Consider the following 57671-nt stretch of genomic DNA (forward strand, 5'->3'; position numbering starts at 1 on the left):
TTTTTAATTAGTTTTTGATTCCATTTTTGATTTCATTAAAGGATATATTGCCATTCCGGCAATAAATCCAACTATACATGGTATTACCCAGCCAAATCCATGTGATGCAAAAGGCATACTATTTACAAATCCATCAATAATACCTATATTACAAGAAGTATTTAAAGCTTCACATACACTATATATCAATGTGAATATTACCGCTCCTTTGTAAGCACCATCGTTTGGTATGATTTTCGAAAACACACCAAGAATAACTATTACAACAAGTACAGGGAAAATAGCGGTATATATAGGATTTGCATACATTACAATTTTGTCAACACCAACTAATGCCATTAAACTACTTATAACGCATAAACAACCTGCTGTAATTTTATAATCGAATTTGTCCTTGCTCAATCTTACAAAAAAGTCCGCTCCGGCTGTCGCTTGTCCGACAGCAGTTGTAAAGCAAGCAAGTATTACAGCTGTCCCAAGTGCGTTCATAGCCAGCTGACCTCCGATTTTTCTATTTATTGCTACAAGAAGTTCAGCTCTTCCAATATCAGATGGGAAAATACCACTTCCGCATGCACCCATATAGAACAGACCACCGTAAACTATAAATAGCCCGATAAATGCCACTATAGACGCTATGATCATTACCTTTTTCTTATCATTTCCTAAATATCCCTTATTCTGAATATTAGCTAGGAATACGCTTGCCATAAGAAAACTTACTAAAACATCACCTGTCTGATATCCTTGTAAAAGGGAATTAGTAAACGGATTTTTAAGTTCTGTACTTACAGGTGCTCCTATAGGACGTACAATACCCGCTATAATCAATATTAACAAAATAGTAACTAAAATAGGAGTTATATTTTTCCCGATCTTGTCAAGTGCTTTACCTCTATCTTTTGCGATAAAAAATACTAAAGCAAAGTATATAAGTACAAAAGGAGCATATGGTAAAGAAGGGAAAATTCCTTGAATACCCATTTCAACAGCCGTCGCAGCTGTTCTTGGATTTCCTACAAAAAGAACTATAAACATTACTGCCAAAATACATAAGTTATAACAGTTTTTGCTAACGTGTTTTGTTATCTTTTCGGCTGAGCCATGTATTCCGATTACTATTATTGACGCTATAGGTATAAGTATACCCGACATAGTTAAACCTAGAATACCCGACATATAATTAGTTCCACTTTGAAGTCCTAATATCGGCGGGAAAATTAAGTTTCCCGCTCCAAAATATGTTGCAAAAAGCGCAAGCCCTATAAATAAACCGTCAATCATTTTATTACGTTTATCCATTTATGTCACCTCATTTTAGTAGTAAATAATTAAAGCTTATCAAGAGCAGCACTGAATTCTGCAATGATATCGTTTGCCTCTTCAAGACCTATTGAAAAACGAAGCTGACCCATTGAGATTCCAACTGATTCCATTTCTTCTTTAGAGTATGCTCTGTGTGATGTTTTTGCAGGGTAAGAAATTGTTGTGCTTACTCCAGCAAGACTTGGTATGAACTTGATACTGTCACAATTTGCTATGAAATCGCTTGCAGCTTTCTCTCCGCCAGCAAAATCTACACTAATCATACCACCACATCTTCCATCAATAAAAAGCTTCTGTCCAAGCTCATAATACGAAGATGATTTAAGACCTGGATAGTAAACGTTTTCCACCTTAGGATGATTTTCAAAGAATTCTGCTACTTTAACTGCATTAGCACTGTGCTTAGCAATACGCATTTCAAGAGTTCTAAGACTTCTTGCAAGTAACCATGCATCAAATGGACTCATTGTAGCTCCATAAAGTGTGCTGAAACGACGTAATTCATTAATATTTTCTCGGTTAGAAATAATAGCTCCACCAATAATATCACTGTGCCCTCCAAGGAATTTTGTAGCACTATATACAACAATATCTGCACCAAGAAAAAGTGGCTTAGCTAATGCTGCTGTCGCAAATGTATTGTCAACAATAAGCTTACAGTTATGCTTGTGAGCGATTTCACTTATATTTGGAATATCCATAACTTCCATAAGAGGATTTGAAATTGTTTCTGTATAAATAACATTTGTGTTTGGCTTAATATATTTCTCTATATCTTCTTTTAAGAAATCAACGAAAGTAACCTCTACACCAAATCTTGTTATCTCATTTTGAAGGTAATCATATACACCTCCATAAAGAACTGGTGAAGATATAATATGATCTCCTGTTTTAACATTACCTATTATTGCGTTAATAATTGCTGCCATTCCTGATGAGAATACAATAGCATCATCGCAACCTTCCGCTGCTGCTAAAATCTCACATACACCCTCTGTTGTAGGATTTGACATACGTGAATAAACATATCCCTCTGCTGTACCATCATAAACAGCATCAAGTGATGGTACATCATCAAATGAAAAAACTGAACTCATAAAGATCGGCGGAACTTTAGGTACAGATACACCACTTAAAGCCTTTTTTGTAAATTCCACTTCCCCTGCATGAATAACTTTTGTACTAAAGCTTTTTTCTGACATAGTTAATACCTCCATTAATAATATTAATTAAATATTCATTTACTTAAAAAATTGTCAAGATATTATCCGGATTTAATCTCTAATGAATAAAATACTGCCCAAATACATAATGTATTTTTTTGTTTCATAGTATTTTATTGACTATAATCATTTTATCCCATATAATAAACCTTGTAAAATATCGATAATTCATTATTTTTTATAACTAAAAGATATAAGTAGGAGTGACACAAATAAAAATTAGGAGTGACATAAATGAAAATTCAGCAATTAAAATATTTAGTCGAAATTTCAAAATATGGTACAATTAATATGGCAGCAAAGCACCTATTTATTTCGCAGCCCGCAATAAGTAAGGCAATAAAAGAGCTTGAAAACGAATTGGGTATTGAAATATTTTACAGGGATAATAAAAAAAGGCTGCAGTTTACTACCGATGGAGCGGAACTGCTATGGTATGCAAGAGATCTTGTCGGACAGGCTGAAAATATTGAAAATACATTTCACAATAAGAGTAAAAATGATTATGTCCAGCTCACTGTATCTTCACAGCATTACACCTTCGTTGTCAAAGTGTTTATTGATTTTATAGACAAACATTCAAAAAACCCTTTTAAGCTTCTTTTAAGAGAAAAGACAACAACTCAAATTATTGAAGATGTTTTTACACTACAAAGCAATCTCGGAATTATTGTAATCTCTGATTCTACTAAAAAATTCATGCAAAAATATTTAAAATCAAAAGGCTTAGAATTTAATCAATTGGCAACTGTTGGATATCATGCATTTATTCGTACAGGTCATCCTCTCGCAAATCAGGAAAGCGTTACAATCGAAGAATTATCAAACTTTCCATTTGTAAGTTATGAACAGGAAAGCTGCTCTCTTGATTTTGCGGAAGAAGCAATAGTGCTCAACTCCAAACAGTCTATTAATGTTCTCGACAGAGCAACTATGAATAATATTATTTGCAATACCAACAGCTACAATATCGGCACAGGAATCTTAATGAAGAAAATAATAGAAGATGATATAATAAGCATACCTATAAGTGACTTAACAGATAAAATAGATATAGGCTGGATAAGAAATAAACACTATCTTACAAAGGAGGCTAAAGAGTTTATTGAGTTATGTAAAAAATACATGTAACTATTTTTTACTCATATTCTATAATCTCTCTGTTACCCTTAAAGCCTGTATTTTTCTGTAGTAATTTCTTACAGGTGTAATTATATACTAAACTTTACATTTATTTATACCTCAAATACAAACATTTTCACAGTGTTCTTGATTAATTATAAAAAAAACAGAGAAAATCTATTAGATTTTCTCTGTTTTTTTAATAGATTTTATTGTTAATATATAATAATAACTGAATTATCATGTTTTTTCTATGATAATATAGAAAACACATTTAGTCTTCCATATAATATTTTTCAAATATATCTCACTCTCTTCAAGCGTTGGGAAAAGTTTTGGATAGCCATCAATCGCTAACACTATTAAGTCGTCTCTTTTAACTCTATATCCCTTCAGTGAGTTCATATTAATTTGTCTCCCATTTAATATTGGATATCCAAACTCATTGTCCGTGTTTTCAAAAATTAGTTGCATTTCTAAAAATGGCAATATAAATTCCCTTCCTCTATCATGCTTTCTTAGTTGTTTAAGATTTACTCCGCTTTTAATAAGACCTTTTATTGCCATTGCACGAATTTCTGAGCTCAAATAATGCCTTATTTAGATTAGATAATAGTTGCTTTGCATCAATGCAATTCTGACATTGGTTTGTGTTATCTAAGCAACAGACTAAAACTCATAATAAAAAAGCCACAAAAGATGAAATAGACCATAAAAGTTGCAATACATTAGAATAATTACAATTTATAGTAGATAATTATATGGATTATTACAATAATTATAGATGTCAATGGAATTTAAAAAAGCTGACTCCTAATCAGTATAGAAGTCAGCTTTTAATGGCGGCTTAACCAGTCGTTTTTTCTAGTGCCTTTGACAAAGGGTCCATTTTATACAACACAGGATGTTGCTGAAAATACCATTGTAATATGAATCGGAATATCTAGCCAAAGTACTGACATACCCATAGATATAACTAGAAAAGCAAGTATCAAAAGTGTTCCTCCAAAACTAGGTCTAAATTTATTCTACTCCATTTTTAGCCTCCTTTAATCTCTTACCATTAATTTTACTCATTGTGTATACTATCAAAAATAAAATTAATATTCCAAGGGGTATAAAAATATATGGTTTTAATCTAAAGATACCTATTAGTAAAAGCATTAAAAATACTACACTTGCTACAGTTAAGCCATATGGTATTTGAGTCCTAACATGATCTATATGGTCAGCCCCAGCAAATATTGATGCCATAACTGTAGTATCTGATATAGGCGAGCAGTGATCCCCAAATATTGCTCCTGATAGTACCATTCCTGGTACTACCATTGCGTACGAAGCATCTCCAGTTACCTGGTATACTAAGGGAATTGCAATCGGTGTTATTATAGCCATAGTTCCCCATGACGTTCCTGTTGCAAATGATACTATCATTCCAAGTACAAATATTGTTATTGGAAGTATCCATGCCGGAACTGAATTCCCAAGTGCTCCTACTAAGAAATCCGCAAGACCCATTTGTTTTGTAACCTCTCCTAATGACCAAGCCATTAAAAGTATAGCAGCTGTTAATACCATCAGTTTTAGACCATCCATAAATGTATCCATCGTTTCTTTGAAATTCATTATCTTATATCCTAGTGCTAAAACTACTCCACTCATTCCCATAGCAAATGATCCCCAAAGAAGAGCTGTTACAGCATCTGCATTTTCAAGAGTTCCCATAAAGCCTTCTCCTGCTCTACCTGTATATATAAATCCAAATACAGTTGTAACTATCATAGCTATAAATGGAATTATGAAAGTAGCAAGTTTTGGCTCTACATCCTTAGGTTCACCAAGCTCACTACTTATATCAAGCATAGGTTGAGCTTCATCACTACAGAATTTACCTGTTTTTATAGCTCTGTTTTCAGCTTTTAGCATTGGACCATAGTCAAGACCTGTTATTACTATCATACCTACAAATACTAGTGTGAATATCGCATACATATTATAAGGTATACTACTTATGTACGCTTTCATAGGGCTTGCAATAATACCCGCAGCAACAAGGCCTTGACTTATCATACCTATTTGAAACGCTATCCAATCCGAAATAAAAAGTGACGCTGATGGAGCTGCAGTTGAGTCTAGTATATAAGAGAATTTTTCTGAAGATATTCTTTGTTCCTTCGCTATATCTCTAAATACATTTCCATCTATCGCAGCTATTAGGCAGTCATTTACACTTATACACATTCCAAGTAACCAAGCACCTATTCCAACAGCTTTTCTACTTTTTATTTTATTTCTAGCCCAAATAGAAAGAGCTTTACTTCCACCCATTTTCCATATAAAAGAAATTCCTACTCCCATAAACATTGTAAACATTATTAGTTTTGCATTTCCAGAATCACATAGTTGATTTATTACCGTTTCTAATGAAAATGATGTAGCAGCAAATACATTTCCCTTATACATTATCACTCCTGATGCAAATATACCCGCAAATAGTGAAGGTATAACCATCTTCGTCTTAAAGCACATTACTATGGCTATTATTGCTGGTACCAATGCCCATAATCCATAATTTCCTTCCACAACTAACTCCCCCCAGTATTCTAATTTAATAAATCATATCTCAATTATTATTAGATTCTAGGGAGATCTTTTAAGTGCTCTAACTTTTAACTGGATAAACTATCTCTTCCTTATATCCTACTACTACCTTAACATATCCACTTAGTAATTTATCAACTTCTTCACTATATGTATCAACGTATAAGGGTTGAAATTTTAAATTTTGTAATTTATAAAGTGTAGATACCACTATTATGTTTTCTTTGCCTATTTCTTTTATCACATTTGCACTTATCTGTTGGTTTCCCCTTCCAAGTAGGTAACCTTGACCACCTGTAGGAGTGATTATTAGCTTACATCTACATCCTTTTTTTGCTTCTAATATGTCTTTTTCATTAGCATCTAGCTTTATAATTTCTTTATTTTTTACTATATCAACTCCAAGTAGTGTGCTATCTAAATTTAGATTATCCAGTACAGCTCTTGTTGTAGTCCCTGGTCCTATTATATAAAGTGTATCTTTTTCCATGTTGTCAATTATAAAAAGTCCTATAGCTTTTTGTGAGGCTTCTTCACTTAATGGGGTTGGTGCCTTTTTATTTTGCATTGATTTTTTATCATTTGGAACTTTCAAATATCCATAAAGTTTAGTATTTACTTTTCCAAGTCTATACTCATTTTCGTCAATATCTACTACTTCTTTTTCTATACTTGATTTTATTTCATCTTCTATATATCTAAGAGCTGTTTTTCCACCTGATTTGGGATTTATAGCATATACTGAAGAATGTATTTTTACACCTGCTGGAATTCCTAGAGTAACTAATTTACTTCCTACAGATTTGTAAATATCTCTAGCAGTACCATCTCCTCCAACAAATAATAATATTTTTATATCTTTATTTAGCATCTCCCTACATCCATATATAGTATCTATTTTACTAGTACTATTATTACAATTGTTTCCAACTACTTCTACTTCAAAACCAAGTTTTCTGGCTTCATTTTCTCCCATATCACCTTTGCATGTAATAATCTTGATTTTATCTTTTATTGGTAATAGTTCTTTTAATGCGATTATTGCCTTTTTGTGTGATTTAGGAACTGATCCTAAATTTATTGCCTTCGTTAAAACTTCTTCTCCATCTGTACCTTTTAGACCTACACTTCCACCCATTCCTGCTATAGGATTTACTATAAGACCAATCTCTATCAAAAAAATCTCCCCTCTTTTGTCTTTTATATTATAAATAGGCGCACCATGAAACGTTTAAATAAATCCACGATGTGCCTATTATAATTATTGAGTAAAGCTAATTTTATTTTTCTACTTTTTTCTTATATGCCCTCCAAGTTATAGCCCATTTATCACTATCATCTAATTCTGATTCATCTACTTTGTGAATACTACTTCTATAAGGTGCATTTATTGCCATATTTGCATCTTCATAAGCTTCATCTAATACGTGTGTTAATGTCGCTATATATTCATCTATATCCTCTTTAGATGGAGTTTCCGTTGGTTCTAGAGTAATTGGTTCTTCTATATAGTATGGGTGATGACTAGTCCAGTAATGCATACCAAAGTCCATCATTCTTCTTTGTATATCTCCAGTCGTAACTGTAGTATCATCTCTTAATTTTTCTAAGGTATATCTTACTTGCTCTATTCTTTGTTTTCCTTTTATATACGGAGCATCTACTGCCTTATGCTTCATAAGTTCATTGAATAAGTAGTTATTATTTAAAACAGCAATTTTCGCAACTTCGTATAATCCATCAGCACCTAAGCTTCTTATCCAAGCATATGCCTTTAGCACTATTTGTGGTACCCCACTAAATATCCTAACTCTTCCTATACTATTTTCTAAATCATAATTTAAATAGTACTCTTCTTTATCAGTATTGTAATCTACAAGGGGAGCAGGTAAGAATGATGCTAATTTATCAACTACACCTACTGCACCTGTTGCCGGTCCACCACACCCATGAGGAGCTGAGAATGTTTTATGTATATTGAAGAAACACATATCAAATCCAGCTTCCTTAGCTCTAGTAACTCCTAAAAGGCCATTTGCATTTGCTTGGTCATAACAGCAAAGTCCTCCTACATTATGAACTAAATCTGTAAATTCTTTTATTCTTGGATTAAATACTCCTGTATCTTCTGGGTTTGCTACTATAAATGCGGCTGTTCTTTCTGATATTGCAGTCTTAAATGCCTCAAAGCCTGGATATCCATTTTCATCTGGGAATATTTTTATTATTTTATATCCTTTTACTGCTGGAGCTGCTGCATCTGATGGATGTGAATATATTGTAGTTATTATTTCATCTCTTACATCTGAGTCACCATTTTTATCATGATACGCTCTTACTATTGAAGCCATAGTCATTATAGCCTGGCTTCCTCCACTTGGTTGAAATGAGAATCTATCCATACCAGAGATTTCTTTCATATACTCTTCTGTTTTGCTCATTATTTCTAGTATTCCTTGAACAGTACTTTCATCTTGAAGTGGATGAAGTTCTGTCACTTGAGGAAGTCTTGCTAATTTTTCATTTATTTTTGGACTATACTTGACAGTACAAGTACCTTGACCTATCTCTACGTTTAAATCAGCTCCTAGAGTTTGTTGTGAAAGTCTTAGATAATGTCTAAGAACCCTATGTTGAGCTACCTCAGGTAAATCTACACTTTTTCTTATAAAATTTTTAGGAAGTACACTTACACCATCACCTACAGCGCTTACTACTTCACAATCAGCGCTTGGTGGTATTACTCCTCTTTCTCCTCTTTGAGATAATTCAAATATAATTGGTTCATCCCATTTAGCTTGATGAAAATTTCTAACTTTATAATCTCTATTTATAGCCTTCACTATTATCATCCTTTCCTTTAAATTAGTTTAATATATTTTTTAATTCTTCAACTAAAGTATCAATCATTTCCTTTGTATGAATTTCTGTTACACAGTATAATCCACACTGACCTAACTCTTTGTAATCTTCACTTAAATCTTTTCCAGCAAAAATTCCTTTTTCTAGTAACTTACTATTTATATCTTTTACTGCTTTATTAGTAGAATTAAAATCTAATATAAACTCTTTAAAGAATGGAGAATTAAACTTTAGGCTAACTCCATCTATTTCGCTTAATTTTTTAGCTGCATACTGGCTATTTTGCATTATAGTTTGACCTACTTCATACATACCCTTAGGTCCCATAAGCGATAAGTAAACACCTGCTGTAATACCAAGTAGCGCAGATTGAGTTCCGACAAACTCCTTACCTTGTTCTCTTAAGTTTCCAAAAGATGTTCTGTCATATGCAACATCACCAAAGCCGTACTCACCTTCAACATCTGTTGGAGCTATTCCAAATAATCTTGATGGATATTCAAGTACATATTCTTCTTCATCTCTAGTAGATATGAACCCTGCTTGTCCTCCTCCAAAGTTCATATGATTTCCTAAAACTTGAACGTCTCCTACTACTATATCTGCACCATATTGACTTGGAGGTGCAATTACTCCTAGAGATATTGGGTCAACGCCTACAATACTTATAGATCCAGCTTCATGAGCTATGTCTGATATTTCTTGTCCTTGAGTTTCTATAAATCCAAGAGCTGATGGGTTTTCTATATAAACTGCACATACATTTTCATTCATTTTGTCTTTTAAATCATTTAAATCTAATAATCCTGTATTTTTATCGTAATCAACAAATATAAAGTTGATGTCTGGATCACAGTAGTTTTTCATTACTAAAAATCTTTCCATATGTATAGTTTTAGGGACTAGGGCTTCTTTTCTACCGTTTATTCTTGATGCCATTCTAACTGCTGTTGATGCAGCTTGTGAAAGGTCAAATGTAGGAACACTAACTACATCCATATCTACTAATTCTGCTACTAAACTTTCATATTCAAATAAGCTTTGAAATCTTCCAAAATCATTATATGGTTCTCCGCCATAAGCTGTTAAAAATTCTGCTCTAGTATTAACTTCATCACATACTGCTGGCACATAATGTTGATAGCAACCATAACCTAAAAAGTTTAAATTATCTTCACAAGTAATATTTCTTTTAAGTATTTTTTCAATATGAGATTTTAGAGCATATTCAGAATGAATAGCTTTAGGCAAATTCATCTCTCTATTTAATCTTATTGAATCTGGTACTTCACTATGTAACTCATCTAAAGATCTTAAACCTATTTTTTGTAGCATTTCATCTTGAACTTCTTTAACTGAGTTTGGAATATATGGATGTGAATCTAATCCCTTTATAGACATTTTATTACCCCCTTATTATATATACACTAACTAATTCTTACGCTATTCCCCCACCATCTACAACTAGAGCTGTTCCAGTAACCCAAGTTGATAGATCACTTACTAAGAACAATACAGAATTTGCAATATCTTCTGGAATACCTAATCTTTCTAATGGTCTACCTACTGCTGAATCTTTAAAGAATTCATCTTTATTAAATCCTAATTGTCTTCCTTCTTCTTGTAGCATATTTGTAGCAGTATCTCCTGGATTTATTGAATTGACCCTTATATTATCTTTACCATGATCTATAGCCATAGCACGAGTTAAGTTTACTATTCCACCCTTAACTGCACAGTAAGCCGCTGCTTTATCTCCACCTTTTAATCCCCATCCAGAACCAGTGTTTATTATACTTCCTCCACCATTTTTCTTCATAATAGGTATAACAAATTTTGATAGAAGATAAGTTCCTTTAAGCCCTACTCCAAGAACAAAATCCCATTCACCTTCTTCTAATTCAACTACAGTTTTTCTAACTGTAACACCTGCATTATTAAATAATATATCTATTCTTCCATAATCTTTCTCAATTTGTTCTACAACTTCTTTTACATTATCATGTGAAGTTACATTACATTTATAAAATTTTGCTTCTCTCCCTTCATCTACTATGTTTTTTGCTTCTTTTTCTCCATCCATATTTACATCAAGCATCATAACCTTTGCTCCATAAGCTGATAGTAATTGTGCCGTAGCTAGCCCTATTCCTGATGCTGCTCCAGAAATTACTGCTACCTTGTTACTTAAATCTAGTACTTCTCTTCTATTCATCACAGTACCCCCCATTTAGTAAATAACATACTAAGTATATAGTCTACTTAATATACATTGTATATTCTTGATTAGTAAAAAATAACCTTTAATTATTTTATATATATTAATTTTCACTGCTTAAATTTAAATAATATTCATTTAAATGATATTTATTTAAATAATATTCATTTAAATGATATTTTTTTAATAAGTAAAAATAACAAAAAACTATGATTTTACATAATAAAATTATGAATCATAGTTTTATCTATCATTACAAGTTAGCATATAGCTTTTATAATCTCTTACTATATTTATGCTACTAACTAATAGTTTTTATGATACGGTTTTAATGATATGACTCTTTTGATACTTTTCTCATAGCTACTACACTTGATACTACTATCGCTGTTATTTAACTCATTGTAATACCATTTAGTATGATTAAAGGTGTAAATATGGATAAAATTAAAATAACTCAGACATAATATTTAACATATTTCTTCACCCATAAACCTTAAGAACTTCTCCTTTACTTCTTTATATCTATATCTACTAACAGGTATCTCTTCTCTACTTTCTAATATGGCAGTATTTGATTTTATATTTTCCACATAAGTTAAATTAACTAAAAAACTTTTATGACATCTTACAAATTTGTCTAGATTTAAGTCCATTTCTGTTATTTCTAAACTATACCTTACATAGAAATCCTTATTTATTGTATGTATTAACATATCCTTTTTTGAACTTCTATATATGTTATTTCATTTGAGTAAATCTTGTAAGTATTAGACTTATTTTTTATTAAAATATAATGATTTTTATTTTTTTCAATTTCATTAATACAATTTAAAACATGCTTTTTTAATTCTTCTAATTCTATTGTTTTTAGCAAATATCTATAAGCTCTTACCTCATAGCCTTCTTACATATAATCTATTAAATCCTGTGTTTCTTTTTCATCTTCACAAATTCCTATCTTAATCATAAATTCCTCATTATACACAATTTTTATCTTCCTTAATTTTGCATAACATTTTTTGCTTATTTATATCAATTATTCTTTCAATGATCTATTATTGTAATTCTAACATTGATTTGTGTTTTCTAAGAAACAGATTAAAATTCATAATAAAAAAGCCACGAAGGTAAAAACTTCATAGCTTAGTTTAAAATTTTTATAATATAGGTGTCGTGGGAATATTTACGTTCTTTAAATATATATTAACTTTTTCTGAACTATCAATATAAGCAAGTAAAACATCTGATATATTTTCAATACCTTTGTTATGTAATTGTTTTTTTAGCCATTTATTACTCTTTCCTATGGATTTTAAATGACTATCAAGTATTTTTCCATCAATAATGAGATTTACACATAGGCCTTTATAATCAGTTTTAGTATTTAAATCCTTTGGTGTTAATGGGTTGTTCATAGACTTAAGCTGAATACTTAGATTACCACTTGTCTCCAAAATAGCAAACTCAATATCTCCTATGTCGAATACATCTTTTAACCTACATTCTTCAAGCAAGTCATTAATATTCATCTTAGTCTTTTTTAATCCGCCTTCATTTATTTGACCATTTTGAATTAAAATAGTAGGTACTCCATCTAGTATTCTTCTTCCTAAATAACTCCTTAGACTAATAATAGAAAGTAGTATGGGAAAAATAGCATAAATAATCATACCAGTTATACCTTGTATGTATGAAATGGAATCATCTATAGCTAGTTCAGAAGATATTGAACCAATTGAAATACCCACAACGTAATCAAATAATGTTAGTTGAGATATTTGCTTTTTACCCATAATTTTTGTTAGTACAAACAATATACTTACTGATATTATGGATTTTAATGATACTTTAAATATTTCATTAATCATTTTTACACAGCTCCTTATCTATACTATATCTTTTCTTTCCCAATCAAAACTTATGCAATAAAAAATGTAGCTACTAAGCTTTTATACTTAGTAACTACATTCTATTTAGTATGCTACTATTTCTTTAATTATAAACTCTTTTCCGCTGAGTAAGTCCCAAGCTTTGCTATCACAATGTGGACATACTCCTTTGTTCTCTTTTATATTAAATACTTTATTGCAGCTTTTACACATTCCATTTCCAGGCATGACCTCTATTTTTAGCTCTGTATTTTGCAATATTGTATTTTCTATTGCTGCTGGATAACAAGCTTCTATATATTTAGGAATCATTGATGATAATTCTCCAATTTGCAATACTAATTTTTCTATTTTAGCTAAGTGATTTTCAACTGCAACTTTTTCTACAGTTTTAACAACTTCTATTACCACTCCTAGTTCATGCAAATTTTTCACCTACTCTCATTGTCTATCTACTTATTTTCAAAAGCTACTTCTCTATAAGCATTTACCTCTCTATAAATTTCATCTTTTAAAGGATTAAGTTTATTTTTTCTTATTTTTCTAAATTGATAAATAGCTAAAGCTGCATTAGCTACTAAAGACACTAGACTTACTACAAAGAATGCTGTTGGGTTATGTGTTGTAGGTACTGGTGCTATTCTGTCAGCAAATTGTGGTACAGTCATAATAAACATAATCCAAAGAGCTAGTGTTTGAGCACGATGTTGTAGCCAAGCTCCTTTTTTTATAAAGAATGTTGGTATAGTACATGAAAGTAATAATGCCGCTCCACAGTAAATAGAGTGATCTGATATACAGTTGTAAGTATAAGCAAAGTTCCATAAATCATAAGCTATTATCCATGCCCATATCATATCTGGCCATATCATATCCTTTGTTTTATCTTTTGATATGAATATTCCACACCAACCACATATTGTGATTATGTTTAATATTCCTGCTATACCATTCATAATATTCCATGGTCCAGAAATAGTCCAAAGATTATCAACTACTCCTCCTCCAGTTAATCCATAACTGAATATTTGAAAATCTCTTATTGCAGCTTCCAATATGTTCACTGCTAAAATAATTGCTGGAAGAGCCAATGCCCATTTTTTCTTTTGTAAAGATGGTATATATCTAATTGCCATAAACCAAACACATCCAGCTAGTGCAGAATATGTTTTTACCCAGTTAAACCAAGTTCCTGTTCCATATTCATTCCCTGCAGCTGCCGTAGTTGGCCATACATAAATTGTTAAAAATGTAGGTACTATTATAAATAACAATATTCCCGTCCATTTTGTTGATCTTCCAAGTTCATTAAAAGCCATAAGTGCTAATAATACAAATAGGAATATTGCCAATCCCTGAAATGTCATTTGTTCATATAAAATTCCCATAATAAGTACTCCTATCTATTGCTTTATTTTACAAATATATCCTTAACCTTCTTAGCTACAATTCTACCTTGACGTTTTATAGCTGTTTTAACTACTGCTGGTTTAAGATCTTCATAAGCTAGGCCTTCTGCGTCATATTTTCTGACTAAAGATATGGCATCAAACTTACATTTAGTAGTACATTGACCACATCCTACGCATATATATTCATCTACAACAGTTGCTCCACAACCTAAGCATCTTTCTGTTTCTTTTTTCATTTGTTCTTCTGTAAAAGTAATACGAATATCTTTGAATGATTCTTTTGCCTTTATATCTGTTTTATGCTCAGCTTTTTGTCTTGGTGTATTGTCATATCCTTCTATTTGTAAACTTTCTTTATCAAATTCATGATAATCTCTTCTATCACGTCCATTTACTAAACTTTGTCCTGGTTGAACAAAACGGTGAATTGAAATAGCACCTTGTTTACCTGCTGCTATGGCATCAATTGCAAATCTTGGACCAGTATATGAATCTCCACCAGCAAATATATCTGGCTCATTTGTTTGATAAGTGAATGAATCAGCTTTAATTGTATTGTTAGGATTTAACTCTACTTTACTACCTTCTAATAAATTACCCCAGTCTATACTTTGGCCTACTGAAATTAAAACATAGTCTGCATCTACTACTTTTACATCAGCTTCATCAAACTTTGGAGAGAATCTTCCATTTTCATCAAATACAGAAATACATTTTTTAAATTCTACTCCTACTACTTTTCCCTTTTCTGTAATTACTCTACTTGGTCCATAAGAGTTGTTTATTACTATATCTTCTTCTAATGCCTCTTCAACTTCTTCCTCTAAAGCTGGCATTTGTTCACGACTTTCTAAACAGAACATTTCTACACTGTCTGCTCCTACTCTTACAGCATTTCTTGCCACGTCTATTGCAACGTTTCCTCCACCGATAACTACTGCTTTTCCATTAAGTTTTACATCATTTCCTAAATTAACATCACGTACAAATTCTACCCCTGGGATAACCCCTTTTGCGTCTTCACCTTCTATATTTAATCTTCTACCAGCTTGTGCCCCTATCGCTACGTAAAAAGCTTTGTATCCTTCTTTTCTTAATTCATCTAAAGTAATGTCCTTACCTACTTCTACCCCTATTTTAAACTCTACGCCCATTTGTCTTAGTATTTCTATCTCTGCATTAACTACTTCTTTTTCCAATCTAAAAGAAGGAATTCCTAGAGTTAACATACCTCCTAGAGCCTTTTGTTTTTCAAATACTGTTACTTTATATCCGTCTATAGCTAAGTAATAAGCACATGAAAGTCCTGATGGACCACCACCTATAATTGCAATCTTTTTACCATAATCATGTCTCTTTTCAGGAATAAATCTATGCTCTTCTTTTAAATCTTGTTCAGCTATAAACTTTTTGATTTCGTCTATAGCAAGTGGTGAATCTAAATCCCCTCTTGTACAAGCTGATTCACACTTTCTAGGACAAATACGCCCGCATATTGCAGGGAATGGATTTTCTTTTTTTATAAGTTCTAAAGCTTCTTTGTATCTTCCTTGTGAAGCAAGTTTTATATATCCTTGAACAGCTATATGAGCAGGGCATGCAGTTTTACATGGACTTGTTCCACTTTCTACTACATCCTCTCTATTAGTCCTATAGTCTTCATTCCATCTTTCTGGCCCCCACTTAGTATTTCTTGGAGTTTCATTTCTTTCTATTTTGTCTACAACAGGTTTGCTAGAACATAGCTTTTGCCCAAGTTTTAGAGCATTTGTTGGACAGTTTACTACACATTCACCACAAGCAACACATTTGTCTTTATCTACTTTAGATACGTAGTTTGAACGTACCATATCAGAATTGGCAAACATATTTGCTCCTTTTAGTGCTAAACAAGAACATCCACAACAGTTGCATATGGCATGAGTTTTTCCAGATCCATCTAAGTTTGGTATTTGATGCATTAAACCGTTTTCTTCTGCTCTTTTTATTATTTCAAAAGCTTCTTCTCTAGTTATTTCTTTACCTCTACCTGTTCTTATGTAATATTCAGCTGCATGACCTAATTGAATACACATGTCTTCTTTTAGGTGACCACATCCTTCTCCCATACTTTCTCTTGCAGTACGACATGAACAATCTGATACTGAGAATTTATCACTATCATTTAGATATTTTGATATTTCTTCATAAGATGCTCTTCTTGTTTCACCATCTATGGCAGTTTCTATTGGAATAACACGCATAAGTCCTACTCCTGGAGGAAAACTTCCTGTCGATCTTGGTCCATTTTCTACTCCATAATCATGAAATGCCTTAGGAATTTGAGGATATTTTTTTGCTTGTTCCTTCTTATTAACCATCATTTCCATAATTCCTGGTACCCACGTTTCATACCAAAAAGTGTCTACACCATCTATTTCATTGACAAATACTACACCTATTTCTGATAATTCTAGTAAAAGATCACTACATCTTTCAACACTTTTACCACATAAAGGTGCTACCTTTTCTGCCGTTGTCTTTTGCCTAATTTTCATACAAAGTAAAACTTCTGCCATCTCATCTGTTACAACTGGTTCTAAAATTTTATAACGTGCATCTTCTACACCAAAATACCCTCTAGATCCTGGTTTCTTTCCACTTACTTGATTCGCAAATTGAAGAACCTTTTCTTTTACTGCCATAATAATCCCCCTCTAAATTTTATAATATATATTAATTATTCCACTCTTTTACTTCTTGTCTTACCCAATCAACCCATTCATCCATACCTTCACCAGTTTTTGCTGATATTGGTATAACTTTTATATTGGGATTTAATTTTTTAATATATTCTTTTACTAAATCTATATCAAAATCAAAATATTCCATAGCATCAATTTTATTTATTAAAACTACGTCAACAATTGAAAACATTAAAGGATATTTTAAAGGTTTATCATGTCCTTCTGGTACACTAAGGATCATGGCATTTTTTGAAGAACCAGTATCAAATTCTGCTGGACATACTAAATTACCCACATTTTCCAATATTACAAAATCTATATCTTCAGTTCCAAGTTCTACTAAACCTTGCTTTGTCATGTCTGCATCAAGATGGCACATGCCCCCTGTATGTAGTTGTATTACTTTTGCTCCTGTTTTTGATACAGTTGCAGCATCCACATCAGAATCTATATCTGCTTCCATAACACCTATTCTCATCTCATCTTTTAAGGATTCAATAGTCCTTAAAACTGTAGTAGTCTTACCTGAACCTGGAGAAGACATTAAATTTAATAAAAAAGTATTATCTTTCTTTAGGTCTACTCTAAGTGAATCCGCTTGTTTGTCGTTATTGCCGAAAACATTTTCCTTTATCTCGATTACTTTGTATTTATCCATAACTCTCCCCTTAGTATTTTGTTAAATTTGTAACATTATTTTATATAGAATAAGATTCGCCGAATCTCATTCTGTAATTAAAATATATCACACGTTACCATATTTTGTAAACATCCACTTAAGGTTTTTATCTATTTTTTAACACAAATAATATTATATATTTGCATTTTTTTGTGCTATACTAAATAATCATATAACTTACTGTATTAACATTGCAGTTTTATAAAGAGGTATTTTGCATGGAAAAATTAACAGATAGACAAAGACAAGCTATTGCAACTAAAATCAGAATCACTCAAGTAGCCACTGAACTTTTTAAGTTAAAGGGGTTTGAAAGTGTAAAAATTCAAGATATTTGCCAAGCTGCCGAGATTTCAACAGGAGCTTTTTATCATCATTTCAAGTCAAAAATGGAGATAATTAATACGGCTTATGAGCAAGTAGATATTCTAGTAATGGATCGATTTGAATCAAAATATTTTTCTTCTAACCTGGATAAATTGCTATTTCTTCTATGTGAAGGTGCTAAAATGATGGAGGAACTTTGCTGGGTATTTGTAGGTGAAATATACAAAAACTTACTTTCCATAGAAGGGAAGTATTCTACTAAACCTGATCGTCGTATTGCGTTAAAAGTTAAATCTATTGTTGAAGATTCATTGAAAAGTGGAGAATTAGATAATTCTATTTCTTCTGAGGATTTAACTATGATAATAATGAGAATCTCCAGAGGTGCTATATTTGACTGGTGTCTTTACCAAGGTAGCTATGATCTTAAATCCAGAATGGAATTTGACTTAAATCTAATACTTTCTAATTTTAAACTAAAAAATTCTGATGAAAAAGTTCGTCGTTAAGACGACTTTTTTGTTTTATTTTTAGATAATTTTTTAACATTGCCAACGTTGATTTTCCAATATTTTCAGCTTGTTTTTTATTTTGTCAGAATTATCAAATTATATTTTTACACTTGTTTTTTATAATTTAGTGGTGCTAACATTATAATAATTTTATGACTCATAAAATTGAATCATTATTAAATATTGGGGGACAGTAAGATGTTTTTATTTAAAGCTCAGCCAATAAGCAATTGGCTAATGTTATTATTAGTATTCGCAGTACTTATGCTGCTTAATGAATTCAGTCGTTGTTGGAAGTGGGCAGGATTCGCATGTTTTTTAGTTTTACCTATAATTTTAACAGTTTTTGTATGGCCTAAAACTACAAAAGATACAAGTGTTGGAACATGGTTTCACTTTGCAAAAGTTTATTCAGCTTTAGTTGGATGTATGGGATTTTGGTTAATTCGCTATGTTAAAGGTGCAATTAATCATAAATGGGTTTTATATTTCCCACCTTTAATACTTGCAATAAACATTATGGAAGCAGTTATACGTGATTTCCAAATTGGTGGATTAGGTTATAATGCACAAGTCTTTGAAGGTATGATGGTAACTAGTGGTGCTTGGAATTATATGAATGGTATTGCAGGTATTTTAAATATTATAACTATCACTGGTTGGCTTGGAATTTGTATTAGCAAGAAAAAAAGTAAAGATATGTTATGGCCAGACATGTGTTGGTTCTGGATTATAGCTTATGATTTATGGAACTTTGCTTATACATACAACTGTTTAGGAGATCATGCTTGGTATTGTGGTATAGCTTTATTATTTGCACCTACTGTATGTGCATTTATATTTGGAAAAGGTGCTTGGTTGCAACACCGCGCTCACACTCTTGCATTTTGGGTAATGTTTGCTATGACTGTACCATCATTTATAGACCAATCACAATTTTCAGTTAAAGCATCACAAAATACAACTGCACTATTTATAGTAAGCTTAATTGCTTTACTTGCGAATATAGCAGTATTTATTTATATGGCTTATAAAGCTAGAAAAACTAAGACGAATCCATATACAAGTGAACTTTATACTGATTTAGATTGTTACAAGGAAGTAAAAGCTTTAGCTTAAAAATACAAAGCCATTTATTGTTTTGAGTGAATATACTCCTTAAACAATAAATGGCTTTTTTGCAATTAAAACTATTTCAATTTCATTTTTTATCTAAAAAACAAATCCTATTTTTTATAAATTAAAATCAACACAGAAATTATTATCAATCTTATTATCTAGTATTTCTCTGTTTAAATTAATCCAACTTTTACATTTATCTAAAATAATAGCGTCACTACTGATAACATTATTCAATGTTTCTAAAGTTGAATCCACATTATTAATATTCATAACTTCCACTTCAAAATCAAAGTTTTTCAATAGTTCTTCTACTTTTTTCTTTAAATTTCCCGAATTAGAAACAGGTGCATCTAAGTAAAAATTAGCTTTTTTAATTTTATGTTTTTCTAAAGTTTTTCCTATTTGCATAATCGATAGTTCTGTTTTATCTATAATACGATATGTTCCTCTAAGCCCTGCTAAATCTCTAATCGTTCCATCCATGCACTTAATTAATAGTGAATTAGATAAAGCTACTTCCAACGTTATTATAGTATTAAATCCATCAATATTTACAATACTATTTTCCAGATTATCCTTAACCTCTTTGTCTTTTCTAATCTTTATATTTTTCTCAGGAGAAATTGATCTTGCCAAGGCTAATCGTTGTCTTTCTGACAATAAGTAGTGATTGCCAACAAAAACTGATGCTCCTTTTATGTTATAACCTTGATTTAATAAATAATATAAATCCTGTCCAGCCTTATATAATTTATCAAGGTACTTGCCTGTAAATTCTTTTTCATCACTTGGAAAATGTCCTCTTTTAACAACTTTACACATGGTTTTCACTCCAGTATTTTAATTAATTTACTTTATACTTCATAAACAAAATTATCAATTAATCTAGTTTTATTTATATATACAGCTATGCCAACTAATACGGATCTATCTATTACTTCTACATTCTGCAATGATTCTATATCAACTATATTAATATAGTCAATTTTTGCTAAAGGCTCACACTCTATAGTTTCTTTTATAATACTTAATAGGTCATCCACATTCCTTATTCCTTTTTCTATTAAATCTTTTCCTTTTTTTAGAGCTTTATTCAATATTACAGCTGCTTGTCTTTCTTTTTCAGATAAATATGTATTTCTTGAACTTTTAGCCAAACCATTTTCTTCTCTAATTATTGGACAACCTACAATTTCCACATTTATATTTAAATCTTTTACCATTCTTTTTATAATAAATAGTTGTTGTGCATCTTTTTGCCCAAAGTAAGCTCTATCTGGAGTAACTATGTTAAACAATTTATTTACTACAGTACATACACCTGTAAAATGTGTAGGTCTACTTTTACCACATAAATTATCTGTAAGACCACTAATATTTACTACTGTAGAAAAATCCTTATGATACATAACATAAGTACTTGGATGGAAAATCAAATCTGCTCCTGCAAGTGCACAAATTTCTTTATCTCTCTCTAAATCTCTAGGATAAGTTGCTAAGTCTTCCTTTGGTCCAAATTGAAGAGGATTTACAAAAATACTTACAACTACTTTGTCATTTTCTTCAGCTGCTCTTTTAATTAAACTTTTGTGACCATGGTGTAAATATCCCATTGTAGGTACTAATCCAACACTTAAGCCTTTCTTTTTCCATTCATTTACTTGTGCTCTTATTGCATCAATTTTGTCTATAACTACCATTATTTCAATCCCCTTAATATAGTTTTTCTATAACGTCTTCATCTATTTTAAAACCATGCTCTTCACTTGGGAAAGAACCATTTTTAACTTCATCTATATATGAAGCAAAGGCATTTCTCATTCTATCACCTAGATTTTCATATTTTTTTACAAACTTAGGAGTAAAGTCACTAAACATTCCAAGCATATCTTGATAAACTAAAATTTGTCCATCACACTTATCTCCAGCTCCTATTCCTATAGTTGGAATAGATAGTTTTTCAGTAACCATAGCTGCTAATTTTGATGGAACTCCTTCCATAACTACTGCAAAAGCACCTGCTTTTTCCACAGCTAATGCATCTTCAATTAATTTCTTAGCAGCTTCCGCACTTTTGCCTTGAACTTTAAATCCACCAAAGGCATTTACTGATTGTGGTGTTAAACCAATATGTCCCATTACAGGTATAGATGCTTTTACTATTGCTTCTATATGATCTGCAACTTCCACACCACCTTCTAATTTTACTGCTTGAGCTCTACCTTCTTTTATTAATCTTCCAGCATTAACTACAGCATCATAAACAGAAGTTTGATAAGACATAAAAGGCATATCAGCTACTACTAAACTATTTTTAGCACCCCTTGCCACTGCTTTAGTGTGGTGAATCATGTCTTCCATTGTAACTGATAATGTATCTTCATATCCTAACATTACCATTCCCAATGAGTCACCTATAAGTATTCCATTTATTCCAGAATTATCTACTGCTTGAGCTGTTGAATAATCATATGCTGTTAACATAGTTACCTTTTCATTTTTCAGTTTAGCCTCTCTAAATGTTACAACTGTATTTTTCATTATCTTCCTCCAAATAGTTTTGTAATTTTTTATAATCTCTATTTTCATTTTTAATTTTTGCTACTTCTAATAAATCTCTAGATAATAATTTATATAATTCTTTATCATTTTCATTTAAAACTTCACAGTGTTTTACAATAGTATCTAAGTCTCCTCTTTCTACTGGACCTGTCAAACTCTCTACTAGACCTTGTTTTTTAATATTTTCCACATTATTTTCTATAAGAGGAAAAAGAGCACTTAATGCATCCTCCCTAGAAAAATCACAAGTTTCTAAGAAATTAACACCCTTGTTTATTAAAGCCAAAACTAAATTACTGACTGTAGCACAAGCAGCATGATATAAAATCTTATTGTCGCTGGAAATAACACCTACTTGATTTCCTAAGTTTTTAAATAAACTCACAAAATAATCTTTAAATTTTTCATCACCTTCTATGGTAATAAACGCTTTTTGAAAATCTTTATAAGAATTATACTTGCTAGAAATAGCAAACATTGGATGGATAGAATAAGAATATGCACCGTAATTTTTCATATTTGAAAAGATTGTTGAAGAAATTGAACCACTACAATGGCAGATAACCTTGTCTCTTATGTTCAACTGTTTTAATTCATTGTACACCTGTTGTATCTGAGAGTCAGGTGTAGTAATAAATATAACATCACTGTTATTAACTAATTCATTTAAGTTTTGAAATTGTTTAGTATTTGTAAAAAATGCCGCTTCTTTTGAAGAATGCGGGTTCTTACTATAATACCCCATTACATTTATTTTATTTTCTTTTAAATATTTGCCTAAGGAAAAACCAACTTTCCCGGCTCCAATAAACCCAAATCTTATAGTTTCCACCTCCTATATAAGAGTGTGTTACTTTCAACTTCATTCAATCTTTATGATTATCTAATCTTTAATATAAAATGGTGCAGTTTCGTTAAAATACTACCCACAGAAAATGTACCAGATATCTACATTATTTGTCAATAAATATAAAAAAGTAGTTATTAAATTTTTACACTTAATAACTACTTTCTATTTGTTAATTAGTATTTTTATAGACTATATATATCAGAAAATTCTATTTCACATATTTCAACATGCTTACATTTTCTGTCAACATCATATTGACTATTTTCTTCATTTATTTTAATAGGAATACTAAAAATAAATTCTGATCCTTTATTAACTATACTTTTAACATTTATTTTACCACCATGCAATTCTACTAAATTTTTAACCAAAGATAGACCTATACCACTTCCTTAACAACTTCTACTAAGTAAACCGTCTACTTGCTTAAATCTATCAAAGATAGTATTTAACTTATCCTCTGGTATACCAGTTCCACTGTCTTTTACAGAAACTATTATTTCATCATAACTTACGTTAACTATAACTTTTATAAATCCATTTTGTGGTGTGTATTTTATAGCATTAGATAAAAGATTCAACATTATTCTTTCTATTTTATCTGGATCACAATAAGTGATTACTTCTTCCTCATCAGTATCAAATATAAGATTTATTTTATTAGTTTTTGTATAATCTGCTACAGACAAAGTTATATCTTCAATAATATTTATAATATTTTGATTAGTACATTTTAGATTATATATTCCTATGTCCATTTTACTTATATCTATTAAATTGTTTGATAATCTTAACAATCTATATGAGTTCTGCTTTATATATTTAATATATTGCTTCAAGCTATCTATTTGAATATTATTATTTTCTATATATTTATTAATAATTTGCATAGTTCCTAATATAATATTTATTGGAGTTCTAAATTCATGAGATATATTTGAAAAAAACTCATTTTTTACAACTTCCAAATATACTGCTTCTTCTAATTTTCTTTTCTCTTTTTCTCCCTCTAATTTTTTTGTAATATCTCTGGCTGTTGTTACATAAATCTCTTCCTTACCTAAATACCTACTATTCCATTCAATATAAATATATTTTCCATCCTTATGTCTAAACCGAATAGTATTTCTAGTGTTTTTGCCATCTAAATTTTCTAAATTATCTCCTTCCTTAAAGGATTTTAATTCCTCAGGATGAACGAAATCTGATAATGCCTTAGATAATAGCTCTTCTTCTGTCCATCCTAAAACATTGCACCAACTATGACTTATTCTTTTTATATAGCCATCTTTTCCTACTATAGCTACTAAATCAACTGAAATATCTAAATACTCTTCTAGCTCTTTTTCTGTATATTCACGCTTTTTGTTTTCAGCGGAAACTTCATTTGAAAGCATAATATTCATAAGTACGACAGATATTTTGCTACATATGCATTTCATATACTCATCGATATTAAATTTAGGATAGTTGTTATTACTATAACTTATGCCTACAAATCCTATAAATTCATTACTTAGCTCTATTACATAATTTCCTGCATAATCTAAATCATCAGTAGATATATAATCTGAACTTGTTAAATTAGTCATTTTTTCTTTTGTAAACATATTATTAAGATAACTTTTATAAACATCTGAATATAAATTTTCTACGTTAAATGGGATAATTTCTACATTTTCAAGTTGCTTTTTCGCCTCTCTTAGTTTTATAAAAGGTACTAAACCTTTTTTATCTTTATCATACAATAATATAGAAATACCATCTGCTTGTGTATAATCAAGTATATGTTCTGCAACGTTAATTAAGATTTTATTTAAATAGAATGATCTGCTTCTATCAACATCTAATATATTTTTATTTGTTGTTGTATTATAGTTTTTGTATAACTCATCTGATAACATTTTCGACAGATCGATATTTTTAGTTGATGCTACTATATATTTAGGTTTTCCATTTTCATTATAAATCGGAACTTTATAACTTCTATAGCAATGAATATGACCATCAACCTCTATTTTTTCATTAAATTTCTGTGGGCTTTTACTCTCAAAAACATATTTATTGTTTTTTTCAAACTCCTTATAAATATGATGTTTCCAATAATCTTTGTTATATACTCCAATAATATCTTCTCTATTTATATTTAATATATCAGCAAAAGTTTTATTGCCATATATATACTTTCCGTCTTCATCTAAAGCATATGTACAAATATTAATATTATCTAAAATATCTTCTAATACTTCAATATTATATGGTTTTGAATTAACTTCTTTTCCTATAATAAAAATACTTTTTTCATCATTATAATTTTCCATGAAGATATTTGAATTAATTTTGATTAATTCTTTTGATTTTGAATAAAACTCTAGTATTTTGCTTATTTCTCCAGAATGTTTTGGTATATTATTGTATTCAATCTTTGTTATTTTACGTACATTTAAATTTAAAATTTCTTTATCCTTCAGCCTTGTATATTATTTTAATAGTCATATAATATTACCATATTTTACATACAGGAACAATAAACTATACACTTGTTATTTTGTATTATTTATACTAACAAGCATTCATCTTTTACCTTAACAGTACCACCCTTAAGAACTTTAGTAAATATTCCATTTTTAGGCATAATACATTCTCCAACTTGATAGTATATCTGACATTTGTCATGACATCTCTTACCAATTTGAGTCACTTCAAGCAGTACATCTCCTATTTGTATTTTCTGACCTATTGGAAGAGTATTTAATTCTATGCCTTCCACAACTAAATTTTCTCCAAAAGCTCCAAAATCCACATTGGCTCCTTTTTTTCTAAATTCATCTATCTTATTAAATTCCAATAAACTAACTTGTCTATGCCACTTCCCTGCATGAGCATCATTTTCTATTCCAAAATCTTCAATAAACTTAGCCTCATCTATTTCAGTTTTTAATGTTCCTTTTTTCTCACTTATACAAATTGCTAATACTTTCCCCATTGTCTATCCTCCAATTTGATTCATATATTTATTTTCTTTGTTGTCACAGCTTTCCAGGAAAAGATGCTTTTCTGGTTTATCATAAATATTTTCATATATTAATGCATTTAGATCTTTATCGAATATTTCATTATCAAGATGCTTCTTTAAATCTACCCCATAGTTATAGTGTAGACATTTTTTTAAAAATCCACTTGAGGTTAATCTGATTCTGTTGCAGTCTTCACAAAAACAACTACTAATAGGACTTATAAATCCTACCTTGCCTCTATAACCTTCTATTTTTATATAATTTGCTGGTCCACTTTTTTCAATTTTGTTTTCTTCTTTTACATTTTTAAAGTTTGATTTTATTATATTTAGTATTTCTTTATTATTGGTTCCCTTATGTTTTTTTGCTGCTCCTATGGGCATAAGTTCAATAAACCTTAGATCTAAATTTTTATTCTTAGTTAAATTTATAAAATCTATTATTTCATCTTTATTTATATCATCTACTATAACTGTATTTATTTTAACTTTAAGTCCCAGTTTCAATGCTTTATCTATTGCACTTAAAACTTCATCTAACTTATCAAATTTAGTAAGCTCTTTAAATCTATCTTTTCTTAAAGAATGTAAACTTATGTTTACTCCAGTAAGTCCATTTTTCTTAAAAGCTTCTAGTTTATCGTGTAACAATACACCATTTGTCGTTATATATATTTCCTCTATTCCTTCTATATTGCTTAATCTGTAAATTAAATTTTCAATATTTTTTCTTACAAGAGGCTCTCCTCCTGTAATACGAATTTTTTTAATTCCTAATAAAGCACACTGTGTAGCAATTTTTATTATTTCATCATCATTTAAAATATCTTTATTACATGTGTTTAATATGTTGTTATCATCTATACAATAGATACATTTTAAATTGCAATTTTCCGTAACAGAAATCCTAAGGTAGTCTATTTCTCTTCCAAATTTGTCTATCATTTAATTTCTCCTATTTACCAAATGAGCAATGAGGAAAAGTACAAACTCCACAATTCAAACACATTCCACCATTTCCATAAGATGCTATATCTTCAAAGGATAATTTTTCATCTGCTAAAACTCTTGGTAATACTAAATCAAAGATGGTTCTTTTTGAATACATGGCACAGCTCGGAACTCCTAGGATTGGTATATCTTTATGATATGCTAGTAAAAACATGGCCCCTGGAATTACTGGCGCACCATAAGTTACTATTTCTCCATTACAATCTTTTATAGCTGAAGGTGTAACGTCATCAGGATCAACTGACATTCCTCCTGTACAAATTATCATGTCGGCTTTTTCTTCCTCTATTGCTTTTAAAATATTTGATCTTATCATCTCTTTATCATCAGGTAAAATAACTTGTTTTACAATCTCTGCACCATAATATTCTACCTTTTCTTTCATTACAGGTAAGAAAGCATCTTTTATTCTGCCTTTATAAATTTCATTTCCTGTAGTTATAAGAGCTGCTTTTTTAGGTTTTATTTCTTTTACACTTATTATTTTTTCTTTTATTATTTTTTCAGCTTCTATTATTTTTTCTTCATTTATTATCAAAGGAATAACTCTAGTTGCTCCTATTTTTTCACCCACTTTAACCGGAGTATTGTTGTGCATTGTAGATACTATTATTTCACCTAACATATTTAACTTTAAAAGTAAGTCTTTGTTTACTTTTAATACCCCTTGTCTAGCAGAAAAGAAATCTATTTTACCTTCTTTTATTTCTTCTGATATATAACATCCTTCACCTAAAACTAAATCTTTTATTCTTGTTGCTGCATCATTTTCATGAAGCTCGTCTTCTTTTGGTTCCCAAACATATATATGTTCTTTTCCTATATCTAAAAGCTTAGGTATATCTTCTTTTTTAATTACATGACCTTTTTTAAATAATCTCCCTTTAAATTCTCCCGGTACTATTTTTGTAACATCATGAGATAAAATACAACCTATAGCATCTTCTATTTTTATTTGTTTCATACTCTGTTCTCCTAAACTATGTCTATTTTTCGTATATTTAATTAGATTTCACTAATATTTTTTAATATTTTTATACAAATATTATTATAACACATATATTCGAATCAAATAAAGTTTTATTGTACGTATTTACCGCAATAAATGTAACAAACTAGTTTAAGAGCAGTTTATAACTTCCAACAAAAAAAGGCATATTATTTATAATATACCTTTTTAATAACTTATTCATTTCATACCGCTTCACTATATTCATATTCTAAACTTTCTTTACTCTTTTTCAGTACATTCTTAGATATTATAAGAACAATAAGTTCTGATACAAGAGTAGCTATCCATATACCAAATCCACCAAATATAAGGATCATTACTATTAAAGTGATTGTTATTACAACTACTCCCCTACCTAAAGAGACTATTCCCGCTTGAACTGGCATATCTACAGCCACACAGAATCCTGAAGTTATTACATTATATCCCATTATTAAAAATGCTGGAGAAAATAATCTTAAAACATTTACTGTATAATTAAACAATCCTTCATCTACATTGTTAAGGAATAATAATACTAATTGCTTTGCAAATACAAAGACTATTAAAAACGATACTATTGATGAAATTCTTATTGTTTTCATTCCCATTTTTAATATCGATAAAACAGAATCTTTGTCTTTTTTACCATAATAGTAGCTACAAATAGGTTGTATTCCTTGTGATATTCCCATCATAGTTGTTAATACCAACGTGTTTATATAACAAACTACACTATAACTTACTAATGCATTTTCACCAATTACTCTTAATATACTTTGATTAAAAATTAGAATTACAACTGCCACACTTAATTCTGTTGTAGAATCTGGAATTCCTATAAACAGTACTTTTTTAACAACACTAAAATCAAAATGGAACTTTGTAAATTTAAGCTTACCTCTTTTTCTTAAAAAATGTATAAAGAAAAATGAGAATGAAAATACCCTTGCTATTCCTGTTGCAACTGCAGCTCCTTTAACTCCATAACCTAGTTTTATTACAAATATATAATCGAGCACTATATTAGTTATTGCAGATATTATTACACCTATTGTTGCAAGGTGAGGATAACCATCACTTTTTATTAATACTTCTAAGTAATATGAAGCTAAATAAAATAAAGTAAATAGCATTATAGTTCCCACGTATTCTTTAACATAAACCATTGTCGAGTTAGTTGCACCTAAGAATACTGCTATTTTATCTAAATTTAATAAACTGACTAACATTATAATTGCTGCTAAAATTACCATTACAACTAAATTCAATGTAAAATACTCATTTGCTTTTTTATTTTCTGAACTTCCTAACTTAATAGCAACTACAGTACTTGCCCCTGTTGCAAATAAAATAGATATTGCAAATAACATATTAATGTATGGTGTAGATATATTTACTGCTGCAAGAGCATCACTACCTACTCCTTTACTTACAAATATCCCATCTACCATCGAATATAATGAAAATACCCACATTGCTGCTACTGAAGGCACTACATACTTTTTAAATTGTGATTTTAAACTTATTGAATTTTCCATATTATTCATCTCCCTCCACTATAAAACTATAAACTGTGGTATAATACACATGTCAATAAATATTTTTTAATTTTTTGAGGTGATTTTTTGAAAAGAAAATATTATAAAACTGGTGAACTTTCAAAGATATATAAATTAGGTAGAGATTCAATAAAATACTACGAGAAACTAGGTCTTTTAAATCCTACTAGAGACACAAATTCTTATAGAATGTATACAATTAAAGATATCTGCAATTTAAATCTTATTCGAGAGCTTAGAACTCTAGATTTTTCTATGCAAAGAATCAAAGAATATATTGAAAATAGAAATATTGAAACTACCAGAAAAATGCTTTCTGAAGAAATTGAATTAATAGAAAAAAAAGTAGAAGTTTTAAATTCTCACAAAGACTCTTTAAGCAGAAGATTGTCCTCTATAGATAAATGTATAGAGCATACTACTTTTAATAGAATCGAGCTTTTATATATGACCAAAAGAAAAGCACTTACAGTAGACTCCAACGAATCTTTTGCAGAAAATAATGATTATTTAATTCAAAAATTAAGCGATAAGTTTGAAGATAAGTTTTATGTGTTAGGCAATAGCAACTTTGGAGCTGTTTTTGATTCTAAAAGTATTGCCAACGGAATTTATAATTATTACAAACATACCTTTTGTTTATTAGATGAGGATGCTTCTGATTATAACTTTGTTTTAGATGAAGGATATTATGTTACATATACTTACAAAGGTGACTATAATCAATATGAACGAGTTTTTGAAATGCTTTACAAATTTATTGAGATTAATAAATATACTATTTTAGGCGATCCTATAGAGATTTATAAAATAGATGTTTATGAAACCTCCATGGAAGATGAGTACGTTACACAAGTTCAGATTCCTGTTAAACTTTTAAGCGATCTTTCTTTCTAAAATATAAAAAGATATTGTCTTTAGACAATATCTTTTTATTAATTTCAATGGTGGATACTAATCCTAGGAATAATATCCATGATTATTCTAACTATTATTGCAATAGTTAATTTATACGCTCTAATCATCATTGCATCTATAGATATTCTCCACTTTTTTAAATCCTATATAAAAATCTAAATTAGTTGGATATATTAATGCTAAAATACAATAGTTAAAAATAAATAAAAATATTTTGCTATGTTGCAAATTTGCGAATATATTATTATAAGTGAACTCAGAAAGTCACCTATTCTTTCAACTGTATATAAATTACTCATAAATTTCTCTCAATCCTTATTTACTAATAAAATTAATAATAGCATCGTTTATCTCATTGTATTTACCTCTTTTTCACTGTTGAATAAAATAAAAGAATCACTCTAATGACTATCAGAGTGATTCTTTTAAAATTAAGATATCTTTATATTACTTTTCTCTAATATTAACTATTTTTGTAATCAATAAGCTTAAAATCACAAAAGCTATACTTATAATCCAAGTTTTTATTTCAAAATTATATAATAATAAATTAATCCCTGAAGCAGCAATTAAAACATAGCTAACAGAGAGTACTATTATATTTTTAGCATTTTTTTTAGATAAAATCATTCGTATACTTAAAGCAAACATCCGTATACCTATAAACGCCATAAGTATGCCTATAATATCTTGAATTATATAGTAATAATGAAAATCCATATATTTACTCCTCTTTATATAGCGTCTACAGATTCAGCAATTATATCAAATTCTTCATCTGTATAAGTAGTCATTGTAAATCCAGTCACACCATATATAAATGTTATTATTGGAGTTATCCAACTTATGAAACAGTATGGTATAAACTCATACGGACTAACGCCTAATGTTTGACTACAGAATATTGCATTAGAATTCCAAGGTATTAATGGTGCGCCAATTGTTGCAGTATCTTGTATTATTCTAGATAAATTTTCTGGCTTTAACTTAAATTCCTTGTATAAGGGTGACATTACAGTCCCAACAAATACAGAAGTAAACATCATAGACGAACTAAATGCATTTGCAAGATAACTAGCTATAAATGTACTTCCAATTAGTTTAGTTCTTGATTTTCCTATTTTACTTAACATAGGCTCTAATAACACTTCTAAGAACCCTGTCTTTTGTAGTATACCAGCTATTACAAATACTACAAACACTAAAAGTACAGTCTCCGCCATGCTCATTATTCCACCTCTATTTAGCAATCCGTCTGTATAAGTAAGGCCTGTCTCTATAGAGAAACCATTAAGCATATAACCTAGTAATTTGTTAACACTTTCTCCTTCTTGAATAAATGCTATAACTGAACCTACTACTGCAGAAGATAATATAGAAACTATAGGTGGCTTTTGCAATAATAATAAAATAAATAAGAATATCATCGGAATTACTGCTATAAATCCTATGTTAAAATTAGCTTTTAAAACTTCCATTACTTGATTTATTTGATTGTAATCTATAGTATTATTAGCATATTTAAATCCTATAACTGTATATAAAATAGTACATATTATATAAGATGGCACCGTTGACGAAGTCATATGTTTTATATGAGTTATAACATCTGTTTTACAAACTGCAGCTGATAAGTTTGTAGTATCTGAAAGTGGTGAAATCTTATCACCAAAGAATGCACCAGATATTATTGCTCCAGCAGTTAAACCCGCAGGAACTCCCATACTAGTACCTATACTCATTAAAGCTATACCAGAAGTTCCTAAAGTCCCCCAAGAAGTTCCCGTAGCTATAGATGTTAAAGAACATACTAAAAATGTTGTAACTAAAAAATATTTAGGTGTTATTATTGTAAGCCCACCATAAACTATAGTAGGAATTGTACCTGCTGCTGTCCAGGCAGCAATTAGCACTCCAACAGAAAGTACAATCAAGTTGGATTGGAAAGCTCCCTTTCCTACCTCAAATCCTAATTCTTCAATTTCACTATTCGTATAACCTAATTTCATAGCTGCCGGTACTACTATTAACCATGATAATAAAAACATTATTGTTATTGATGCATTAAATACAACCATACCAACTGTAGTTAGAGATATAATTGCGATCATCACTAAAGCCGCAAACTTAAATGTAGGTTTTCTTTTTTCAATATTTATACTCATTTCATATTTCCATCCTTTTTGATTTTTTTACTCAAATGTCCAGATAACGTTATCATTTTAAACGCAGATAATTTCTCTCTATTAAAACTAGCTTAATCATCATTAAGCTAGTTTGCTGTAACTATCCAATTATAGCTTTTTTTATTCTATTTAATCCTTCTTCTACCATAGATCTTGGGCAGGCAAGGTTTATCCTTTGATATCCTTTTCCTCCAATACCGAAAGAATTTCCACTATTTAAAGCTACCTTCCCTTTTTCAACTAATAATTTACAAACTTCATCATCGCTTAATCCAGTATAACTAAAGTCTACCCATAGTAAATAAGTACCTTCTGGTTTTCTAACTTTTAGAGATGGTATATTTTCTTTTATATAATTTATGGCAAAATCTATATTACCTTCTAGGTATTTAAGATATTCTTCTAACCACTCCTCACCTTCGTTATAAGCTGCTTGAGTAGCTACTAAACTAAATGCATTGTTTCTTCTTATATCTAATCTTATGAAAGCATCATCTAATATTTTGTAGTAATTTTCATTTGGTAATATAACTTGAGACATTTGAAGTCCAGCTATATTAAATGTTTTAGTTGGGGCCATACAAGTTATACTATTTTGTGCAAACTCTTCACTTATTGAAGCAAACGGAGTATGTTTATGATTTTTTAATATTATATCACTATGTATTTCGTCCGATATTACTAGTACATTATGCTTCATACATATGTCACCTAATTTTATTAACTCCTCTCTGGTCCAGACTCTACCTACTGGATTGTGCGGATTGCAAAGTATAAACATTTTTACATCTTTAATTTTTGATTCTATATCTTCATAATCCATTATATAGTTTCCATCTTCTATTTTTACTAGCGGACTTATTACAAGATCTCTTTTATTTTGATTTACAACACTATTAAATGGGCTGTAAACAGGTTCTTGTATCATTATTTTATCGTTTTCTTTAGTCATTTCTTGTATTAATATACTTATAGTTGGAATTACCCCTGGACTAAACATTAGCCATTCTGGCTTAATTTGCCAACCATATCTTCTCTTAACCCAATTCACAATAGACTTATTATATGATGCTGGCCTAGTTGTGTATCCATAAATGCCTTGTTCTAATCTATTTCTAAGTTCATTTATTATGCATGGTGCTGTCTCAAAATCCATATCTGCTATCCACATAGGTAAAAGGTCATTAGTACCATATTTTTTATCCATTTCTGACCACTTTGCTGAAAAATTATTACTTCTATCAATTACATCATCAAATTTATAACTCATAATTGCTATACCTCCAATATTTTTTTATTTTATAATTATATATAGCAATATTCATGCCAAATTTCATTATTATTTTTTATATTTATTAAAAACCTTGAAATTTAAACAGTCTTTTTTATTTTAAATTAAATAAATGTAATTGTTTTTGTTCAATTTTTTTTGACTTATTAATTTTTATTATAAAAGTAACCAGCAAATAAAAAAACAGGTTTAACGGTTATACATTTCACCCAATTAAACCTGTTTTTATCTAGATTTTACTTTCCATGTTCTTTTAAAAATGACCTTCCCTTTTCAGTAACTATAGATCCTCCACGTCCTGATAAAACTTTTACAAGTTCATACTCTTGAAGTTCAAGGAGAATACTCCTAATTTGTTGTTCGGTTAAAAACACTTGTTCTTCCAATGCATATTCGTATATTTTCTTTCTTCCTATTCTTTGTTTAAGGTTATAAGCTTGATTCATTTTGCTAAGTACAAAAATATAATCACTTATAAGTCTCTTAAATTTAAATTTATCATAGCTTTTTTCTTCTTTTGCTATTTCTTCACATGGATCTCTTTGTTCTAAAGATTCAAGGATATATTCTGGTAGATCAGACACTTCAATTATATCTTTACCTGTATATGAAAAATACTCAGCTAAATTACTTAATTCTCTTATATTTCCGTCCCAATTATATCTTTTAAATATATCTACAACTTCATCTGAAAGTATAAAGTTAGCATCTAAATTTTTCTTAAATGATTCAAATATTAAAAATAAATCATCTACCCGTTCTCTCAATGGACTTACTTTTAAAGGAAGAACATTTAATCTATAAAATAAATCTTTTCTAAATTTACCTTCACAAACTAATTTCTTTAAATCTCTATTTGTAGCTGCTACAATTCTTATATCTAGATCAACAACCTTATCTGAACCAACTCTTCTAATCTGTCTTTCTTGTATGACTCTAAGCAGGCTAGCCTGTGAATTTAAATCCATCTCTCCAATTTCATCTAAAAATATAGTTCCTTTATTGGCCATTTCAAAAAGTCCTATCTTTCCACCTTTTTTTGCACCTGTGAAAGCCCCCTCATCATAACCAAAAAGTTCACTTTGCAAAAGTCCTTCCTGAAAAGTACTACAGTTTACCGCAACAAATGGTCCTTCACTTCTATAAGATGCACTGTGAATAGATTGAGCAAAAAGTTCTTTTCCTGTACCACTTTCACCAATTATCAATATAGAAGAATTTGATTGAGCCATTTTATAAGCAATTTTTTTACTTTCCATAATAGATTCACTGCATCCAACTATATCTTCAAAATTGTATTTACTAACATTTCCAGAGTTCATAAGCTGGGCTCTAAGCTTTGCTTGCTTTTTCTCAGATACATAAAACTTAGCAAGTTTTATTATAAAACCTCTAAATCCACATATATCTGCATATCTAATATCTAAATTTATATCTATGTTTTTAACTCTAACAACCTTCTGTATATTTGCACTTTCCTTCTTTAACTGTCTAAAATCAAAAGATTTTATATAATCACCAATATATTTTCCAGTCATTCCATTTTCATTTACATCTAGTATCTCTCTTGCTGCATGACTGTAAAACTGAACAATTTTATCTTCACTTATACACACTAAGCCTTCATCTATTGATGCCAATAAAAAATCAAATTTATTTTCTAGTCTAGTTTGGCTTAATAAAAGTTTTTCTGTAATGTAGCTAGTAGGAACAACTTTAGCTATAAATTTATTCAATAAATCCTCTCTTATTAAGTGCTTTAAGTCTAGGTGAATTGCTATATCAGCTATACATCCTAAATCTATTATTCTATATCCAAGGTCAATTATTTTACAGTTATGGCAATCTATTAAAATTTCTTCTCCTGGTGATAAAACTATAGAATCAGGTAAAATATTATCAGCTCCAGGGTAGCTAGGTATAAAGTTTTGTATATTAATTCCTAGCTTATGTATAATCGTTATAGTTTCAAGTGCCATACTTTTAGATAAATTATATACAAATACCTTCTTGTGTTCATCTAGTTTTGATATTTTTTTTACACTGGATTTTTCGAAGGTTAAATTAGGTATGATTATTTGTGTATCATTTGAACACATTGCTGAGATTTCATCATATTTTAATCTCACAGAAAGAACGATTAGTTTTTCATGTAATAGATTAAGATTATCTTCTTCAAAAGAATAAAGGTTTATGTTTATATTACTGCCTAAAAAATACTTTATTTGATTTGAATAAACCTCTCCTGCATCTTTTTTTAGTGTTATTATAGCTAGTTCTCTTTTTTCCATCACCGCTCCTTGTAAACCATCCATATATTTATTAAGTCCAATTATATCAATAATCTTTTTGAAAATCAAATTTCATAATAAAATAAGCCACTTTTTATAAAAAAGCGGCTTATCAATATAATCGCTATTAAGTTATTTTCCTAATATTTCATTTAAATCTAATGTTTTAGTTCCATTTTCTAATATAAAACATGGTATTCCTATACCATCTGTAGCTCTTACTTCTTCATATATATCTAAACCTTGGCGAAGAGCTAAATATTCTTTTAAATCTGGTAAACTTGCTGATAAATTTTTAAAATCAACCTCTATATTTCTATCTCTTAATTGGCATAATGCATATAATGTATCTGGACATAAATGGCTTCCTACTACAGTTATTTTCATAATAATTCTCTCCCTTTTAATTTATAATTTTTATGTAAATTTTTTATTTGTTTATAACAGCTATAGCTTCTATTTCGCAAAGCACACCCTTCGGTAATTCTTTAACTGCTACACAACTACGAGCTGGATTAGATATAAAGTATTTTGCATATACCTCATTAAATTCTGCAAAATCTGCCATATCAGCTAAGAAACATGTTGTTTTAAATACATTTTCGATGTTAGTTCCAGCTGACTCTAATATAGCTTTAACATTTTTACAACTTTGTTCCGCTTGTAACAATATCCCTTCTGGTACTGATCCATCTTCTGGATTTACTGGTATTTGACCTGATGTAAATGCAAAGTTGTCTATTTGATATCCTTGTGAATAAGGTCCTATAGCCCCTGGTGCATTTGTTGTTTCAAGTATTTTCATTATAAATTCACCTTCCTTATGTTTATATAAATCTTAATAATCTGGTATCACCAAATTCTTAGTTTATATAAAGCAAATACCATGCCAACTTATAAAAAAGTTTACATTTTTTGAAACTCTTTATAACGCTCATACTTTTTAGATTGATTAATTATATTAATTTTATTTTTTAATTATTTATTATTCCAGTGGGTTAAATTGTTTAAACTGTTCAATCTTTTCAACCTTTTAATACCCACTATTAAATTCTCTATTTATAAACTCAACAACTATCTAATAATTAGTTTACTTGGTTCATTGACATAAACACTTCATCTTTGACATTTAAACCTTTAATTTTCTCCAAATTATCAAGTTTACTTGCGTCAAATACAAGTAAATATACTGTTATTATTACAGTTAAAAGTGCAAATAATAATTTTTATGATTTTGTTGCTGGCATAAAACATATTCCTTCCTTTTTTAATAATTATCTTTAAACAACAAAAATACACATATAAGTATTTTGTACCGTAATCAAATTTACGTTCAATGTACTACATGTGTACTCCCTTTTTGTTTAGTATTTAATTCACTTTAATTATAATATTTTTTAATAAAAATCAATATTTGTAAATAAATTGTTGTTTATTATACTTATAATTTTCATATTCTACTTATTTCAATAATTTATAATTCCTAAATTGTATAATTCAAGGGGAAGCTCTTATTTTTTCATATACTTTTACCCTATTTATCTCTCCTATGAGTGAGACTCCCTCTATTCTTAACAAGAAGTATCTCAGCCATTATTCCAAAAGCTATCTCATCCACATCATTAGATGAAATATTTATACCAACAGGAGCATAAACATTATCTAGTTTTTCTTTAATCACATTTTCTTCAATTAAACTCTCTTTAACTTTAATCCATTTTTTTCTACTACCTATCATGCCTATATAGTTGGCATTTTTATTTATTACACTTCTTAAGCTAATAAGATCACCTTCATAGCCTCTAGTAGCTATAATCACATAAGTATTATCGTTAATATCCATATCTTCAACTATTTTAGCTATATCTCCAGCATAAATTTCATCTGCATTTTCAAATCTATCAGTATTTGCAAAATCTTCTCTATCATCTACTACAACAGTGTAAAAGTCTAAATTTTTAGCTATTTTAAATAGTGCCAAACCTATATGTCCACCGCCGATTATTAAAAGTTTTGGCTTTGGCTTAAATATTTTTATATATCCATAAGCAGTTCCACCACATTGCATACCTAAGTTCCCAGAATCATTTAAAGTATATTCAAAGTTGCAATCGTCCCCACTTTTCAAACATTCAATACATTTGTTTATAACTTTATGCTCTATCATTCCACCACCAACAGTTCCCATAACATTACCACCTTGAAATACCGTTATAGTCGCTCCCATTTTTCCAGGTGTAGAGCCTATTGTTTTTGTTATTGTGGCAAGAGCCACTTTGTATCCTTTTTTCACTTCATTGTATATTTCTTTTAATAAAATTTCGTCCATTTATCTACCCTCATGTCTTTGTTTCATATATAATACAGCTTCTAACACTCCACCAGCAATTGTTCTAGCTTTGTCGGATATGGTATAAGAATTTTTCACTTCTTCTATACGTGGATCAATATCAGCTATTTTTAATCTTACTTTTATCTTACTTTTATCTCTAATTATTCCTCTCAAAACTCCATCTATAGTAGCTTTTACTTCAGTTATAGTTTCATTTTCAGTATCATTTATTTTAGCTATAACTTCTCCTTTTTTTACTATATCACCAATTTCTTTCATATTTGATATTATCCCTGATGATGGTGAGTATATTACTCTATCTTTACTTACTCCTTTTACAGTCCCAGGTATACCTGTATTAGAAATAGCATATCCCTTTTCTATTATTCTTCCCAAATCATGACCTCGCATAGTCTCTATTACTATGTCCACATCTTCTCCTGCACAGAACCCTGGTCCTAATGCTATAGTTATTGGTGCCATATCCTTTCTTGTACCTAAATTTCTCTTTGCTAATATTGCATCTACTAATGCCAATGGTTTTAATTTTTCAATATAATTTCCAGATGGATCTATAATCACAGGAATTTCATTTCTATCTAAAATAGAGTATACTTCCTCTATATTATTTGCTTTCTCACATACAACATTTTCCACCACAATTTTATTTTCGTATACAGCTTCACTAAAACACACTGATCTTCTTATGGCAGATGGATTTTCTATTTCTAGAATTACTACTTTAAATCCACATCTATGAAGCTTGTATATCGTTCCTGTGGCTATGTCTCCACCACCCCTAATTACTATTATGTCCTTTTTCATTTTCTGCCCTTCTTCTTAAAAGATTATTAAAATCATCTATATTATCAACATCAAATAGGGTATTTTCCCTAACATTAACATATTTTATTTTATGTGAAGATTTGATGATACTTTTACCACCTTTATCTCCTCTTAAGTTTAACAACTGTTCTTTATATGTACTTGGATATATGACTGGATTTCCACTCTTATCTTTATACTTTGGTATAACAATACAGTCTGTATCTTCTTTAAAAACTTTTATTAGCTTTTCTATATCCTTTTTATTTATAAGAGGCTGATCTCCAACAAAGAACATGTATCCTTCACAATAATCACAGTTTTTTACTCCTAGTTTTATAGATTCACTTTGACCTTTACTCGGATATATATTACTTACTACTTTATAATCTAATTTTTCTCCAAACTCTTTTATTTCTTCATATTGAGTAACTAATATTTTCTGCTTAAAATTACCTTCTGATATTATATTTAAAGTGTACTCAATTAAAAACTTATTATTGTACTTCATAAGAAGTTTGTTTTGACCCATACGCTTCGAAAAACCTGAGGCCATAATTATTGCTGAAATCAAGTTTATCATCCTTTTTGTTAATTCATTAAAAATATTTTAATATTTTTCATTTATATGAGTATCAGTATGAGGATTATCTTCTTCATTTATATACTCATTATTTTCATTACTATTATCTAAATCTTCATTATTATCCACGTCTTCATTATCGTCTGTATCTTGGTTATCGTGTATATCTTCGTAATTATTCATATACTCTTGTAATACATAATATTTTTCGTAATACTCATCTGTACTATCAATTTTTACAGCCAAATTTAAAAATACTGCCAATATTATCAACCCTGCTATATAATATGCAAAATACACATTCTTATCTTTGTTATAGTTTTGTGAACTGTTCAAATTTTTAGTAGCTATACCATTATTACTTACTTCATTTTTCATTTTATAATTCTCCTAAAATCATTATTTTTCTAAAAAGCTATTCTTCTCATAATAAGAATACAGGTACTAATACATAAGCTTCTAATTTTATACTACTATATATTTGAACATATTTTCCATATTTATACAATATTTTATAGTTTTTTAACGCCTTTATAATATGATGCTGTTATAGATATTTTGTATTACATTAAATAGTTTCGCTATTATTAAATAAAAATTCATTTTTTAGAATGCTTCCATATATAAACTTATTAATATACGATGAATTTTCATATTTCACTTTATTTATAAGTAAGGTAGCATTTCTTTTATCTTTTATATTTTCTGTCTTATTAATAAATAAAATTTTTTCTCCTCCAGAAAATTTAAATAATCCATTTTTATCTAAAATAACACTCTTTAGATGTTTTACTTTTACTTTTTGTGATTCTTTATCATTTATAATCTTTAAAAATTCATCTAGTCTATGAATGTTATCTTCATTAATATTTAATCCTATAGTTTTAATGTCTACTACCCCTATAGTTTTAGTTGTTTTATTATAAACAACAGGCTCTAAATCTTTCCATCCTTTAAGTGGTTTTTCCTTGGAACCATCACCTTCTATTATTACTATATCGAAGTAAGGTGTTATTTTATCTAACACTTCAAAGCTTAAACCTTTTATCTTAGATTTATTTGATTCTACGTTATTTACTATTTTATTCCCTATTACATATACTCCATTATTGCTTTTTTCTATTAGATTATTATAATCATTATTTTTCATTTCACTTAGCATAATCATCTTGTCATAAAACTTTTCACTGGGAACATATATATTTGTTGTTGTTGTAAGTAACACCTTATAATCTTTTCTAAGTAAAGAGGAAGCAGAGAACATCAAAGATGTTTTTCCCCCTGCTCCCACAATAGTTATTATATCTTTATTTTTTATATCAAAAGTGTCAATTAAGTTCATTACTTTTCCATCATGGCCATAAATACTTTTTCTGGTGTCATAGGTAAAGTATTTAAATTTATTCCTATACCATTGTAAATTGCATTTTCTATGGCTGGACATGGTGTATTTACAACAACTTCACCTACAGATTTTGCTCCAAATGGTCCCGTTGGCTCGTAACTTTCTTCAAAGTCTACTATTATATTACCAACATCTTTTCTAGTTGGTATTTTGTATTGCATAAATGTATTAGATGCTAATTCACCTTTACTTGTATAAACAACATCTTCATATAATGCCATACCTATACCTTGAGCTATTCCACCTTCTACTTGTATTTTTGCTAAGTTTTTATTAATTACTGTTCCGCAGTCAACTACCGCCACATAGTCTATTATATCAACTTTTCCAGTTTCTTTATCTATTTCTGTTTCCACAAATCCTGCTATAAATGGTGGTGGTGAAACTGGACTTCCATGAGTAGCATATCCTATTAGTTGGTCTTTATTAGGTCCAACAGTTACGTCTACTGCCAAATCAAATACTGATATTGATTTATCTCCATCTAATGACTTTACACAGCTTCCGTCAAACTCTACATCTTCTTTATTAAGTCCTAATCTTTCTGCTCCAAGGTTTACTATCTTATTTTTCAGTTCTATTGCAGCTTTTACTACAGCCATACCTGTAACATAAGTAGTACTTGATGCATAAGAACCTGGATCATATGGCGAAGAGTCTGTATCTGCTGAGTTTACTACTATTTTGTCCATTGTAGTTTCTAAAATTTCTGCACACATTTGAGCAAGTATAGTGTCACTACCTGTACCCATATCTGTTGAACCAGTAAGTAGTGTATAGTTACCATCATCATTTAATTTTATTTCTATAGATGCAGTGTCTATTCCAGCTATTCCAGAACCCTGCATAGTAAGGGCCATTCCCACACTTCTTACTTTTTTAGGGGATATTTCTCTAGAAGGATATTTTTCATCCCATTTTATAAGCTCTTTACCTTTTTTAATACATCTATCTAAGGCAACACTATTTAAATGCTTATCGTAAGCTGGAGATACTTCTCCTTCTTTTATTATGTTTTTAAATCTTACATCTACTGGATCCATATTTAATTTAGTTGCTAACTTATTTATAGTTGCTTCAACTGCAAAACATCCTTGAGTAGCTCCATATCCTCTAAATGCTCCTGATGGTGTTTTATTAGTATATACTACATTTCCTTTAAATCTAGCAGCTTTTAACTTTCCATACATAGGCATAGTTTTTTCTCCAACTAGTCCAAATGTAGTAGAAGCATGTTCTCCATATGCTCCTGTATCTGATAGAGCATCTATATCTATAACTTTTATTGTTCCATCTTTATCTGCCCCAACTTTTACATTTAGTTTCATGGCATGTCTAGATGTTGTACATGTAAAAGTTTCTTTTCTATCGTATATTATTTTAGCTGGTTTTCCTGTTTTCAAAGTAACAAGTGCAGAGAATATTTCCACGCATGCCGTTTGCTTTCCACCAAAACCACCACCAATTCTTGGTTTTATAACTCTTACTTTGCTTGATGGCATATCTAAAGCTCTTGCTACATGTCTTCTTACATGGAAAGGTATTTGTGTAGAACTTACTACAACCAATCTTCCCATATGATCTAAGTAGTTGTAAGCTCTATAAGTTTCCATCATCCCATGAGATTGTGCTTGTGTATAATATGTGTCTTCAACAACTATATCACATTTTGATAATTCTTCTTCTACATTACCTTTTTCATATAAATGTTTAGATACTATATTTCTCTCTCTTTCCATTCCTATATCGAAGTTACAATGTAAATCTTCTGTATGTACTATACTTTCATTGTCTATAGCTTTTTCCATATCCGTTACTGGAGTTAATACATTGTACTTAACTTTTATCATCTTCATAGCTTTTATGGCAGTTTTTTCGTCCTTTGCTGCTATTATAGCTACTTCATCTCCCACATATCTTACTGTTTTATCTAGTATTAATCTGTCATAAGGAGATGGTTCTGGAAATGATTGTCCAGCTAATGTGAATTTATTTTGTGGCACATCTTTATATGTTAAAACGCATTCAACTCCTGGTACCATCATGGCTCTTTTTATATCTATTTCTTCTATAACTGCATAAGGATGTGGACTTCTCAGTATTTTAACTACTAAGGCTTCCTTAGCTGCTAAATCATCTGTGTATACTGGCTTACCAGTAGCTATTGACATTCCATCTATTTTTGCTATGCCTTTACCTACTATTTTCATATTACTTTACCCCCATATATGTCTTTATTGCTCTAAGTTGCCCCATATATCCTGTACATCTACATAGATTTCCAGTTAAATAATGTTTTATTTCTTCTTCACTTGGATTTTCTAGCTCTCTTTTCATAGCTATTACAGTTATTATAAATCCTGGTGAACAGAATCCACATTGCTCTGCACCTTCCTTAACAAGTATCTCTGCAAATTCACTTGCTTCTTCTTGTAAGCCTTCTATTGTTGTAATATTTTTATTATTAGCTCTGACAGATAATGTGGAACATGATAAAGTTGGTCTTTTATCTATCCATACACTACATAGCCCGCAACATCCAGTGTCACAACCTCTTTTTACACTTAGATTTCCTACTCTTCTTAGTGTATCTACTAAATATTCGTCAGCTTCCACATCTATATCAATTTTTTTTCCATTTACATTCATTGTGATTAACATGATGATACCTCCATTAAAGCGTTTTTAACTAGTGATTTACATATAGCTTTTCTGTATTCCTTGCTAGCTCTCATATTTGAACCAAATACTAATTCTTCGGCAGCTATTTCACTTGCCTTCATTATATTTTCTTCATTTAATTCATTCTGTGATAAAAATTCACTTGCTTTAACTGCTATAGTTGCTCTTTGAGGTCTAGCACCTACACATATTTTCAAGTTATCATTTTCTTTAGATACAGCCATATTTAATATAGGGTAATCACTCCTTGAATTTCTCATACATTTATATATAGCATTTGCATTGTTTTTCTTTATATATAATTTAACTAGTATATCCTTTTCATATTTTTTATTTAGGAATTCTTCTAATAATATTCTTCCACCATTATATAACTCTACTTCTGTTTGTAGCGCCAGTAAACCTACTATTAAGTCAGAGAAACCATATCTAGAGAATACACTTCCTCCAACAGTTACTACATTTCTAAATTGAACACCTATTATATCTCTAACTGACTTTGGTAAAACTCCATCAAAGTATTTATTTAATATAGGGCTAACTTCTAAATCTCTTAGTGTAGTCGTAGCTCCTATTTCTATATAATCTGAACTTTCTTCTATAATGTTTAAGTTTAAGGCAGATAAATCTATCCCCGCGCCTATTCTTTTTTTCCCCATTCTAAGGAAAGCACTACCTCCTATAACTATGTTGTTTTTTCTTTTTGTAAGTATCTCATAAGCTTCTTCAAGTGACTGAGGTTGCACTAATTCCATTAGTGTAAACATAATTCTTCCTCCCATAAAATATATTTTGTCATCATAATTTTAACCTTGTATATTATATCATAACTAACTAGATTCTTCTAAACATTTTATCATTTTTTTTAAATAATGTTCGTATTTATGAATATTTCATTATCATATAAAAAAAGACATATAAGAATTTCTTATATATCTTTTTTATATTTATGCAGTAAGTGCATTTTCTTCGCACATTTCTTCCTTAGGTAAAACCATGTTAAGTATTACTGCTAATATGGCAGGTAATACAGTTTTTGATTCTCCAAATATTAATTGTATAGACTCTGGAAAAGCATCAAAGAATCCTGGAACATAAGCAACTCCAAGGCCTAATCCTAATGATACAGCAATTATCATTGCATTTCTTTCAGTTAGTTTATCAGTAGTTATAAGTCTTATCCCACTTACTACTATCATAGAGAACATTACTATAGAAGCGCCTCCAAGTACACTCGCTGGCATTAAAGATATAAGTGCTCCTACTTTTGGGAATATACCCGATATTATTAATATGAAAGCTCCTGTTGCGACAACAAATCGATTAACTATTTTTGTCATAGCTACTATACCAACATTTTGACCAAAAGACGTATTTGGCAATACATTAAATATAGCTCCTATGAAACTTCCTATACCATCTGCTAAAACTGCTCCAACTATTTCTTTTTCACTAGCCTCACGACCAAGACCAGAGTTCGCTATGGCTGTTGTATCTCCTATAGTTTCTACTGTTGAAACCATATATACAAATATCATAGCTATTATAGCATCCATATGGAATGAAAATCCTAATTGAAATGGCATTGGTATAGATATAAACGCAGCCTGAGATAAAGATGAGAAATCTATTTTACCCATAGGTATAGCTACTAAGTATCCAACTATTAATCCGATAAGTACTGATGATATACTAAGCATTCCTTTAGTATATTGTTTAAAAAATATAACTGTTATAAGTACGATTGTTCCTAAAAATAAATTTGATAGTGAAGCAAAGTCAGCTGCCCCTACACCACCTGCAAAATAATTAACTCCAGTTGGTAAAAGTGCGATTCCCATAGTTAAAACAACTATTCCTGTAACTACTGGTGGGAAATATTTTCTTATACGTTTTAATACTAATCCACCCACTAATATCTGAAATAATGCCCCTACTAAACAAGCTCCTAGTATTCCTTCTATTCCATATTTAACACCTATTGCTGTAGCAGCAGGTACAAAACCAAAACTAGTTCCCATGACTATAGGAAGCTTTGCTCCTATTGGCCCAAGTGGATAACATTGCATTAATGTTACTATACCAGATACAAACATGGCACATTGTATTAGTGATGCTTTTGTAGCATCATCCAGGTTTAGAACATTTGAGATTATTATAAGTGGTGTAACATTTCCTACAAACATTGCCAATATATGTTGTAAACCTAATGGTATTGCTTCCGTTAGTTTAGGTCTTCCGTCTAGCTGATAAATTACTCTTTTGTTCATAAAATTCTCCCTTTATCAAAACCAAATTGTTTATTTGTATATTATTGTTCGTCTTTCCATTTTTAATTATATATGTTCCTCCATTTTTTTACAAGTTTTTTTACGAACATTTTTTTATTTTTTTTATTTTTTATGCGATGTTTGTTCTTTTATTTTATATTACATAATAAAAAACCACCTCATATAGAGGTGATTTTAAATAAATACGTATATTTAAAAATATATAATTATTATTAAAACAATAATAATCTAATATATTATTCTTCTTGCCGTAACATATCCCTTAACGTAATATGATGTTGACAAACTTTCGTATTTTACTGATTTTCCTGGACTTGGTGAGTGAATAAATTTACCATTACCAACATACATGCCCACATGTTTAATAGAATTTGTTCCACTATTAAAAAATACCAAGTCACCTGCTTTTAAATTACTTTTACTTACATGTTTTCCATTTTTAGCTTGATCTCTCGATGTTCTATTTAGATATATTCCTGCTTTTTTATAAGCATAATATGTAAGCCCTGAACAGTCAAAAGAATTAGGCCCTGCAGCACCATAAACATATGGTTTACCTACTTGCGCTTTAACTGTAGATAGTACTTTATCAAGTTTGGAATTACTTGACGGCTTATCAGAAGAAGATGTTGATTTATAACTTACTTTTATATCACTTGAATCTCCAGCGTATACCTTTAAGTACTTTGTAGATACATACCCTGTAGACGAGCTAGATAATTTTACCTTAGACCATCCATTACTATATGATGATATTACACCAACAACACTATTCTTTTTAATTGTTTTTTTAACACTATGTTTAGCAGAAGCACCTGATCTTACATTCAGTGCTGATGCTGTAACCTTACCTACTTTTCTTATTGAATCTGATGTAGTTGTTGATCCTGAAATCTTAGTATATTCATCAGTAATATATCTTGTTTTTCCTTTGTATTCAACCTTATACCATCCATTGCTACATCTTGATATGTATTTAAGCTTTGTTCCTTTACTTACTGTACCTACTATAGAATACTTTGTTCCAGCTCCACTTCTTATATTAACTCTGCTTGCTGTAACTTGCACAGTTTTAGAAGTCGAAGTTGAAGTAGAACCACTTTTTACTTTTGAGTATTTATTACTTACATATCTAGTACTTCCTTTATATTTAACCTTATACCATCCATTGCTGCATGTTGATATATATTCAAGTTTTGTTCCTTTTCTCACTGTGCCAGCTATAGAATATTTTGTGCTAGATCCTGTTCTAACATTAAGAGCATCACATGTAACTTCTACAACCTTGCTACTCCTAACTTCACTAGCTTCCACATTTTCGTTGATAGCTATTGTTGGCATAATACTTGTAGCTAACACACCTACAGCCATTCCTTTTGAAATAGTTTTTGCATTTTTGTTAAAAATCATATTCCACACATCACCTCATTTTGTAACTTATTTGTAATTTTTGTAACCCTTTTGTAACCATTTTAGCATAACCACCACAAAAATTTCTATATTTTTACAAAATAAATAACAAATTAACAAAATAATAACCCCCTATATTTATATAGGAGGCTATTGTAGTTTAGTATTTAAAGGCTCTCTTCAATTTATACACTATATATATCTGAAAATTCTATGTCGCACCTTTCTACATGTTTAAATTTTCTATCAAAATCATAATCTTTATTATTTTCTTCTTTCAACTTAATAGGAATATTAAATGTAAACTTTGATCCTTCATTGACTTTACTTGTTACATTTATTTTTCCTCCATGCATTTCTACCAAGTTTTTCACTAGTGATAATCCTATACCACTACCTTCACACATCCTATTAAACGAACCATCAACTTGTCCAAATCTATCGAATATAATATCCAATTTATCATCTGGAATACCTGTACCAGTATCTTTTACTGAAATAATTACGTCCTTTTCTGTAGCATTAATATCTACCTCTATATATCCATTCTCTGGTGTATATTTTATAGCATTTGATAAAAGATTTAACATAATTCTTTCTATTTTATCTGGATCGCAACAAGTAATTAACTCTTCAACATTTGTATCAAATATAAGATTTATTTTGTTATCTTTTGTATAATCTGCCACTGAAACAGTTATATCTTCAATCACATTTATAATGTTTTGATTAGATGATCTTAGTTCATACACTCCTGTATCCATCTTGCTTATATCTATTAAATTATTTACTAATCTTAACAATCTATAAGAATTTTGTTTTATATAATTAAGATGTTTTTTTAAATTTTCTATATCTAGATTATTTTGTTCAATATTTTTATTAATAAGTTGCATAGTACCTATTAAAATATTTATTGGTGTTCTAAATTCATGAGACATATTCGAAAAGAATTCATTCTTTACAATTTCCAACTGAACTGCTTCTTCTAAGTTTCTTTTTTCTCTTTCTATTTCTAGGTTTTTTGTAATATCTCTTGCCGCTGTCACATATACTCCTTGATTAGATATGTACATGCTACTCCATTCAAGATGAACATAGTGCCCATTCTTATGTCTAAATCTAATAATATGTCTAGTTATGTCACCATCATTGTCTCTAGAATTGTTCATCCTAAAATTTTCTGCTTCTTTAGGATGAACAATATAATCTATCGGCATCGATAATAATTCTTCTTCTTTCCACCCCAAAACTTTATACCAGTTTGGGCTTACTCTCTTAAAATATCCATCTTTGCCTACCATAGATACTAAGTCTGCGGAAACTTTTAAATACTGCTCTAACTCTATTTCAGTATATTTGCGCATTTTATTTTCCGCAAACACTTGATTTGAGAGTCTAATATTTTTTATTATCATGGCTATTTTGTTACATATATGCTTCATATACTCGTCACTGTTATATTTAGGTGAATTTCCACTAATATAACTTAAAGTTATAATCCCGATAAATTCATTGCTTAGTTCTATTCTATAATTTGCAGCATAATCCAATCCTTCAATACATATTTGATTGTAGATTGGTAAATTGCTTATTTGGCCCTTTGAATACATAGTATTAAAGTGACTTTTATATTTTTCTGAGTATATATTATCTATTCTACATGGTATAAATTTTATATTCTTAAGATGTTTATTCGCATTCTTTAGTTTTATAAAAGGTATTAAACCTTCTTTACCGTTATCATACATTAATATAGACAGCCCATCTGCCTGTGTACAATCAAGAATGCACTCTCCTATATTACTTAGTATTTTATTTAAATCTGCATTATGGTGTTTAATATCATTATAATCACTATTAGTCATTGTTCTATTAAAATTTTTATACACCTCTTCTGATACTGCTTTTGCCAAACTAATATTTTCTGCTATAGCTACTATATATTTAAATCTATTATTTTTATCATAAAGTGGGCATTTGTAGCTTTTATACCAATGAACATTTTCATTAACTACTAATTTTTGATTAAATATTTTAGGACTTTTATTGTTCAATACCTCTCTATTATTTACTTCAATTTCTTTACAAATCTCGTCTTTAAAATAATAACTATTATAGCTTCCTATTATATCTTCTCTTGTCAAATTAAATATATCGTTAAATGATTTGTTTGCATATAAATACTTACCATCTTCATTTGTAATAAATGCCGCAATTTTAATATTATCTAAAAGGTCTTCAAGCATCTCCATTGTATATGATTTTGAATCTACTTCTTTACCTATTATAAAAATACTTTTCTCATTATTAAAATATTCTATGATAATGTTGGAATTTATTTTGACTAATTCATTGGATTTTGTATAAAAATCTAATGTTATATTCATTTCTTCTAACTCTATAAGTCTATCCTTAACATTATTTTCTTTACTTTTAGTAACTTCTAGAATATTTAAGTCAAGTATATCTCCTATATTGTAATTTAAACGTTTTAACAAACTTTCATTGCAAAAAATTATTTTCCCAGTACAACTTAACACAATAATATAATCACTAATTTTATTGTATATTGATAACATTTCCAATCCCCTCTTACCCAATTAATAATATTTTTATATGTATTTTTACTACATATTTTACCACATTTTTACTTCTAGTATCATTTATTTAATTATACTCTATATAATCTCTATATTAGTAACTTGTTATTATAAAAGTAAAAATCCATGTTTTAACAGATAGTATAAATGAATTATTAAATTATATTATTAGTCTAAAAAATAGTTTTTCATAAAAAGAAATAGAGAGCCATTATTTAATAACTCTCTATCTCTTTTACTATTAAATTTTTTATAATTAAGCTTGTTTTCCAAAGTGTCTTTCTAATAATCCTAAGAATGCTTTACCATGTCTAGCTTCATCTTTACACATTTCATGAACTGTATCATGTATAGCATCTAATCCTAATTCTTTAGCTCTCTTAGCTATTTTTAACTTTCCTTCAGTAGCTCCGTATTCTGCTTCAACTCTAGCTTCTAAGTTTTTCTTAGTATCAGCAACAACTACTTCACCTAATAGCTCAGCGAATTTAGCAGCATGTTCTGCTTCTTCGAAAGCTATTCTTTTATAAGCTTCTGCAACTTCTGGATGTCCTTCTCTATCAGCTTGTCTTGACATAGCTAAGTACATTCCTACTTCTGTACATTCTCCAACAAAGTTAGCTCTTAATCCTTCAACTATTTCTTCGTCAACGCCTTGAGCTACACCTATTCTATGTTCATCAGCCCAGTTCATTTCACCTTTCATTTCTTCAAACTTTTCAGCTCCTACTTTACATACTGGACATACTTCTGGAGCAGTTTCTCCTTCATGTATATAACCACATACTGTACAAACAAATTTTTTCATTTTCTATTTCCTCCATTTTTTATTTATATTCTCTTACTTTTAGTAGTCAATTTTAAATGTTAATACTTACTTATGTTTTTATATATACCCGCCACCTTTTGCCTTAAACAAAATTTAAAAATTTTATTTAAAAATTATTTTCGCAATGGCATTATGTTTAGCAATTAATCCATTCATTTTTCATAAAAAAAGTCATTGGAGTTATTTTCCCAATGACTTTTTTATATAATTCATACTTTCTAGTATTGATTTTTGCTATTTTTTAAATCTAGAATTTTACCTGAACATTTTCTCTTTCTTCATGATTTTCCAATTCAAAGAAAGATTCTTCCTCAAATTTAAACAAACTTGCAATTATACAACTTGGCACACTTTGTACAGTTTTATTAAGATTTTTCACTGTTCCATTGTAATATCTTCTTGATTTTTCAATTTCTGACTCTATGTTTTGTAATTCTTTTTGTAAGTTTATAAACTGACTGTCAGCTTTTAAATCAGGATAGTTTTCTGAAATCATTAATAATCTACTTAATGCATTTGATAATTCTCCTTCATATTTTAACTTATCTTCTGGAGAGCTTGAAATAGCATTTCCTCTTGCCTGTATAACATTTTGCAAAGTTTCCTTTTCATGAGCCGCATATCCTTTTACTGTTTCTACTAAATTGGGTATAAGGTCGTATCTTTTCTTCAAAAATACATCAATTGTAGAAAAACCTTCTCTAACATTCATTCTAAGTGATACAAGTTTATTGTATGTTGAAACACCCCATATTACAACAACACCTGCTACTACTAAAATAATAATTCCTGTCATCGTCACACCTCCATTTATTTAATTCTACCAGCTTGAGCCTCCGCCACCTCCAGAGCCTCCACCACTAAATCCGCCACCTCCGAATCCTCCTCCTGAGCTACCAGAGGAAGTATCTATAGTGTGACTTGCTGTAGATTCTACTTTATTTAAATCATTTACAAACATATTTAATGCCATATAGTTATTTAATGGATAATAAGTGTCATAGTAAGATGGTTGCTCCATAGAAATATCTTTAAATTTATTCGTCCATTTTTTAGTTACTCCAAGAACCTGCGCATAAGGAAGTGTATTATAAAAATACTCTGGGTCCTCCTCTAACAGAGCTTCTAACCTTTCTTTTTCCGCTACTTCCATAAAGTTTCTAAATCCTACTATCTGGCCTAGCAACTCTTTTCCATAATCACTTCTTTTAGGAACACAACTACTTAAGATATTTCCAATTAAAGATACTAATATACTAACTATTATTATAGATCCATCTAAGTCAGTGAATAAAAATGGTAATATTATCATAATTAAATAAATAAAACTAATAACTATTACACCAATAACTTTGTTATTTTTCTTAATTAATCCATGTCTTTTCTTTAATAATTGATAAAAAACTAAGTAAAATCCAAGATGTAAAACTAATAATAATATACTAAACATAACATAGCCTACTATGGAGCCATGGTCTACCTCTCTAGCTACCATCATACATGATATTACAGGTATTGAAGATATTATGCTTAATAAAAATCCTGATTTTTTAGAAGCACTATCTCTCAATTTTTTTTCATATTTAAATTCTTCTCTCACACCTTTTGCTGCCTTACTTACTTCTTCTCCAAAATAAGTTTTTAATTTTTCATCAGTTACTTTTTTACCATTTCCATATCTAAATAAACTATTAAATAATTTTTTTTCATAAGGTTTATGATTACTACCTATCTCTTTTAATTTTTCAATGGTAAACTTATTCTTTTCCTTCATAATGATTTTTATATATCCTTCACTTGCCCAATAGAACAATATAGATGTAACTTGTGAATTACTAATATTTTCATTGAAAGTATATCCAACTTCTGCACTATTCATAGATCTAGGTGGATAAAATTGAACCACTGGTGTTACTGGATTTTTATCTTTAAATCTAAAAAATAAAAACACAATTATAAGTAAAATTACAGGCGAACCAAATCTCACAATGTTTGCAGATATGGGTAAAGGTCTTACAAATAAATTTTGATCTATATCAAGACTTAGTTTTACATCTTCCCCCGCATATATAGTATTTTTGTTTGTAAATATTACATTGTTATCATTTTTTTGTAAATTAAATCTATCAGTTCCAAAATTAGCCCCCTTTTCATTAAAATTCACTGTTGCATCATCTATAAAAAATGGTGAGTTAACATTTACTTTCAGATTTTCTAATTTTCCGTCTAAAGTTGTACCTACTATTTTAAAGACAATATTATCACTAAGCCTAGGCTCTATAGTGTAGGATACTTTAAAATCACATTCATCTTTATTACTATCTAAAGTAATAATTCCATCTTTTTCATTATATGATACACTTTTATCATTTACACTCATATCTAATAAATAAAAATTTTCACCTTTTATAATGTCAAACAAGTCAATCATAAGATTATCTTCGCCTGTATAATTCTTATTTATTTTTATTTTGAAATCACGCTGTATTTCATATTTTTTATCATCTGTTATATTAATGTCTATAAACTGATTTTCGATTGTATACGGATATTGTTTTATTGGTGCATTTTTGAAAGCACCTTCATTCAACATGGCATTTACTGTAATTGCATTGTAGGGTTGTATAGTTTTTATTGAATTTACATAAATTTTATTATTTTCCACCTTATATTGTACATTCTTTGAATTTTTATTACCATATTCACCATCGGTAACATTTATTTTCTCCAAATTCGCTTCATTAGGATAGGTTATTGTTGACGTAAAGTTTTCAATATTTGTGTCCCATTGATCTCCTAGAACGTTAAAATAAATATAATCACCTTCTGGTCTTTCTTCGTTGTAATTTTCTATGGTGTATGTAATTTTATAAGTTTTATCACCGCTTAAAGTTTCATCTTCATCACCTATTCTTATCTTCATGTCAAAAGAATCTTCTATCTCATATGGCGCTCCATCTACAGATACGTCTTTTATAGTATAATCTTCTAATCGTGTAGATGTAGGTATACTCCTAATAATTCCATGGCGTTCTTCATTAAAATATACATCTATAGTTTCTGTTATCTTAAACTCTCTTTTGTCATTTACATCCACATTTACGTCCATATTTTTAATATAGTAACCATCATCTTCTGCATATGCTTTAAATGCAAATATATTTATGGATATTACCATAAGCATTAAAAATAATACTATTTTTTTAAATCTTTCCACTCATTCCCTCTCCTTTTTATCCCTTACTAAATATAGCAACATAGATTAATCATTTCAAAAAAAGGTTTTCAACCTATGCATTAATTATATATATCAGAGAATTCTATTTTACATTTCTCTATACTTGAATTATTTTTTTCAAAGGAAGAAACATTTTTTACTTCATCATTAATCTTTAAATTTTTAGGCAGGGCAAAAGTAAAAGTAGATCCTTCGTTTTCTACACTATCAACTTTTATATTTCCTCCATGAAGTTTTATTATTGATTGAACGAGATATAACCCTATCCCACTACTCTCATATCTTCTTTTGCAATCTGCATTTACTTGTCCAAATCTATCAAAAATAATTTCTAATTTATCTTTTGGTATACCTCGTCCATTGTCTTTTACGCTTACAAAAACAAATTCTTTGTCATCACTTATATTTACAAGTATTCTGCTATTTTCATTTAATGAATATTTAATAGCATTAGATAATAAATTTAACACTACTCTTTCTATGGCATCTGGGTCACAAGCCATTTCAATTTCCTCAAATTCTGTATCAAATATTATTTCTATACCTTTATTTTTTGCATGTTCTACCACGGATAAACATATATCCTCTACTATACTAACTATATTGTTTTTACTCAAACAAATATTATAATATCCAATATCCATTTTGCTAATATCAGTTAGGTTGTTTACCAACTTTAAAAGTCTATAAGAATTTTGTTTTATGTTTTTTAAATATCTCTGTAAATCATCATTTGACACTTCATCATAATTTTCAGAACACTTTTCCATAACTTGCATTGTACCTAGAATAATATTTAAAGGTGTCTTAAACTCATGAGACATATTTGTAAAGAAATCACTTTTCATAGCTTCTAATTCTATTCTTTCTTCAAGATTCTTTTGTCTTTCTTCCTCAACTATTTTTTCTGTAATATCTTTACCTGTAACAAAATATCCACTTATCTTTTCTGAATACTCTATATTCCAATGAATCCACTTATAAGTGCCATTTTTACATAAGTATCTTGTTTTGATTTCAGTTTTTCTATTTTTTTTATCATCTATACTTGATAGATATTTGTTTATATCTCTTAACTCTTTTAAATCTTCAAAATATATATAATCATATATACCTGTATTTAATAATTCTTCTTTGGTCCAGCCTAGTATTTTAGTCCAACTGGAGCTTAAATTTATTATTTTTTGATTTTCATTATATATGCAAACTAAATCTGTTGATTTTTCTAAATATTCATCAAGCTCATTTTCTATTATTGTTCTTCTTTGATTTTCTAAAATTACTTCTTTATTTAATAACCAACTTCTTAAAATTATTGAGATTAATTTACAAACACCATTCATATAATCATAAGGCATGCTGTTATATACTGTTTCTCCCTTGTGTATAATATTTAGACTTCCAATAAACTCATTATCTACAGAAAGCTTGTACATACTAATAATGTTGTTTTCAAAAGATTTTTCAAGTTCATGATGTTTGTGCTTATTTCTATTTATTAAGTTTTCAATTCTATCTCTATGATATAATTCTGTACCTTCCTGTTTTACAATTTCTAATTCTTTTGTATCCATATTAATTTTAGTAAATATTTTAGTATATTTTATATCGTCTCCCAATTCTATAAATGGAATTAAAGCTCTTTCTTTTTTATTGAAAATATATATGGATATTCCGTTTGCTTCTGTATTTTCTAATATGTCTTTACATATATGACTAATCGTTTCCTTTACACATTCATCAGATTTTAATGTACTCACATCATTTAAATTTCTATATATATTCATTTCCTCCATAATATTCCTCCAAAATAGATAATCTTAAAATTTCCCTTTAATACTAATTATAGATTTAAAATACTTTAATATCTACGACCTTTTTTAAATTTCTTAAAAAACTCGTTAAATATAAAATTTATATATTATATATGAATTAATAATTTTAAAAGAGTATATAAAAAGTGATATATCAAAATAGTTTATATTTCAAAATATCACCTTTATGCGCTTCCTAGTATTTAAATTTTCTTAAGATTTGCTAAACATTGCATCAGCATATCTTAATGATTCTAAATATATAGATGAAATTATCTCTTTATCTAAATTATAATTTTTATTAAATTTCTCAACTACATCCCAATTACTTAATTCATATTCTTTTACACATTCTAAAGAATCATATAATACTCCCTCTTTATTTATAAATGCCATTTTAACGATTTCAGATAGTTCTAAAGGATCTAAAATTGACAATATATCTTCCTCCAAAATATTATCTATTAATGATAATAATCCAATCATATATGCATCATGCCTCATATAGTTATAATCTAATTTAGTTATGATTTTTTCCATAAATGTTGCCCTAAATAAAGATGCTTTTGCAAACTCATCATTATCCTCGCCTGACATATCACGTAAAAACAAAAGCATTATCCATCTTTGAGTTTCTACAATTCCTAAACGTACTAATGCTTGTTTTACTGAATTAATCTCAGTTCCTCTATAATATATAGATGTATGCATCAAAGATAACAATTTATAGGTCAATCCCGCATCTAATTTTATTATTTCTTCTAAAGCATCAAAATCAGGATTACCTTTTGATATCTCTTCCCATAGACGTGAATAAGACGAGGATGCAATGCTAAGGCTGTCTTTTGATATCATTATAGGTTTACTAAAATAGTAGCCTTGGAATAAGGTATATCCATCTTTCATTGCATTTATATAATCATCCTCTGTTTCAATTCTTTCTGCAACAAGCTTTTTAC

48 protein-coding genes and 2 pseudogenes (1 of these 50 only partly in view) are annotated in these 57671 nt (G+C 29.3%); 5 read left to right on the forward strand and 45 right to left on the reverse strand.

Annotation, left to right across the window (positions count from 1 at the left end):
• Window positions 1-3: 3 nt before the first annotated feature.
• A complete protein-coding gene (locus tag K0039_RS01185) occupies window positions 4-1302 on the reverse strand; it encodes a branched-chain amino acid transport system II carrier protein (RefSeq protein ID WP_228103236.1) in 1299 nt (432 codons plus the stop codon).
• Window positions 1303-1331: 29 nt separating this feature from the next.
• Entirely contained in the window at window positions 1332-2528 is a 1197-nt protein-coding gene (locus K0039_RS01190; RefSeq protein ID WP_228103237.1) for a trans-sulfuration enzyme family protein, read from the reverse strand.
• 255 nt (window positions 2529-2783) lie between these two features.
• Here K0039_RS01190 and K0039_RS01195 point away from each other — a divergent pair, with 255 nt between their 5' ends.
• Complete coding sequence (locus K0039_RS01195) at window positions 2784-3680, forward strand: LysR family transcriptional regulator (RefSeq protein ID WP_228103238.1); 897 nt, start codon at window positions 2784-2786, stop codon at window positions 3678-3680.
• A gap of 231 nt (window positions 3681-3911) precedes the next feature.
• Here the strand turns inward: K0039_RS01195 and K0039_RS01200 are convergent, their stop codons facing one another.
• Window positions 3912-4259: a hypothetical protein gene (locus K0039_RS01200; protein WP_228103239.1), complete on the reverse strand. Its 348-nt coding sequence runs from the start codon at window positions 4257-4259 to the stop codon at window positions 3912-3914.
• A gap of 107 nt (window positions 4260-4366) precedes the next feature.
• Between K0039_RS01200 and K0039_RS24400 the strand changes: the two are divergent.
• A pseudogene (locus K0039_RS24400) lies at window positions 4367-4522 on the forward strand (IS3 family transposase); the annotation flags it as partial.
• Between the two features lie 172 nt (window positions 4523-4694).
• Here the strand turns inward: K0039_RS24400 and K0039_RS01210 are convergent.
• The 11 genes from K0039_RS01210 to hypB form a co-directional block, all read right to left on the reverse strand.
• The gene (locus K0039_RS01210) at window positions 4695-6254 is read right to left on the reverse strand and encodes a Na+/H+ antiporter NhaC family protein (RefSeq protein WP_228103240.1); all 1560 of its coding nucleotides are present in this window, start codon (window positions 6252-6254) and stop codon (window positions 4695-4697) included.
• A gap of 79 nt (window positions 6255-6333) precedes the next feature.
• Window positions 6334-7449 carry an ATP-NAD kinase family protein gene (locus K0039_RS01215; protein ID WP_228103241.1) on the reverse strand — a complete coding sequence of 372 codons (1116 nt, stop codon included), beginning with the start codon at window positions 7447-7449 and terminating at the stop codon, window positions 6334-6336.
• A gap of 103 nt (window positions 7450-7552) precedes the next feature.
• Window positions 7553-9115 (reverse strand): aminomethyl-transferring glycine dehydrogenase subunit GcvPB, encoded by a 1563-nt coding sequence (gene gcvPB / locus K0039_RS01220; RefSeq protein ID WP_228103242.1) that lies wholly within the window; start codon window positions 9113-9115, stop codon window positions 7553-7555.
• Between the two features lie 22 nt (window positions 9116-9137).
• Complete coding sequence (gcvPA, locus tag K0039_RS01225; protein ID WP_228103243.1) at window positions 9138-10535, reverse strand: aminomethyl-transferring glycine dehydrogenase subunit GcvPA; 1398 nt, start codon at window positions 10533-10535, stop codon at window positions 9138-9140.
• 37 nt (window positions 10536-10572) lie between these two features.
• Window positions 10573-11349 (reverse strand): SDR family NAD(P)-dependent oxidoreductase, encoded by a 777-nt coding sequence (locus tag K0039_RS01230; protein WP_228103244.1) that lies wholly within the window; start codon window positions 11347-11349, stop codon window positions 10573-10575.
• A gap of 473 nt (window positions 11350-11822) precedes the next feature.
• Entirely contained in the window at window positions 11823-12068 is a 246-nt protein-coding gene (locus tag K0039_RS22120; RefSeq protein WP_272491540.1) for a LytR/AlgR family response regulator transcription factor, read from the reverse strand.
• Between the two features lie 444 nt (window positions 12069-12512).
• A complete protein-coding gene (locus tag K0039_RS01240; RefSeq protein WP_228103245.1) occupies window positions 12513-13223 on the reverse strand; it encodes a DUF421 domain-containing protein in 711 nt (236 codons plus the stop codon).
• 105 nt (window positions 13224-13328) lie between these two features.
• Window positions 13329-13670, reverse strand: a complete 342-nt coding sequence (locus tag K0039_RS01245) for a hydrogenase maturation nickel metallochaperone HypA/HybF (protein ID WP_228103246.1) — start codon at window positions 13668-13670, stop codon at window positions 13329-13331.
• 26 nt (window positions 13671-13696) lie between these two features.
• Window positions 13697-14632 (reverse strand): DUF5692 family protein, encoded by a 936-nt coding sequence (locus tag K0039_RS01250; protein WP_228103247.1) that lies wholly within the window; start codon window positions 14630-14632, stop codon window positions 13697-13699.
• Between the two features lie 23 nt (window positions 14633-14655).
• The gene (locus K0039_RS01255) at window positions 14656-17340 is read right to left on the reverse strand and encodes an FAD-dependent oxidoreductase (RefSeq protein WP_228103248.1); all 2685 of its coding nucleotides are present in this window, start codon (window positions 17338-17340) and stop codon (window positions 14656-14658) included.
• 31 nt (window positions 17341-17371) lie between these two features.
• Window positions 17372-18040 (reverse strand): hydrogenase nickel incorporation protein HypB, encoded by a 669-nt coding sequence (hypB, locus tag K0039_RS01260; protein WP_228103249.1) that lies wholly within the window; start codon window positions 18038-18040, stop codon window positions 17372-17374.
• 239 nt (window positions 18041-18279) lie between these two features.
• Here hypB and K0039_RS01265 point away from each other — a divergent pair, with 239 nt between their 5' ends.
• Together K0039_RS01265 and K0039_RS01270 are read left to right on the forward strand one after the other, a co-directional pair.
• Complete coding sequence (locus K0039_RS01265; RefSeq protein ID WP_228103250.1) at window positions 18280-18897, forward strand: TetR/AcrR family transcriptional regulator; 618 nt, start codon at window positions 18280-18282, stop codon at window positions 18895-18897.
• A gap of 201 nt (window positions 18898-19098) precedes the next feature.
• Window positions 19099-20019, forward strand: a complete 921-nt coding sequence (locus tag K0039_RS01270) for a DUF5692 family protein (protein WP_228103251.1) — start codon at window positions 19099-19101, stop codon at window positions 20017-20019.
• A 114-nt stretch (window positions 20020-20133) separates the two neighbouring features.
• Here K0039_RS01270 and K0039_RS01275 read toward each other — a convergent pair whose 3' ends face one another.
• From K0039_RS01275 to K0039_RS01315, 9 genes and pseudogenes are all read right to left on the reverse strand, one after another.
• Window positions 20134-20844 carry a DUF434 domain-containing protein gene (locus K0039_RS01275; RefSeq protein ID WP_228103252.1) on the reverse strand — a complete coding sequence of 237 codons (711 nt, stop codon included), beginning with the start codon at window positions 20842-20844 and terminating at the stop codon, window positions 20134-20136.
• A 32-nt stretch (window positions 20845-20876) separates the two neighbouring features.
• Window positions 20877-21722: a pantoate--beta-alanine ligase gene (panC, locus tag K0039_RS01280; RefSeq protein ID WP_228103253.1), complete on the reverse strand. Its 846-nt coding sequence runs from the start codon at window positions 21720-21722 to the stop codon at window positions 20877-20879.
• Between the two features lie 13 nt (window positions 21723-21735).
• On the reverse strand, window positions 21736-22563 hold the full coding sequence (gene panB, locus K0039_RS01285; protein WP_228103254.1) for a 3-methyl-2-oxobutanoate hydroxymethyltransferase: 828 nt from the start codon (window positions 22561-22563) through the stop codon (window positions 21736-21738).
• Window positions 22538-23416: a Rossmann-like and DUF2520 domain-containing protein gene (locus tag K0039_RS22220; protein WP_228103255.1), complete on the reverse strand. Its 879-nt coding sequence runs from the start codon at window positions 23414-23416 to the stop codon at window positions 22538-22540. Before K0039_RS22220 ends, panB begins: the two co-directional genes overlap by 26 nt.
• Window positions 23417-23616: 200 nt before the next feature.
• Window positions 23617-25755, reverse strand: a pseudogene (locus tag K0039_RS01295) (PAS domain-containing sensor histidine kinase).
• A gap of 236 nt (window positions 25756-25991) precedes the next feature.
• Window positions 25992-26420, reverse strand: a complete 429-nt coding sequence (locus tag K0039_RS01300; protein WP_228103256.1) for an MOSC domain-containing protein — start codon at window positions 26418-26420, stop codon at window positions 25992-25994.
• 3 nt (window positions 26421-26423) lie between these two features.
• Complete coding sequence (moaA, locus tag K0039_RS01305) at window positions 26424-27395, reverse strand: GTP 3',8-cyclase MoaA (protein ID WP_228103257.1); 972 nt, start codon at window positions 27393-27395, stop codon at window positions 26424-26426.
• A gap of 10 nt (window positions 27396-27405) precedes the next feature.
• A complete protein-coding gene (locus tag K0039_RS01310; protein WP_228103258.1) occupies window positions 27406-28425 on the reverse strand; it encodes a molybdopterin-binding protein in 1020 nt (339 codons plus the stop codon).
• A 230-nt stretch (window positions 28426-28655) separates the two neighbouring features.
• Complete coding sequence (locus K0039_RS01315) at window positions 28656-29993, reverse strand: MATE family efflux transporter (protein ID WP_228103259.1); 1338 nt, start codon at window positions 29991-29993, stop codon at window positions 28656-28658.
• Window positions 29994-30080: 87 nt separating this feature from the next.
• Between K0039_RS01315 and K0039_RS01320 the strand changes: the two genes are divergently transcribed.
• Window positions 30081-30911, forward strand: a complete 831-nt coding sequence (locus K0039_RS01320) for a MerR family transcriptional regulator (RefSeq protein WP_228103260.1) — start codon at window positions 30081-30083, stop codon at window positions 30909-30911.
• A 468-nt stretch (window positions 30912-31379) separates the two neighbouring features.
• Here the strand turns inward: K0039_RS01320 and K0039_RS01325 are convergent, their stop codons facing one another.
• The 22 genes from K0039_RS01325 to K0039_RS01430 all read right to left on the reverse strand — a co-directional run.
• The gene (locus K0039_RS01325) at window positions 31380-31652 is read right to left on the reverse strand and encodes a hypothetical protein (protein ID WP_228103261.1); all 273 of its coding nucleotides are present in this window, start codon (window positions 31650-31652) and stop codon (window positions 31380-31382) included.
• 14 nt (window positions 31653-31666) lie between these two features.
• On the reverse strand, window positions 31667-33097 hold the full coding sequence (nhaC, locus tag K0039_RS01330) for a Na+/H+ antiporter NhaC (protein ID WP_228103262.1): 1431 nt from the start codon (window positions 33095-33097) through the stop codon (window positions 31667-31669).
• A 121-nt stretch (window positions 33098-33218) separates the two neighbouring features.
• Window positions 33219-34388 carry a MalY/PatB family protein gene (locus tag K0039_RS01335; protein ID WP_228103263.1) on the reverse strand — a complete coding sequence of 390 codons (1170 nt, stop codon included), beginning with the start codon at window positions 34386-34388 and terminating at the stop codon, window positions 33219-33221.
• A gap of 257 nt (window positions 34389-34645) precedes the next feature.
• On the reverse strand, window positions 34646-36724 hold the full coding sequence (locus K0039_RS01340) for a sigma-54 interaction domain-containing protein (protein ID WP_228103264.1): 2079 nt from the start codon (window positions 36722-36724) through the stop codon (window positions 34646-34648).
• A gap of 108 nt (window positions 36725-36832) precedes the next feature.
• The gene (locus K0039_RS01345; RefSeq protein WP_228103265.1) at window positions 36833-37087 is read right to left on the reverse strand and encodes a glutaredoxin; all 255 of its coding nucleotides are present in this window, start codon (window positions 37085-37087) and stop codon (window positions 36833-36835) included.
• Between the two features lie 43 nt (window positions 37088-37130).
• Window positions 37131-37505, reverse strand: coding sequence for a RidA family protein (locus tag K0039_RS01350; protein WP_228103266.1), 375 nt, complete (start codon window positions 37503-37505; stop codon window positions 37131-37133).
• Window positions 37506-38234: 729 nt separating this feature from the next.
• The gene (locus K0039_RS01355; RefSeq protein ID WP_228103267.1) at window positions 38235-39029 is read right to left on the reverse strand and encodes an XdhC family protein; all 795 of its coding nucleotides are present in this window, start codon (window positions 39027-39029) and stop codon (window positions 38235-38237) included.
• Window positions 39030-39857: a selenium-dependent molybdenum cofactor biosynthesis protein YqeB gene (gene yqeB, locus K0039_RS01360; protein WP_228103268.1), complete on the reverse strand. Its 828-nt coding sequence runs from the start codon at window positions 39855-39857 to the stop codon at window positions 39030-39032.
• Window positions 39832-40440, reverse strand: a complete 609-nt coding sequence (gene mocA, locus K0039_RS01365; RefSeq protein ID WP_228103269.1) for a molybdenum cofactor cytidylyltransferase — start codon at window positions 40438-40440, stop codon at window positions 39832-39834. The genes yqeB and mocA overlap by 26 nt, the downstream gene beginning before the upstream one ends.
• 27 nt (window positions 40441-40467) lie before the next feature.
• Complete coding sequence (locus K0039_RS01370) at window positions 40468-40818, reverse strand: hypothetical protein (RefSeq protein ID WP_228103270.1); 351 nt, start codon at window positions 40816-40818, stop codon at window positions 40468-40470.
• Between the two features lie 190 nt (window positions 40819-41008).
• Window positions 41009-41782, reverse strand: a complete 774-nt coding sequence (gene yqeC / locus K0039_RS01375; RefSeq protein WP_228103271.1) for a selenium cofactor biosynthesis protein YqeC — start codon at window positions 41780-41782, stop codon at window positions 41009-41011.
• Entirely contained in the window at window positions 41782-44055 is a 2274-nt protein-coding gene (locus K0039_RS01380; protein WP_228103272.1) for a xanthine dehydrogenase family protein molybdopterin-binding subunit, read from the reverse strand. The genes yqeC and K0039_RS01380 overlap by 1 nt, the downstream gene beginning before the upstream one ends.
• 1 nt (window position 44056) lies before the next feature.
• Window positions 44057-44506 carry a (2Fe-2S)-binding protein gene (locus tag K0039_RS01385; protein ID WP_228103273.1) on the reverse strand — a complete coding sequence of 150 codons (450 nt, stop codon included), beginning with the start codon at window positions 44504-44506 and terminating at the stop codon, window positions 44057-44059.
• Window positions 44500-45294, reverse strand: a complete 795-nt coding sequence (locus K0039_RS01390; RefSeq protein WP_228103274.1) for an FAD binding domain-containing protein — start codon at window positions 45292-45294, stop codon at window positions 44500-44502. Before K0039_RS01390 ends, K0039_RS01385 begins: the two co-directional genes overlap by 7 nt.
• 180 nt (window positions 45295-45474) lie before the next feature.
• Window positions 45475-46797: a uracil-xanthine permease family protein gene (locus tag K0039_RS01395; protein WP_228103275.1), complete on the reverse strand. Its 1323-nt coding sequence runs from the start codon at window positions 46795-46797 to the stop codon at window positions 45475-45477.
• A 249-nt stretch (window positions 46798-47046) separates the two neighbouring features.
• Window positions 47047-48228 (reverse strand): C40 family peptidase, encoded by a 1182-nt coding sequence (locus K0039_RS01400; RefSeq protein WP_228103276.1) that lies wholly within the window; start codon window positions 48226-48228, stop codon window positions 47047-47049.
• Between the two features lie 185 nt (window positions 48229-48413).
• Window positions 48414-50810: a PAS domain-containing sensor histidine kinase gene (locus K0039_RS01405; protein WP_228103277.1), complete on the reverse strand. Its 2397-nt coding sequence runs from the start codon at window positions 50808-50810 to the stop codon at window positions 48414-48416.
• 277 nt (window positions 50811-51087) lie between these two features.
• The gene (locus K0039_RS01410) at window positions 51088-51639 is read right to left on the reverse strand and encodes an NADH peroxidase (RefSeq protein WP_228103278.1); all 552 of its coding nucleotides are present in this window, start codon (window positions 51637-51639) and stop codon (window positions 51088-51090) included.
• A 268-nt stretch (window positions 51640-51907) separates the two neighbouring features.
• Window positions 51908-52456 carry a LemA family protein gene (locus K0039_RS01415; protein ID WP_228103279.1) on the reverse strand — a complete coding sequence of 183 codons (549 nt, stop codon included), beginning with the start codon at window positions 52454-52456 and terminating at the stop codon, window positions 51908-51910.
• A gap of 24 nt (window positions 52457-52480) precedes the next feature.
• A complete protein-coding gene (locus K0039_RS01420; RefSeq protein WP_228103280.1) occupies window positions 52481-54877 on the reverse strand; it encodes a DUF2207 family protein in 2397 nt (798 codons plus the stop codon).
• A gap of 80 nt (window positions 54878-54957) precedes the next feature.
• Window positions 54958-56694 (reverse strand): PAS domain-containing sensor histidine kinase, encoded by a 1737-nt coding sequence (locus tag K0039_RS01425; protein ID WP_228103281.1) that lies wholly within the window; start codon window positions 56692-56694, stop codon window positions 54958-54960.
• A gap of 231 nt (window positions 56695-56925) precedes the next feature.
• Window positions 56926-57671, reverse strand: the 3' portion of a protein-coding gene (locus K0039_RS01430) for an EAL and HDOD domain-containing protein (protein WP_228103282.1). It continues 466 nt past the right edge of the window; only the last 746 of its 1212 coding nucleotides appear in the window; its start codon lies off the right edge, out of view — the gene reads right to left on this strand; its stop codon occupies window positions 56926-56928.

The sequence above is a fragment of the Terrisporobacter mayombei genome (assembly GCF_020748465.1).
Classification (GTDB): Bacteria; Bacillota; Clostridia; order Peptostreptococcales; family Peptostreptococcaceae; genus Terrisporobacter; species Terrisporobacter mayombei.

Excerpts from the sequence above, each read along its gene's own strand:
- K0039_RS01315 (WP_228103259.1), bottom strand. The coding sequence starts at position 29,993 with ATGGAAAATTCAATAAGTTTAAAATCACAATTTAAAAAGTATGTAGTG.
- K0039_RS01230 (WP_228103244.1), bottom strand. The coding sequence starts at position 11,349 with ATGAATAGAAGAGAAGTACTAGATTTAAGTAACAAGGTAGCAGTAATT.
- hypB (WP_228103249.1), bottom strand. The coding sequence starts at position 18,040 with ATGGATAAATACAAAGTAATCGAGATAAAGGAAAATGTTTTCGGCAAT.
- K0039_RS22120 (WP_272491540.1), bottom strand. The coding sequence starts at position 12,068 with ATGTTAATACATACAATAAATAAGGATTTCTATGTAAGGTATAGTTTA.
- K0039_RS01355 (WP_228103267.1), bottom strand. The coding sequence starts at position 39,029 with ATGGACGAAATTTTATTAAAAGAAATATACAATGAAGTGAAAAAAGGA.
- panB (WP_228103254.1), bottom strand. The coding sequence starts at position 22,563 with ATGAAAAATACAGTTGTAACATTTAGAGAGGCTAAACTGAAAAATGAA.
- K0039_RS01350 (WP_228103266.1), bottom strand. The coding sequence starts at position 37,505 with ATGAAAATACTTGAAACAACAAATGCACCAGGGGCTATAGGACCTTAT.
- K0039_RS01390 (WP_228103274.1), bottom strand. The coding sequence starts at position 45,294 with ATGTTTACACTAATGGAATTAGTGCAACCTCAGTCACTTGAAGAAGCT.
- K0039_RS01275 (WP_228103252.1), bottom strand. The coding sequence starts at position 20,844 with ATGTGTAAAGTTGTTAAAAGAGGACATTTTCCAAGTGATGAAAAAGAA.
- K0039_RS01405 (WP_228103277.1), bottom strand. The coding sequence starts at position 50,810 with ATGTTATCAATATACAATAAAATTAGTGATTATATTATTGTGTTAAGT.
- K0039_RS01395 (WP_228103275.1), bottom strand. The coding sequence starts at position 46,797 with ATGAACAAAAGAGTAATTTATCAGCTAGACGGAAGACCTAAACTAACG.
- K0039_RS01400 (WP_228103276.1), bottom strand. The coding sequence starts at position 48,228 with ATGATTTTTAACAAAAATGCAAAAACTATTTCAAAAGGAATGGCTGTA.
- K0039_RS01300 (WP_228103256.1), bottom strand. The coding sequence starts at position 26,420 with ATGGGGAAAGTATTAGCAATTTGTATAAGTGAGAAAAAAGGAACATTA.
- K0039_RS01250 (WP_228103247.1), bottom strand. The coding sequence starts at position 14,632 with ATGGGAATTTTATATGAACAAATGACATTTCAGGGATTGGCAATATTC.
- yqeB (WP_228103268.1), bottom strand. The coding sequence starts at position 39,857 with ATGAAAAAGGACATAATAGTAATTAGGGGTGGTGGAGACATAGCCACA.
- K0039_RS01240 (WP_228103245.1), bottom strand. The coding sequence starts at position 13,223 with ATGATTAATGAAATATTTAAAGTATCATTAAAATCCATAATATCAGTA.
- K0039_RS01310 (WP_228103258.1), bottom strand. The coding sequence starts at position 28,425 with ATGAAACAAATAAAAATAGAAGATGCTATAGGTTGTATTTTATCTCAT.
- K0039_RS01340 (WP_228103264.1), bottom strand. The coding sequence starts at position 36,724 with ATGGATGGTTTACAAGGAGCGGTGATGGAAAAAAGAGAACTAGCTATA.
- nhaC (WP_228103262.1), bottom strand. The coding sequence starts at position 33,097 with ATGAGTATAAATATTGAAAAAAGAAAACCTACATTTAAGTTTGCGGCT.
- K0039_RS01345 (WP_228103265.1), bottom strand. The coding sequence starts at position 37,087 with ATGAAAATAACTGTAGTAGGAAGCCATTTATGTCCAGATACATTATAT.
- K0039_RS01265 (WP_228103250.1), top strand. The coding sequence starts at position 18,280 with ATGGAAAAATTAACAGATAGACAAAGACAAGCTATTGCAACTAAAATC.
- yqeC (WP_228103271.1), bottom strand. The coding sequence starts at position 41,782 with ATGAACTTAATTGACACTTTTGATATAAAAAATAAAGATATAATAACT.
- K0039_RS01325 (WP_228103261.1), bottom strand. The coding sequence starts at position 31,652 with ATGGATTTTCATTATTACTATATAATTCAAGATATTATAGGCATACTT.
- moaA (WP_228103257.1), bottom strand. The coding sequence starts at position 27,395 with ATGATAGACAAATTTGGAAGAGAAATAGACTACCTTAGGATTTCTGTT.
- K0039_RS01195 (WP_228103238.1), top strand. The coding sequence starts at position 2,784 with ATGAAAATTCAGCAATTAAAATATTTAGTCGAAATTTCAAAATATGGT.
- K0039_RS01380 (WP_228103272.1), bottom strand. The coding sequence starts at position 44,055 with ATGAAAATAGTAGGTAAAGGCATAGCAAAAATAGATGGAATGTCAATA.
- K0039_RS01335 (WP_228103263.1), bottom strand. The coding sequence starts at position 34,388 with ATGAGTTATAAATTTGATGATGTAATTGATAGAAGTAATAATTTTTCA.
- K0039_RS01410 (WP_228103278.1), bottom strand. The coding sequence starts at position 51,639 with ATGAAAAAATTTGTTTGTACAGTATGTGGTTATATACATGAAGGAGAA.
- K0039_RS01270 (WP_228103251.1), top strand. The coding sequence starts at position 19,099 with ATGTTTTTATTTAAAGCTCAGCCAATAAGCAATTGGCTAATGTTATTA.
- gcvPA (WP_228103243.1), bottom strand. The coding sequence starts at position 10,535 with ATGTCTATAAAGGGATTAGATTCACATCCATATATTCCAAACTCAGTT.
- panC (WP_228103253.1), bottom strand. The coding sequence starts at position 21,722 with ATGGTAGTTATAGACAAAATTGATGCAATAAGAGCACAAGTAAATGAA.
- K0039_RS01425 (WP_228103281.1), bottom strand. The coding sequence starts at position 56,694 with ATGGAGGAAATGAATATATATAGAAATTTAAATGATGTGAGTACATTA.
- K0039_RS01255 (WP_228103248.1), bottom strand. The coding sequence starts at position 17,340 with ATGGCAGTAAAAGAAAAGGTTCTTCAATTTGCGAATCAAGTAAGTGGA.
- K0039_RS01385 (WP_228103273.1), bottom strand. The coding sequence starts at position 44,506 with ATGTTAATCACAATGAATGTAAATGGAAAAAAAATTGATATAGATGTG.
- K0039_RS01185 (WP_228103236.1), bottom strand. The coding sequence starts at position 1,302 with ATGGATAAACGTAATAAAATGATTGACGGTTTATTTATAGGGCTTGCG.
- K0039_RS01190 (WP_228103237.1), bottom strand. The coding sequence starts at position 2,528 with ATGTCAGAAAAAAGCTTTAGTACAAAAGTTATTCATGCAGGGGAAGTG.
- mocA (WP_228103269.1), bottom strand. The coding sequence starts at position 40,440 with ATGATAAACTTGATTTCAGCAATAATTATGGCCTCAGGTTTTTCGAAG.
- K0039_RS01415 (WP_228103279.1), bottom strand. The coding sequence starts at position 52,456 with ATGACAGGAATTATTATTTTAGTAGTAGCAGGTGTTGTTGTAATATGG.
- K0039_RS01370 (WP_228103270.1), bottom strand. The coding sequence starts at position 40,818 with ATGAAAAATGAAGTAAGTAATAATGGTATAGCTACTAAAAATTTGAAC.